52 protein-coding genes and 2 tRNA genes (2 of these 54 cut by a window edge) are annotated in these 56,471 nt (G+C 62.9%); 25 read left to right on the forward strand and 29 right to left on the reverse strand.

Annotated features, from left to right (window positions below):
* Both IYY11_RS12420 and IYY11_RS12425 read right to left on the reverse strand, forming a co-directional pair.
* Positions 1 to 110: the 5' portion of a class I SAM-dependent methyltransferase gene (locus IYY11_RS12420; protein WP_029648769.1), read on the reverse strand. It extends 598 nt beyond the left edge of the window; the window shows 110 of its 708 coding nt (coding positions 1-110); it begins with the start codon at positions 108 to 110; its stop codon lies off the left edge, out of view.
* 20 nt (positions 111 to 130) lie between these two features.
* Positions 131 to 982 carry an NADPH-dependent oxidoreductase gene (locus IYY11_RS12425; RefSeq protein ID WP_196404139.1) on the reverse strand — a complete coding sequence of 284 codons (852 nt, stop codon included), beginning with the start codon at positions 980 to 982 and terminating at the stop codon, positions 131 to 133.
* Between the two features lie 90 nt (positions 983 to 1,072).
* On the opposite strand from IYY11_RS12425, the gene IYY11_RS12430 reads away from it, so the two are divergent.
* Entirely contained in the window at positions 1,073 to 1,375 is a 303-nt protein-coding gene (locus IYY11_RS12430) for a BrnT family toxin (protein WP_196404140.1), read from the forward strand.
* Positions 1,359 to 1,622, forward strand: a complete 264-nt coding sequence (locus tag IYY11_RS12435; protein ID WP_196399760.1) for a BrnA antitoxin family protein — start codon at positions 1,359 to 1,361, stop codon at positions 1,620 to 1,622. The genes IYY11_RS12430 and IYY11_RS12435 overlap by 17 nt, the downstream gene beginning before the upstream one ends.
* 153 nt (positions 1,623 to 1,775) lie before the next feature.
* Here IYY11_RS12435 and IYY11_RS12440 read toward each other — a convergent pair whose 3' ends face one another.
* The 12 genes from IYY11_RS12440 to IYY11_RS12495 form a co-directional block, all read right to left on the reverse strand.
* The gene (locus IYY11_RS12440) at positions 1,776 to 3,050 is read right to left on the reverse strand and encodes a glycerate kinase (protein WP_196404141.1); all 1,275 of its coding nucleotides are present in this window, start codon (positions 3,048 to 3,050) and stop codon (positions 1,776 to 1,778) included.
* A gap of 132 nt (positions 3,051 to 3,182) precedes the next feature.
* Entirely contained in the window at positions 3,183 to 3,935 is a 753-nt protein-coding gene (locus IYY11_RS12445; protein ID WP_196404142.1) for a DUF3142 domain-containing protein, read from the reverse strand.
* Positions 3,905 to 6,118 carry a hypothetical protein gene (locus tag IYY11_RS12450; RefSeq protein WP_246719912.1) on the reverse strand — a complete coding sequence of 738 codons (2,214 nt, stop codon included), beginning with the start codon at positions 6,116 to 6,118 and terminating at the stop codon, positions 3,905 to 3,907. Before IYY11_RS12450 ends, IYY11_RS12445 begins: the two co-directional genes overlap by 31 nt.
* 87 nt (positions 6,119 to 6,205) lie before the next feature.
* A complete protein-coding gene (locus tag IYY11_RS12455) occupies positions 6,206 to 7,177 on the reverse strand; it encodes a CoA ester lyase (protein ID WP_196404143.1) in 972 nt (323 codons plus the stop codon).
* A 22-nt stretch (positions 7,178 to 7,199) separates the two neighbouring features.
* Positions 7,200 to 9,953 (reverse strand): phosphoenolpyruvate carboxylase, encoded by a 2,754-nt coding sequence (locus IYY11_RS12460; protein ID WP_196404144.1) that lies wholly within the window; start codon positions 9,951 to 9,953, stop codon positions 7,200 to 7,202.
* A 103-nt stretch (positions 9,954 to 10,056) separates the two neighbouring features.
* Complete coding sequence (sucD, locus tag IYY11_RS12465) at positions 10,057 to 10,944, reverse strand: succinate--CoA ligase subunit alpha (RefSeq protein ID WP_196404145.1); 888 nt, start codon at positions 10,942 to 10,944, stop codon at positions 10,057 to 10,059.
* Positions 10,945 to 10,961: 17 nt separating this feature from the next.
* On the reverse strand, positions 10,962 to 12,134 hold the full coding sequence (locus IYY11_RS12470; RefSeq protein ID WP_196404146.1) for a malate--CoA ligase subunit beta: 1,173 nt from the start codon (positions 12,132 to 12,134) through the stop codon (positions 10,962 to 10,964).
* A 31-nt stretch (positions 12,135 to 12,165) separates the two neighbouring features.
* Positions 12,166 to 12,798, reverse strand: coding sequence for a methenyltetrahydrofolate cyclohydrolase (fchA, locus tag IYY11_RS12475; RefSeq protein WP_196404147.1), 633 nt, complete (start codon positions 12,796 to 12,798; stop codon positions 12,166 to 12,168).
* Positions 12,799 to 12,810: 12 nt separating this feature from the next.
* Positions 12,811 to 13,671: an NAD(P)-dependent methylenetetrahydromethanopterin dehydrogenase gene (locus IYY11_RS12480; protein ID WP_196404148.1), complete on the reverse strand. Its 861-nt coding sequence runs from the start codon at positions 13,669 to 13,671 to the stop codon at positions 12,811 to 12,813.
* 166 nt (positions 13,672 to 13,837) lie between these two features.
* Positions 13,838 to 14,779 (reverse strand): D-2-hydroxyacid dehydrogenase, encoded by a 942-nt coding sequence (locus IYY11_RS12485; RefSeq protein ID WP_196404149.1) that lies wholly within the window; start codon positions 14,777 to 14,779, stop codon positions 13,838 to 13,840.
* Positions 14,780 to 14,868: 89 nt separating this feature from the next.
* The gene (locus IYY11_RS12490; RefSeq protein WP_196404150.1) at positions 14,869 to 16,062 is read right to left on the reverse strand and encodes an aminotransferase class V-fold PLP-dependent enzyme; all 1,194 of its coding nucleotides are present in this window, start codon (positions 16,060 to 16,062) and stop codon (positions 14,869 to 14,871) included.
* A 64-nt stretch (positions 16,063 to 16,126) separates the two neighbouring features.
* Positions 16,127 to 17,860: a formate--tetrahydrofolate ligase gene (locus IYY11_RS12495; RefSeq protein ID WP_196404151.1), complete on the reverse strand. Its 1,734-nt coding sequence runs from the start codon at positions 17,858 to 17,860 to the stop codon at positions 16,127 to 16,129.
* Between IYY11_RS12495 and IYY11_RS12500 the strand changes: the two genes are divergently transcribed.
* On the forward strand, positions 17,859 to 18,128 hold the full coding sequence (locus IYY11_RS12500; RefSeq protein WP_196404152.1) for a hypothetical protein: 270 nt from the start codon (positions 17,859 to 17,861) through the stop codon (positions 18,126 to 18,128). The two genes, IYY11_RS12495 and IYY11_RS12500, sit on opposite strands and share 2 nt — an antisense overlap.
* A 417-nt stretch (positions 18,129 to 18,545) precedes the next feature.
* Here IYY11_RS12500 and msrB read toward each other — a convergent pair whose 3' ends face one another.
* Entirely contained in the window at positions 18,546 to 18,947 is a 402-nt protein-coding gene (gene msrB, locus IYY11_RS12505; RefSeq protein ID WP_196404153.1) for a peptide-methionine (R)-S-oxide reductase MsrB, read from the reverse strand.
* Positions 18,948 to 19,066: 119 nt separating this feature from the next.
* Between msrB and IYY11_RS12510 the strand changes: the two genes are divergently transcribed.
* Positions 19,067 to 20,635 (forward strand): NAD(P)/FAD-dependent oxidoreductase, encoded by a 1,569-nt coding sequence (locus IYY11_RS12510; RefSeq protein WP_196404154.1) that lies wholly within the window; start codon positions 19,067 to 19,069, stop codon positions 20,633 to 20,635.
* 52 nt (positions 20,636 to 20,687) lie between these two features.
* Here the strand turns inward: IYY11_RS12510 and IYY11_RS12515 are convergent, their stop codons facing one another.
* The gene (locus IYY11_RS12515) at positions 20,688 to 20,930 is read right to left on the reverse strand and encodes a hypothetical protein (RefSeq protein WP_196404155.1); all 243 of its coding nucleotides are present in this window, start codon (positions 20,928 to 20,930) and stop codon (positions 20,688 to 20,690) included.
* 125 nt (positions 20,931 to 21,055) lie between these two features.
* Positions 21,056 to 22,267 (reverse strand): cation:proton antiporter, encoded by a 1,212-nt coding sequence (locus IYY11_RS12520; protein ID WP_196404156.1) that lies wholly within the window; start codon positions 22,265 to 22,267, stop codon positions 21,056 to 21,058.
* Positions 22,268 to 22,491: 224 nt separating this feature from the next.
* Between IYY11_RS12520 and IYY11_RS12525 the strand changes: the two genes are divergently transcribed.
* Positions 22,492 to 24,057, forward strand: coding sequence for an MFS transporter (locus IYY11_RS12525; RefSeq protein WP_196404157.1), 1,566 nt, complete (start codon positions 22,492 to 22,494; stop codon positions 24,055 to 24,057).
* Between the two features lie 301 nt (positions 24,058 to 24,358).
* Positions 24,359 to 24,871, forward strand: coding sequence for a CopD family protein (locus IYY11_RS12530; protein ID WP_196404158.1), 513 nt, complete (start codon positions 24,359 to 24,361; stop codon positions 24,869 to 24,871).
* Here the strand turns inward: IYY11_RS12530 and IYY11_RS12535 are convergent.
* Entirely contained in the window at positions 24,841 to 25,353 is a 513-nt protein-coding gene (locus tag IYY11_RS12535) for a DUF2231 domain-containing protein (protein ID WP_196404159.1), read from the reverse strand. The two genes, IYY11_RS12530 and IYY11_RS12535, sit on opposite strands and share 31 nt — an antisense overlap.
* Here IYY11_RS12535 and IYY11_RS12540 point away from each other — a divergent pair.
* The 3 genes from IYY11_RS12540 to IYY11_RS12550 are packed head-to-tail and all read left to right on the forward strand — an operon-like array spanning position 25,339 to position 28,840.
* Positions 25,339 to 26,040 (forward strand): cytochrome c oxidase subunit II, encoded by a 702-nt coding sequence (locus tag IYY11_RS12540; protein WP_246719913.1) that lies wholly within the window; start codon positions 25,339 to 25,341, stop codon positions 26,038 to 26,040. The genes IYY11_RS12535 and IYY11_RS12540 overlap by 15 nt on opposite strands.
* Positions 26,037 to 28,520, forward strand: a complete 2,484-nt coding sequence (gene ctaD / locus IYY11_RS12545; protein ID WP_196404160.1) for a cytochrome c oxidase subunit I — start codon at positions 26,037 to 26,039, stop codon at positions 28,518 to 28,520. Before IYY11_RS12540 ends, ctaD begins: the two co-directional genes overlap by 4 nt.
* Entirely contained in the window at positions 28,517 to 28,840 is a 324-nt protein-coding gene (locus tag IYY11_RS12550) for a hypothetical protein (protein WP_196404161.1), read from the forward strand. Before ctaD ends, IYY11_RS12550 begins: the two co-directional genes overlap by 4 nt.
* Before the next feature lie 37 nt (positions 28,841 to 28,877).
* On the opposite strand, the gene IYY11_RS12555 is transcribed toward IYY11_RS12550, so the two are convergent.
* On the reverse strand, positions 28,878 to 29,390 hold the full coding sequence (locus tag IYY11_RS12555) for a DUF1643 domain-containing protein (protein ID WP_196404162.1): 513 nt from the start codon (positions 29,388 to 29,390) through the stop codon (positions 28,878 to 28,880).
* A gap of 192 nt (positions 29,391 to 29,582) precedes the next feature.
* Here IYY11_RS12555 and IYY11_RS12560 point away from each other — a divergent pair, with 192 nt between their 5' ends.
* Positions 29,583 to 29,834 (forward strand): CsbD family protein, encoded by a 252-nt coding sequence (locus tag IYY11_RS12560; RefSeq protein ID WP_196404163.1) that lies wholly within the window; start codon positions 29,583 to 29,585, stop codon positions 29,832 to 29,834.
* Positions 29,835 to 30,113: 279 nt separating this feature from the next.
* Here IYY11_RS12560 and IYY11_RS12565 read toward each other — a convergent pair whose 3' ends face one another.
* From IYY11_RS12565 to IYY11_RS12585, 5 genes are all read right to left on the reverse strand, one after another.
* Positions 30,114 to 30,515, reverse strand: a complete 402-nt coding sequence (locus IYY11_RS12565; protein ID WP_196404164.1) for a hypothetical protein — start codon at positions 30,513 to 30,515, stop codon at positions 30,114 to 30,116.
* Positions 30,516 to 30,517: 2 nt separating this feature from the next.
* The gene (locus tag IYY11_RS12570) at positions 30,518 to 31,648 is read right to left on the reverse strand and encodes a hypothetical protein (protein ID WP_196404165.1); all 1,131 of its coding nucleotides are present in this window, start codon (positions 31,646 to 31,648) and stop codon (positions 30,518 to 30,520) included.
* Between the two features lie 283 nt (positions 31,649 to 31,931).
* Positions 31,932 to 32,006: transfer RNA gene (locus IYY11_RS12575), tRNA-Val, on the reverse strand.
* A 148-nt stretch (positions 32,007 to 32,154) separates the two neighbouring features.
* Positions 32,155 to 32,697 (reverse strand): HD domain-containing protein, encoded by a 543-nt coding sequence (locus IYY11_RS12580; RefSeq protein WP_246719915.1) that lies wholly within the window; start codon positions 32,695 to 32,697, stop codon positions 32,155 to 32,157.
* Positions 32,698 to 32,769: 72 nt separating this feature from the next.
* Positions 32,770 to 33,474 carry an HAD family hydrolase gene (locus IYY11_RS12585; protein ID WP_196404166.1) on the reverse strand — a complete coding sequence of 235 codons (705 nt, stop codon included), beginning with the start codon at positions 33,472 to 33,474 and terminating at the stop codon, positions 32,770 to 32,772.
* A 130-nt stretch (positions 33,475 to 33,604) separates the two neighbouring features.
* Here IYY11_RS12585 and IYY11_RS12590 point away from each other — a divergent pair, with 130 nt between their 5' ends.
* From IYY11_RS12590 to gor, 3 genes are read left to right on the forward strand one after another with little or no spacing between them, the layout of a single operon-like run.
* A complete protein-coding gene (locus IYY11_RS12590) occupies positions 33,605 to 34,003 on the forward strand; it encodes a hypothetical protein (RefSeq protein ID WP_196404167.1) in 399 nt (132 codons plus the stop codon).
* A 29-nt stretch (positions 34,004 to 34,032) separates the two neighbouring features.
* A complete protein-coding gene (gene rpiA, locus IYY11_RS12595) occupies positions 34,033 to 34,755 on the forward strand; it encodes a ribose-5-phosphate isomerase RpiA (protein WP_196404168.1) in 723 nt (240 codons plus the stop codon).
* On the forward strand, positions 34,752 to 36,125 hold the full coding sequence (gene gor, locus IYY11_RS12600) for a glutathione-disulfide reductase (RefSeq protein ID WP_196404169.1): 1,374 nt from the start codon (positions 34,752 to 34,754) through the stop codon (positions 36,123 to 36,125). The genes rpiA and gor overlap by 4 nt, the downstream gene beginning before the upstream one ends.
* Here gor and IYY11_RS12605 read toward each other — a convergent pair.
* The gene (locus IYY11_RS12605) at positions 36,122 to 37,339 is read right to left on the reverse strand and encodes an acyltransferase (RefSeq protein WP_196404170.1); all 1,218 of its coding nucleotides are present in this window, start codon (positions 37,337 to 37,339) and stop codon (positions 36,122 to 36,124) included. The two genes, gor and IYY11_RS12605, sit on opposite strands and share 4 nt — an antisense overlap.
* A gap of 192 nt (positions 37,340 to 37,531) precedes the next feature.
* Between IYY11_RS12605 and IYY11_RS12610 the strand changes: the two genes are divergently transcribed.
* Positions 37,532 to 38,911: a class II 3-deoxy-7-phosphoheptulonate synthase gene (locus IYY11_RS12610; RefSeq protein ID WP_196404171.1), complete on the forward strand. Its 1,380-nt coding sequence runs from the start codon at positions 37,532 to 37,534 to the stop codon at positions 38,909 to 38,911.
* A 34-nt stretch (positions 38,912 to 38,945) separates the two neighbouring features.
* Here IYY11_RS12610 and IYY11_RS12615 read toward each other — a convergent pair whose 3' ends face one another.
* Positions 38,946 to 40,088: a ceramide glucosyltransferase gene (locus IYY11_RS12615; protein ID WP_196404172.1), complete on the reverse strand. Its 1,143-nt coding sequence runs from the start codon at positions 40,086 to 40,088 to the stop codon at positions 38,946 to 38,948.
* A gap of 244 nt (positions 40,089 to 40,332) precedes the next feature.
* Here IYY11_RS12615 and gltX point away from each other — a divergent pair, with 244 nt between their 5' ends.
* Positions 40,333 to 41,685: a glutamate--tRNA ligase gene (gltX, locus tag IYY11_RS12620; RefSeq protein WP_196404173.1), complete on the forward strand. Its 1,353-nt coding sequence runs from the start codon at positions 40,333 to 40,335 to the stop codon at positions 41,683 to 41,685.
* Positions 41,686 to 41,698: 13 nt separating this feature from the next.
* Positions 41,699 to 42,091, forward strand: a complete 393-nt coding sequence (locus IYY11_RS12625) for a DUF1622 domain-containing protein (protein WP_196404174.1) — start codon at positions 41,699 to 41,701, stop codon at positions 42,089 to 42,091.
* Positions 42,092 to 42,097: 6 nt separating this feature from the next.
* Here IYY11_RS12625 and IYY11_RS12630 read toward each other — a convergent pair whose 3' ends face one another.
* On the reverse strand, positions 42,098 to 42,673 hold the full coding sequence (locus IYY11_RS12630; RefSeq protein WP_196404175.1) for an NnrU family protein: 576 nt from the start codon (positions 42,671 to 42,673) through the stop codon (positions 42,098 to 42,100).
* Positions 42,674 to 42,704: 31 nt separating this feature from the next.
* On the reverse strand, positions 42,705 to 43,052 hold the full coding sequence (locus IYY11_RS12635; protein WP_196404176.1) for a hypothetical protein: 348 nt from the start codon (positions 43,050 to 43,052) through the stop codon (positions 42,705 to 42,707).
* 142 nt (positions 43,053 to 43,194) lie between these two features.
* Between IYY11_RS12635 and IYY11_RS12640 the strand changes: the two genes are divergently transcribed.
* The 9 genes from IYY11_RS12640 to IYY11_RS12680 all read left to right on the forward strand — a co-directional run bounded on the left by IYY11_RS12640 (position 43,195) and on the right by IYY11_RS12680 (position 52,379).
* Positions 43,195 to 43,773, forward strand: a complete 579-nt coding sequence (locus IYY11_RS12640) for a hypothetical protein (RefSeq protein ID WP_196404177.1) — start codon at positions 43,195 to 43,197, stop codon at positions 43,771 to 43,773.
* A 250-nt stretch (positions 43,774 to 44,023) separates the two neighbouring features.
* Positions 44,024 to 45,337, forward strand: coding sequence for a winged helix-turn-helix domain-containing protein (locus IYY11_RS12645; protein WP_196404178.1), 1,314 nt, complete (start codon positions 44,024 to 44,026; stop codon positions 45,335 to 45,337).
* A 55-nt stretch (positions 45,338 to 45,392) separates the two neighbouring features.
* A complete protein-coding gene (gene mce / locus IYY11_RS12650; RefSeq protein WP_029648811.1) occupies positions 45,393 to 45,797 on the forward strand; it encodes a methylmalonyl-CoA epimerase in 405 nt (134 codons plus the stop codon).
* Positions 45,798 to 45,801: 4 nt separating this feature from the next.
* Entirely contained in the window at positions 45,802 to 46,038 is a 237-nt protein-coding gene (locus IYY11_RS12655; RefSeq protein WP_196404179.1) for a DUF1467 family protein, read from the forward strand.
* Positions 46,039 to 46,178: 140 nt separating this feature from the next.
* Positions 46,179 to 46,254, forward strand: a tRNA-Lys gene (locus IYY11_RS12660).
* A gap of 230 nt (positions 46,255 to 46,484) precedes the next feature.
* Positions 46,485 to 47,681 (forward strand): DUF932 domain-containing protein, encoded by a 1,197-nt coding sequence (locus tag IYY11_RS12665; RefSeq protein WP_109025211.1) that lies wholly within the window; start codon positions 46,485 to 46,487, stop codon positions 47,679 to 47,681.
* Positions 47,682 to 47,856: 175 nt separating this feature from the next.
* The gene (locus tag IYY11_RS12670) at positions 47,857 to 50,001 is read left to right on the forward strand and encodes a ParB/RepB/Spo0J family partition protein (protein WP_196404180.1); all 2,145 of its coding nucleotides are present in this window, start codon (positions 47,857 to 47,859) and stop codon (positions 49,999 to 50,001) included.
* 70 nt (positions 50,002 to 50,071) lie between these two features.
* Complete coding sequence (locus IYY11_RS12675) at positions 50,072 to 51,151, forward strand: toprim domain-containing protein (RefSeq protein WP_196404181.1); 1,080 nt, start codon at positions 50,072 to 50,074, stop codon at positions 51,149 to 51,151.
* Between the two features lie 289 nt (positions 51,152 to 51,440).
* Positions 51,441 to 52,379 (forward strand): DUF2493 domain-containing protein, encoded by a 939-nt coding sequence (locus tag IYY11_RS12680; protein ID WP_246719917.1) that lies wholly within the window; start codon positions 51,441 to 51,443, stop codon positions 52,377 to 52,379.
* A 155-nt stretch (positions 52,380 to 52,534) separates the two neighbouring features.
* Here IYY11_RS12680 and IYY11_RS12685 read toward each other — a convergent pair whose 3' ends face one another.
* Positions 52,535 to 56,471, reverse strand: the 3' portion of a protein-coding gene (locus IYY11_RS12685) for a type II TA system antitoxin MqsA family protein (RefSeq protein ID WP_196404182.1). Its footprint extends 95 nt past the window's final position; only the last 3,937 of its 4,032 coding nucleotides appear in the window; the start codon falls outside the window, past its right edge; the stop codon is at positions 52,535 to 52,537.

Consider the following 56,471-nt stretch of genomic DNA (forward strand, 5'->3'; position numbering starts at 1 on the left):
TCTTCGCCGAGCGCCGCATGGAACATAAAATCCTTGACGACGACTTTCTCATAGGTGTCCCAGAGATCGAAAATCTCGCCCGAGTATGCGCTCTTTACATCGGCGTTCATGAGCCAGCCTTTTTGTCGATTCACTTAAGAGCAAAGCCCAGTGCGTTGAGGGCTTCGCGAATGCGGTCGCGACCGCTCAACGCCTCCGGCCCGCGCACGCGCGACAGCGCCTGACGAATCCACCCCTGATCCGGCAGGCCCTGCTCCTTCTGGAATTCCTTGAACTTTTCGTCGAGCGTTTCGATCGCCTCGCGCTGCGCGTCGCCCCAGTCATATTGCTCGTGATGAAGCACGGCCGCCTGACCGAGGCGAGGCTTGACGGCGGCGTTGGCGGCCGGATCGGGAACGCCGACGACCATGCCGAAGACAGCGAAGACGTTCGGCGGCAGATTCAATTCCTTGGCGACCTCTTCCGGCTTATTGCGCATCGCGCCGATATAGCAGCAGCCGAGGCCGATCGATTCAAGCGCGCTGACCGCGTTCTGCGCGGCGAGCGCGGCGTCGACCGCGCCGGTCAGAAACATCTCGAAGTAAGACAATCCGGCGGCGTCACGCCCCCTCTCGCGCCCGATATTCTCGAGACGCGCGAGATCGCAGAGCCAGACGAGAAACAGCGGGGCGTGATGGACGTGCTTCTGGCCGCCGGCAAGATCGGCGAGACGTGTCTTGCGCGCCTCGTCCTGCACCGCGACGACGCTCCAGACTTGCAGATTCGACGATGTCGACGCCGACTGCGCCGCCGCGACGATGATCTCCAGCGCGCCCTCGGGCAGCGGCTCGGGCAGGAAATTGCGATGCGAACGATGCGCCAGAATGAGATCGAGCGTGTCGTTCCACTGCTGGGGCTTTGGCGAATCGTCACGGCGATAGCGTTCAAACATCGCCGCCGCGCCGCGCGGATCGAAGGTTTCCGGGCTCAAAGGCTTGTTCATGGCGCTTCCTTTAGGCGGGTTGCTCTGCTGGCGCAACATTCCGCCCTTTCGCTTTGTTGACTCTGTTGTATATTATGGAAATATACACAAATGGTCAATTTCGAGCATGTCGCCGGTTTCGAGTGGGATCACGGCAACGCGCGCAAGAGCGTCGAAAAGCACGACGTGAGCCAGGCGGAGGCTGAGCAGATTTTTGCCAATGATCCGCTGATCGTGACGGACGACTTGGCTCACAACCAGAGCGAGCCACGCTATCACGCCCTCGGTCGAACGGACGCATCTCGATTGCTGCATGTCACATTCACGCTGCGCTCAAACGGGACGCGCATTCGAGTGATCTCCGCCCGCGATATGAGTCGCAAGGAACGACAACGCTATGAGCAAGACGACTAAGACTCCGCCGCCGACGTTCGCAACCGAAGCAGACGAACGTGCTTACTGGGAAAGTCACGACTCCGCGGAACATGTCGACTGGAGCAAGGCGAAGCGCGTTCGCTTGCCGAATCTCAAACCGTCGACGACCTCGATCTCTCTACGACTCCCGGTCAGTCTGCTCGAGCAGATAAAGATCGCCGCCAATAAACGCGACGTGCCCTATCAGTCGCTGATAAAAATCTGGCTCGCCGAAAAGGTCCGCTGAGTCCTAGGAAATCCGGTTATCCGTTCGCTTGGACGGCGTCATTCCCGGCAGGCCGAAGGCCTGACCGGGAATCCAGAGCAACGTCGCGAAAGATTGGTTTTTTCTGGATTCCCGATCGCGCGCGTCGGGAATGACATTCGGCCAGATGCGTATTTACACCCGCTTCGGCACCAGGATCGCGCGAAAATCATTCACATTCGTGCGCGTCGGCTTGGTTACGATGAGATCGCCGAGCTTCTCGAACGCCGTGTAGGCGTCATTGTTGGCGAAATGCGCCTTCAGATCGACGCCGGCCTTTTTCGCGCGCTCGAACGAATCCGCCGTCATGATCGCGCCAGCGTTGTCCTCGCTGCCGTCGATGCCGTCGGTGTCGCAAGCGATCGCCGATACGCCGCCGAAGCCTTCGAGCGCCAGCGTCAGTCCGAGCAGGAACTCGGCGTCACGTCCGCCGCGTCCCTTGCCGCGCACGGTGACGGTCGTCTCGCCGCCCGAGATGATGGCGACGGGCGGCGCGAAGGGCTGGCCATGGAGGGCGATCTGCTTTGCGATGCCGGCGTGCACGAGCGCCACGTCGCGCGACTCGCCTTCAAGATCGCCGAGAATGCAGGGCGTAAATCCTGCCGCTTTCGCTACAGCCGCAGCCGCGTCGAGCGAGCCTTGCGGCGTGGCGATGAGAATGTTCTGCACTTTCTCAAAGATGGCGTCGCCGGGCTTGGGCGTTTCGCATCCGGGCTCTTGCAGATGCGCCAGCACCGCCGCCGGCGCGTCGATCTTATATTTTGCGATGACGGCGAGCGCGTCTTCGCGCGTGGTCGGATCGGGAACCGTGGGGCCCGAGGCGATCACCGATAGATCGTCATTCGGCACATCGGAAATCATCAGCGCCACGACGCGCGCCGGCGCCGCGGCGCGGGCGAGACGCCCGCCCTTGATGGCGGAGAGATGCTTGCGCACGCAATTCATCTCAGAGATGTTCGCGCCGCTCCTCAGCAGCGCCTTGTTCACCGCCTGCTTTTCCTCGAGCGTGACGCCTTCGGCCGGCAGCGCCATCAGCGCCGAGCCGCCGCCGGAAATCAGCGCGAGAACGAGATCGTCCTCGGAAAGCCCCTGCACCTTCTGCAAAATGCGCTTGGCCGCTTCGCGGCCGGCGGCGTCAGGCACCGGATGCGACGCTTCGATCACTTCAATGTGTTTTGTCGGCGCGCCATGCTCGTAGCGCGTCACGACGAGCCCTTCGAGCGGGCCTTGCCAATGCGCCTCCACCGCGGCCGCCATGGAGGCGGCGGCCTTGCCGGCGCCGACGACGATGGTGCGGCCCTTCGGCGGGGCGATCTTCGCGAGATAGGGCGGCAGGCAGACCGTTGGCGACGCAGCGGCGACGGCGGCGTCAAACATGGCGCGAAGGAGGGTGCGGAAATCGTCGGACATCGCGCATTTTACCTTGTTCTTCTGGCAATCCGTCGGTCAACGCCGTGGAGCTGCGACAACCGTCGGCGCTGTCTTTTCAGCATCTCAAGCGCCCGTCAACCGGGCGCGGAGTCGCGCGCCGCGGTGGCCCACTCATCGCGGTGGATTACGCAAAAACACGACATAGCCGCGAAAATAGGGGTGACGCGCCAGTGTTTCCGGCGGCGACCAGACGGCGCCCTCCGCGAGGCCGAGCCGGAAAGGCGTATGGACGCGTCCGACGCGCGCCAGATAATCGTCGATATGGTCCACCGTGGCGCGGCCGCGATAGGTCTGAAACACGACCTCGTCGACGCTCCGACCAAGTCTGTCAATGTCTTCCGGCGTGGCCTGAGAGGCCCAGTCCATCAGGCCGCTAACGCCGAGCGCGCAATCCGCCGGCAACGTCTGACGTAGCTCTGCAAGGAAGGCTGCGTATGTGGTCAGGCCGCGCGTCGCGGCGTCAAAGTCGATCTGAACGCCGATGACCTTGTCCGACTTGGCGCGCCATTCGGCAAGACGATGCTTGACCGCCGCAAAAATCGCGGGCGTCCAGTCGATGCTGCGAACGCGATAGACCAGCCATAATGTTTGTGGATGAGGGCTCGGCTCGGTGGCGCCCTGCGCCTTTACACGCATCTTGCCTGAATCATCGGGTCCGATTTCAGCCTGGAGCAGATAGATGGTCTTGGCGGAAGCCAGTTCGGGACGCGCCCGCACGCCCGCCCATAGCCAATAGGCGTCGTAATCCGCCGCCCGCACAATCGTATCGGCCGCCGCTGTCCAAACCAGGCCAACAGCGAGAAGACAGGCGGCGGCGACACGCCGCGATATCGTCACCAGTAAAATCTCAGGCTTTTCGCCCATGTCGTCGCGCCATATTGCGCCTTTAGCTGGTCATACCAGGCTTTGCGCTGCGCCTTCTCGACGTCCTTGCCGCCGCACGTGTTGTTGTTCGCCGGCGCGTAGCAATTGATCGCGCGGTAGAGCGCATAGGCCCGGTCGCGCGCAGGCGTCGCCGGCGCGCCGATGAGCTGCTTATAGACCTCGCCACGCGCATAGGGTTCGCCGGGAAAAATGGATTTGCCGCCGCCAAGCTCGTCGGGCGCCGGCCGGGACGCCTCAAAGCCGTCGAGACCGTTCATGCGGATGAAGTCGCCAAAGCACAACATGGCGTGCGGGTCCTGGGGATTGGCGGCGAGTTCGCCGACAACCGACTTGAGGTCCTTACAAGCGTAGCCCTTGTCGGCGCCGCCGCTCCACAGCAGGACGCTGGACTGGTAATTGGGATATTGCCCGGGCCGCGCGGTGTCGGCGTCGTCCTTCGCCAGTCCCTCCGCAGAATAATCCCGAAGGAAGCCCGCATACTGGCCGTGCGTCGCCTCTTTGAGGAGAAGCACGAAGCGCGCAAGCTTGCGCTCCTCAGCCGAGGCCGGATCCGCGACGGCCATCCGCAGCAGGATCGGACCTGCAACATATCGCAGCAGCATCGCACGAATCCGCGGAGACGACAGTTGCGTGTCCTTCAAGAAGACTTTGTTGACCTCTCCAGAGCGTTCCCAGCTCAGCGCGAGGCCGAGTTCGACCGCCTCTTTCTGCCAGGGCTGCGTGGCGCGCGGCAGCAGCCGCGTCCAGTGGTCGATCGCCGCCGCATATTGCCCCGACGCCATCAGCGCCTGACCGCGAAGAACTTCGCGGCTGAAGCCCAGATAGGGCGGCGACAACGGCCCGGGCGTCGCATCGCCCAAAAGCTTCAACGCCGTCGCATGGTCGCCGTCGACATAGTAGGCGCGCGCCGCCTTCAGAAAGGCGAACAGCGCGTCATGGCCGGCGAAGTCTCGCGCCTGCACGTCGAGATCGGCCGCCGAGAACTTCTTCTGCGACGCATCGGCGGGCCGCATCTTCGTCAAATCGTCGATCGCGAGAAGATTTGCGTCATGGACGTCTTTTGAGTCGAGACCGAGCTTCGAGTCGATTTCAGCGGCGAGATCCGAACTGCGCAGATTGGCGTCCGGATCGCGCGCATGCGTCAACTGCCACGCATACTCGGTCGCGGCTTGCGATCGGTCGCCAGCAAGCCAGTAGACGCGACGCAACAGGCCGCGCGCCGACGCCGCGTAGCGTCCGTGCGGATAGTCGGCGAGATAGGATTTGAATTCGGATTCCGCCGCTTGCAGCGACTGGCGATCCGACACTTTTGGCTCGGGCGCGCCATCCAGTTCGGCGAAGGCGCCGACCGACGCCTTGTTCAAAAGCGTGCGGGCGATCATGTAGCGTGCGCTCTCGCGCAGCCACAGATTCTGCGCTTTCGCGCGGCTGCGAAAAGCTGTGAGCGCAGCGTCGAATTCGCCGTCATAGAAGGATTTGGCGCCGGCGAGATAAGCGGCGAATTCGCGCGCGGCCGCCGATGCGTCGGCGCCCGCGACATAAGCCTTCGAGGCGCTAGACGCCGCATCCTTTCCCTGGCAGGCCGTCGTCATCTCCTTGCGTGAACGGATAAGCGCGTCGCGCTCCGCTTCGCTAAGAGCCTTTTCGGCCTGCGCAGCCTGAATAAAGGCGTCCTCGCCGCTTTGAGCCGAGACGCAGCGCGTCCCTTCGTCAAAGAAGTCGCTCGGCGTCGTCGCCACGTCTTTGACGGGCCGGCCCGCATAATCGCAAGAGTTTCGTGCGAACGCGTCGTTAAAAGCGTCGCGCGCGAAAAGCACGAAATAGTCGGGATAGATGTCGAGCTTCACCTCGTCTTTTCGCGCGTCGACGGGCCAAGGCCGCGCATCCATCATCAGGAACTGCGCGTTGACGCGGCTGTCATTGCCCGGACTGAGGAACGGCAAGTTGTCGCGATTGGAAAAGTCCTTGTGATCCAGCTTCCATCCGGCGCGGCCGAGGCCATCGCCGGCGCAGGCGAGCGCCTGGCTTGCGGAACACAGCAGCATGAGAGAGGCGAGAGTCGAAAAAAGCTGGCGCATGACGGTTCCCTGAACGTGGCCGGCAAGCTGCGTCAGACGGCGAACTGCTGGATTGGCGGGCGCGCGTCTGTCGAAAATAATCAAGAAATATTGATCCGTCTAACAATAGGGCGAGGGTGGCGCTATGCCGTCCCTCGCCCTTATATGCCCCGCGCTTTGAAGCGCTGCGGCTTACGCCGCCATCGCGTTGGCCTTTTCGATCAGCGCCTCGGCCATGCGGATCGAGGCGATGTCGATCAGGCGGCCATCGAGAGAGACGGCGCCCTTGCCTTCCTTGGCGGCCTGGCTCATCGCCTCGAGAATGCGGCGCGCCTTCGTGACCTCGGCGTCGGATGGCGTGAAGACCTGATTGGCGAGTTCGATCTGCGAGGGATGGATCGCCCACTTGCCCTCATAACCGAGCACCGCGGCGCGCTTGGCGGCGGCGATATAACCGTCCGGATCGCCGAAGTCGCCGAAGGGGCCGTCGATCGGACGCAGGCCGTAGGCGCGGCAGGCGACCATCATGCGCGTCTGCGCCGCATGCCACTGATCGGCCCAGTAATATTCGCGATTGCCGCTCTCGTCTTTGTCGGTGAGAACGCCGTAGTCCGGATTGACGCCGCCGATGACGGTGGTGCGGGCGCGGGTCGACGCCGCATAGTCGGCGACGCCGAAGGACATGGCCTCAAGGCGCTTTGACGACTGCGCGATGGCTTCGACATTGGCCATGCCGAGCGCGGTCTCGATCAGGATTTCGATGCCGATCTTCTTGGTGCGCTTCTTGTACTGCTCGATCTGCGTGATCATCATGTCGATCGCGTAGACGTCGGCCGGAACCCCGACCTTCGGGATCAGCACGATGTCGAGGCGCGGGCAGTTCTCGAGAACGTCAACGACGTCGCGATAGCAGTATTGCGTATCGAGACCGTTGATGCGCAGCGTCATCACCTTCTTGCCCCAGTCGATGTCGTTGAGGCCTTGGATGATGTTCTTGCGCGCCTGTTCCTTGTCGTCGGGCGCGACGGCGTCTTCGAGATCCAAGAAGATCTGATCGGCCTTTGACTGCGCGGCCTTTTCGAACATGCCCGGCGCGGAGCCCGGCACGGCGAGTTCCGAGCGATGCAGACGCGGCGTGGCCTGCTCGATTAACGTGAAGCTCATATTTTTCCCCTTCCTGTTGAAATTAGCCTGTGGCGCCGAGACCGGCGGCGACGCAGCTGATCGAGAGCAGCAGAGGCACTTTGACAGCCTCTTTCTCCGCTTCGTCCTTTGCCTCGCGGAACCGGCGAAGCAGCGCCACCTGCTCGCGATTGACCTCGTTGATGGTCTGCAGGCGATGCGAAAGCCTCGCCTGATATTCCTTGAAGCGCTCCGCCAGTTCGACGCCGCCGGTGACGCGCAAGGCCATCTCGCGCGTCAATGCAAATTCCTCTTCGATCGCCTTGAAGATTTTAGTTCGCACGGCTTCGTCAGCGACAAGCCCCGCATATTGTTTGGCGATCGAGAGATCGACGAGCGCGAGCGTCTTTTCGACCTCATCGATAATGAGCCGGAACATGCGCGAATCTTCGAACATCCGGCGCAACAGCTCGAAACCGCGGTCGCCGCGCACGTCAACGAAATTCTTCAGACCGGATCCGACGCCGTACCAGCCGGTGATCGAATGGCGGTTCTGCGCCCAGGCGAAGACCCAGGGAATCGCGCGTAAGTCCGCCAGGCTTTTGGCGCCGAAGCGCCGCGCCGGACGGGACCCGATGTTGAGCAGCGAAATCTCTTCAAGCGGGCTTGCAGCCTGAAAGTAAGCCACAAGGTCGGGATCGCCGATGAATTTGGCGTATGCGGCGAAAGAGGCGCCGGAAATCTCCTCGAGAGCCTCGTCGAACTCCGCGTGCGGCGCCAGCGCTTCCTCGCGTTCGGACTTCAGCGCATGCTGGAACACGGAGGACGCCAACAGCTCCATCTGATAGGCCGCCGTCCCGCGATTGGCGTATTTGAACGAGACGACCTCGCCCTGTTCGGTGACGCGAAAACGGCCGCGGATAGAGCCCGCCGGCTGCGCCGCGATGGCATGGCCGGTCGGCGCGCCGCCGCGCGACACCGAGCCGCCGCGTCCATGGAAGAAGGCGATGGAGACTCCCTGCTCGCGTCCGACCTCAGTGAGGCGGGCCTGCGCCTTGAACAGCTCCCAATTCGACGACAGAAAGCCGCCGTCCTTGTTGGAGTCGGAATAGCCGATCATCACCTCTTGCAGATTGCCCTGCCAGCGCGTCGAGCGGCGCACCACCGGAACCTGCAAAAGGTCGCGCATGATCGCTGGCGCGGCGCGCAGATCGCCGATCGTCTCGAAGAGCGGCACGATCGGCAGCGTGAGGATCTCGACGCCGGGTTCGTCGAGAAATAGCCCCGCCTCCTTGGCGAGCAGATAGACGCCGAGGACGTCGACCGCCGAACGCGTCATCGACAAAATGAATCCGCCAAAGGCTTCGCGGTCGAGCTGCGTGCGCATCTCGGCGACGACCTCGAACATTTCGATGACATCGCGCGTATCGGCGGAAAGCGTGTCGCGCGAAAGAGGCGTCGTCCGCGGCTTTGCAAGCTCGGCGATCAGCCATTCGCGCCATTCGGGCGCGTCGAGGTCAGGCGGCGTCTCGCCGCCCGTCTTCAGGCGCCACAGCTCCTCGAGCGCCTGCGTCGTGCGCGTCGTGTTCTGGCGAATGTCGAGGCGCACCGTGCTGAAGCGGAACGTTTCGACCGCGCGGCGCAGCGGACGCACGAGATCCGTCGCGAGCGCGTCGCTCTTGGCTTCATTGAGCGCCTTTTCGAGCGCCAGCAGGTCGGCGATGAGTTCGTCCGCGCTTGCATAGCGCGGGCCTGTCGCCGGCTCGCCGTTCACGGCGCGCAGCGTCTGATCGAGTTTCCGCAGGATAGCGCCGACGAACTGCCGGTAGGGTTCATTCTGATTGCGCGCTTCGATCGCTGCGCCGTCCGGCAGCGCGGCGAGGCGTTCAGCCAACTCGTCCCGGAAAGACTGAGGGATATCGGCGGCGCGCTGGCTGATCGACAGCATGCGCGCGAGATCGACGAAGCGGGTACGGTAATAATTCAAGCTCGCCGCAGCGTTTTCGCGCATGGTGCGGCGGGTGACGTCATTCGTCACGAAAGGATTGCCGTCGCGGTCGCCGCCGATCCAGGAACCGAACTGGAAGAAAGGCGCGACCTCGAATGTCTCGTTGGGATAGTGGCGTCGCAGCGCGCGTTCGCAGGATGACAGAAGCTCCGGCGCAAGATCGAAAATGCTCTCGTGGAAGAAGTGCTGACCCCAAGCGACTTCCTGGTCGACCGTGGGCTTTTCGAGATGCAATTCGCCGGTAAGCCAGAGAAGCTCGATCTGATCATAGATCGACTTCACCAGCGCTTCGCGCTCGCGGTCCGTCCAGCGGGTCGATTCGAGTTCGCGCATCAGCAGATAGATGCGGCGATACTTTTCGAGGATCGAAACGCGCTTCGCCTCCGTCGGATGGGCGGTGATCACGGGCCGGATGCGCAGCGTGTGCAATTGCGCGCGTATTTCGTCGGGGGCGACGCCCGAGGCCGCGGCGCTCGACAAGACGTAATCGAACGTGCCGAGCAGCTTGTCGTGGCCCTTTTCGCGCTCGATTCGGCGGCGACGGCGCATCGCGTACGCCTGCTCTGCGATGGAGACGAGCTGAAATAGGATGCCCTGCGCCTGAAGCGCGCGCGCCATCTGGCGCGGCTCCAGACCGGCGCCCGCCTTTGAGTCGCGCACGACGGCCTCGATCTCCGGCGTGTGACGGCGAATCACGGTGAGCAATTGCTCGCGCAGGAAGTCGGAAGCTTCGGTGACCGAACGAGTCGCGTAAGCAGACGGCAGGCCGGTCGAAGACAGGCTCTTGAATGTCTGGGTCTCGGCGGTCATCAAAACTCCTTAGGCGCTCACGACGCCGCGCAGGATGAACGGCTTCGCGGGGAATACAGACCGGCGGCGGCGCACGACGGCGCCGACGCCGACGCTGCATTTCTCAGGCGCTCTGCAATACCTTGGCGACGGTCGATCCGAATTCCGCCGGGCTCGGCGCGACCGTGAGCCCGTAAGACTTCATGATCTCGGTTTTTTCCGCGGCGCTGTCGCCCGTCGCCGAAATGATGGCGCCGGCGTGGCCCATGCGGCGGCCCTTGGGCGCCGTGAGGCCGGCGACAAAGCCGATCACCGGCTTGGAGAAATTCTCCTTGATCCAGGCGGAGGCTTCGGCCTCCTGCGGACCGCCAATTTCGCCGATGATCAGCACGGCCTCGGTCTCCGGGTCCTTGTCGAACAGCACCAGATGATCGAGGAACGACGAGCCGTTGATCGGATCGCCGCCGATGCCGACGGATGTCGATATGCCGATGCCAAGCGCCTTCAGCTGCGACGCCGCTTCATAGCCGAGCGTGCCGGAGCGCGAGATCAGTCCCACCGCGCCCTGCTTGTAGATATGGCCCGGCATGATGCCGAGCATCGCCTTGCCCGGCGAAATAATGCCGGCGCAATTCGGGCCGACCAGCATCGGCCGGCGATCCTTGGGAAAGCGCAGGAAGTAGCGCTTCACGCGCATCATGTCCTGCGCCGGAATGCCGTCGGTGATCGAGCAGATCAGGCGGACGCCGGCGTCGGCGGCCTCCATGATCGCGTCGGCGCAAAAGGCCGGCGCGACGAAGGTGATCGACGCCTGCGCGCCGGTTTCGCGCACCGCTTCGCGCACGGTGTTGAACACCGGCACGCCGTGGTGAGTCTTGCCGCCCTTTCCGGGCGTGACGCCGGCGACGACATTGCTGCCGTAGTCGATCATCTCCTTGGTGTGGAAACTGCCCTTGTCGCCGGTGATGCCCTGGACCAGGATCGGCGTCTTTTCGTCAATGAGAATGCTCATGTGTCGTTCTCCGGCGCTTACTTGGCGCCCTGATAGGCGGCGACAGCCTTCTCGGCGGCTTCGGCCAGCGTGTCGGCCTGGATGATCGGAATGCCGCTTTCGGCGATGATCTTTTTGCCCGCTTCGACATTGGTGCCGGCGAGACGCACGACGAGCGGCACGCCCTCGATTTTTTCGGCGCGGACCGCGTCAACGACGCCCTGCGCGACCCAGTCGCAACGATTGATGCCGGCGAAAATGTTGACGAGCACGACCTTCACGCGTCGATCCGACAGAACGAGACGGAACGCGGTCGCGACGCGCTCGGGCGAAGCGCCGCCGCCGACGTCGAGGAAGTTGGCCGGATTGCCGCCGGCGTGCTTGATCATGTCCATCGTCGCCATGGCGAGTCCGGCGCCATTGACGATGCAGCCGATCTCGCCGTCGAGGCCGATGTAATTGAGGCTGTGCTCCGACGCCTGCGCCTCGCGCGGGTCGCTCTGCGAGGGATCGTTCATGTCGACGATGTTGCGGCGGCGGAACAGCGCATTGTCGTCGAAGGACATCTTCGCGTCGAGCGCCAGCACCTTATCGTCCTTGGTGACGACGAGCGGATTGATCTCCAGCATGGTCGCGTCATTGTCGCGGAAGGCGCGATAGGCGCCCATGATCGTCTTCACGGCGCGCGAGACCTGCTTGATATTGAGGCCGAGCTGAAAGGCGAGTTCGCGCGCCTGAAACGGCTGCAGGCCGACGGCGGGCTCGACGATGACCTGGAGCAGTTCGTCAGGGGTGTTCTTGGCGATCTCTTCGATATCCATGCCGCCGTGCTTCGAAGCGATGACGCGCACGCGCTCCAATTTGCGGTCGAGAACATAGCCAAGATAAATCTCGCGCTCGAAAGGATCGGCGACTTCGACATAGACGCGCTGCACCGGCTTGCCTTCCGGCCCGGTCTGCGACGTGACGAGCCGTTTGCCGAGCAGATCGCGCGCCGCCTGCTGCACTTCATGATAGGTGCGGCAGAGCTTGACGCCGCCCGCCTTGCCGCGCGCGCCGGCATGAATCTGCGCCTTGACGACCCAATGCGAGCCGCCAAGCTCCGTCGCGGCGTAGACCGCCTGATCCGGGCTGAAAGCGACGGTGCCGGGCGGAACTTCGACGCCGTGGCTCGCCAGTATTTCCTTGGCCTGATACTCGTGGACGTCCATTTCAGTCCTCTCTTCGCAATTCAACGCGGCTTCAGCCGCCTATTTTGGTTTTGACCGTCTCATAGACCGCTTCCGTTTCGGCCGCGGCCTTGGCGAGCAGCGCATTGACGTCGGCAAGCTGCTGCTCGGCGAAGCCGCGATCCTTGATCGCCTTGGCGTTGATGAAGACATTGAGCGCGCAGCTGCGCAGTCCGGCATTGGCGGCAAGCACCGCGACTCCGGCGTCGCTGATGACGTTGAGGTTGCCCTTGTCGGCGGCCTCTTTCGACAGGCTGATGACCTCATAACAGATTTTGCACGTCTTCAGCGGCGCCAGCGTCGCTTCTTTCAGCGCCGACTGAATCGTCTCCGAGCGCTTCGCCTTCTCCTCATCGGTGCCGCGCGGCAGGCCATAGGCGGCCATCAGCGTGTTGAAGGCGACAACGTCTTCATCGACGCCCGCAGTCAGCTCGGCGCGCAGCTTTTCAGCCTTGGCGAGGGTCTGCTGCAGATCGGCGGAAACGGCTTCGTAATTCTTTTTGCCGATGGTGAGATTGCACACCATCGAAACCAGCGCCGCGCCCATGGCGCCCGAAAGCGCCGCCGCGCCGCCGCCGCCGGGAGTCGGCGCATCGCTGGCGAGTTCGTCGAGGAATTTTCCAATCGTATCGGTCTTGGCGCTCATATCTTTCCTCGCTCAGGCGAGCTCTTTGGCTTGCGCATAAATGTTTTCGCAGTCGAACACCTGATCGGCGGCGTCAAACAGCTTGCCGACGCATTCGCGATGCAATTTCAGCTTGAGTCCGCCCAGTCCCAGCGCGCCGATGACGATCTTGCCGTGGCGCTCTTTGGCCTTGTCGGTCGCCTCGACCCCGCCGACGCCGAGCGGCGGCTGCGCGTTGCAGTCGGCGATGAGCTCGATCGTCGGATCGTTCTGCCAATCCGTCTCGTCGAGCAGCGGAACGCCGATGGCGCCTGCCGCGAAGACGATCTGAGCGCCTTTGACGGCCTGAGCGCGCGCCGCATTGTCCGCGGCTTCGATCGCCGCGGGCATGAAGCCGAAGCGCTCCTGAATGGCTTTGGCGGCCGCCTCGGCGCGCGCCTTCTGACGCGAGGTAATTGTCACTTCGGCGCCTTCGATGTTGAGCATCGCCGCGGCGCGCATGCCGACCGGGCCGGTGCCGGCGAGAACGACGGCCTTCTTGCCCTTGAGCGAACTTGCCTTGGCGAGCAGCGCGACGCCGGCGGCGGCGGTCGTGTTCGATCCGTTCGAATCGAGCATCGCCGACACGCGGAAATTCGAGAAGAAACGCTTCTTCACCGCTTTGAACACGGCTTCGCCGGCCGCCATGTCGCCGCCGCCGACGAAGATCGCCGTATATTGCTTCTCTTTCGGACCGCGCGTGTAGATGCAGCCGTCGACCAGCGCCCCGACGCTCGCGGGCGTCACGCCGCCATAGCCGATGATGCGGTCGGCGCCGCCGTCATAGCCGACCACCGTGTCGAAAACGCTCGGAACCGGATCGGTGTCAAAAAGGAAAAGCAGCTTCTTGGTCATAGGAACTCGAACCTTTCACTGACCCCCTCCCCAACCCTCCCCCGCGCTTCGCGCAGAAGAGGGAGCAGACTCGGCCATCGACGCGCATTCGCGCAACCTCGGGCGTTGGTCCCCTCTCCCGCTTGCGGGGGAGGGTGGCGCGAAGCGCCGGGAGGGGGCGTAAGACTCACCCCGTCACGACGTTGCGCGGGCTGCCGGCGACAAAGGCGTCGATGTTGTCAACAAGCTGGTCGGCGAGCACCTGCATCGCTTCTTTCGAGGCCCAGGCCACATGTGGCGTGATGATGAGATTGGGAATCGTCGGATCGAGCAGAATGTTGCCGTTCTTGGGCGGCTCGACGGTCAGCACGTCGAAGCCGGCGCCGCCAATGACGCCCTTGCGCAGCGCGTCGGCCAGCGCCGCTTCGTCGACGATGCCGCCGCGCGCCGTATTGATGATGCAGGCGCTCTTCTTCATCGACGCAAGCTCCTTCGCGCCGATCATGTTCTTGGTCTCCGGGGTGAGCGGCAGGTTAAGCGTGATGACGTCCGCCTCGCGCAGGATCGTCGGGATGTCGACCTTGTTCGGCACGTCCGTGACGTCGTTGATCAGCACTTTCATGCCGAGCGCGACGGCCCGCTTTTCGATTTCCCTGCCGAGCGCGCCATAGCCGATAATGCCAAGCGTAGAGCCGGCGATGTCATAGATCGGATAGTCGAAGTAGCAGAACTGATTGGCTTCGCCCCAGCGCCCCTGCCGAACAGAATTATAATAGTTCACCAAATTGCGCCGCAGCGCGAACAGCAGCGCGAACACATGCTCGGGCAGCGTATTGAATGCGTAGTTGCGAATGTTGGAGACGACGATCCCGTTGCCGCTCGTATAGGCCTTGTCGATGACGTCCGTGCCGGTCGCGGCGACGGCGATGAGCTTGAGGCCCGGAAGCTGCTTCAACGTCGCTTCGCGCAGCGGCACCTTATTGGTGATGCAGATCGTCGCGCCCTTCAGGCGTTCAACGATCTGGTCGGGCGCCGTCTGGGCGTATTCCGTGTATTCGTGAGGAAAATTCGGCTTGCGCACATTGGCGTCGAGCGTTTCCCGATCGAGAAAGACGATTTTGTGCGACATGTCCTGGTATCCCCCTCTTTCTCAATTCTTTTTTTGGCAGTCGTGCATCGGGCTCCGGCGGTCGGAAGGCTCCGACCGCCGGTCGCCGATTACATCTTAAGCAGCGGATTGGCGCGATAGACCGCCTGCGCGGCCGCAGCGCCTGAACCCGGAGTCACGGGGATACCGACGTCACACATGGCCATCTCCGCGCCGCCAATGGCGCCGAGCAGCATCAGCTCGTTGAGGTCGCCGAGATGGCCGATGCGGAACACCTTGCCCGCGACTTCGGACAGACCGGCGCCGAGCGCGAGATTGTAGCGCTTGTAGGCGATCTCGATCACCTTGGCGGCGTCAAAGCCCTCCGGCACGACGATTGCCGTGACGGTGTCAGAGTTCCACTTCGGCTCCTTGGCGCAGCACTTGAGGCCCCATGCGGAAACAGCCGCGCGGACGCCCTCGGCGAGATGATGGTGCCGCTTGTAGACCTGATCGAGGCCCTCTTCGAACAGGACCGAGAGCGATTCCTTCAGGCCATAGAGCAGCGGCACGGAGGGCGTATAAGGGAAATAGCCGTTCGCGTTCTGGGCGATCATGTCCTGGAACTCGAAATAGGCGCGGCGCCCCTTGTTGCTCTTGCCGGCGGCGATCGCCTTCGGGCTCGCCGCCATCAGCAGCAGGCCGGCCGGCAGCATGAAGCCCTTCTGCGAGCCCGACACGATCACGTCGACGCCCCACTCGTCCATTTTGAACTCGAGCGACGCGACCGAGGACACGCCGTCGACGAAGAGCAGCGCCGGGTGCTTGGCGTTGTCCATCGCGCGGCGCACCGCGGCGATGTCGGAGGTGACGCCCGTCGCCGTTTCGTTATGCGTGGCGAGAACCGCCTTGATTTCGTGATTCTTGTCGGCCTTCAGCGTCTCTTCGATCAGCTCCGGATCATTGCCCGTGCCCCATTCGCGCTCCTGCACGACGACTTCCAGGCCCTGACGCTTACAAAGATCAATCCACAGATGGGAGAACTGGCCGAAGCGCTGCGCCAGAACCTTGTCGCCGGGCGACAGCGTGTTGGTGATCGCGGCTTCCCAGCCGCCGGTGCCGGACGCCGGGAAAATGAACGCATGGCCCTTGTCGGTGCCGAAGATCTTCTTCAGGCCGGGGAAGAGCGGCTTGACGAGATCGGGGAACGTCGGCGAGCGATGATCTTCGGACGCGACCGACATGGCGCGCACGATGCGGTCGGGCAGATTGGTCGGGCCCGGCACAAACAGGAAGTTCTTGCCGGGAATTCTGGAATTCAACATTTCTCAAGCTCCTTTCGAGCGGCGGGTTTCAATATGGCGCGGCGGCGACGATGCCGAGAACGCGCTAGAACAGGCCGGCGATGCGGCCGGAGTCGTCAACGTAGATGTTGTTGGCGGCTGGGACCTTCGGCAGTCCCGGCATCGTCATGATGTCGCCGCACACCACCACGATGAACTCGGCGCCTGCGGAGAGACGCAATTCGCGGATCGGGATCGTGAAGGCCGAGGGCGCGCCTTTGGCGTTCGCATCCGTCGAGAAGCTGTATTGCGTCTTGGCGATGCAGACCGGGAAGTTGCCGAAGCCTTCCTTCTCCAGTTCGGCAAAGCGCGCCTTGATGCTCGAATCATAGGAGATATCAGCGGCGCCATAGAGCTCCTTGGCGATCGTGCGCACCTTCTCGGCAAGCGGCATGTCGTCCGGATAGAGCGGCTTGAACTTCGAGGGCTGCGTCTCGATGGTGTTGACGACCGCCCTGGCGAGATCCGCCGCGCCGGCGCCGCCGGAGCCCCAATTGTCGGCGACGACGCATTCGACGCCTTCCGCCTTGCAGAGCTTGTCGAGCGCCGCCATTTCGGCCGCGGTGTCGGCCGAGAACTTATTGATCGAGACAAGCACCGGCACGCCGAATTTGCGGACATTGCCGATATGGCGCTTCAGATTCTCGAAGCCCTTCTCGACAGCGGCGACATTCTCGGCCTTCAGATCGTCCTTGGCGACGCCGCCATGCATCTTGAGCGCGCGGATCGTCGCGACGATCACCGTGATGTCGGGCGTGAGGCCCGCCTTGCGGCACTTGATGTCGAAGAACTTCTCCGCGCCGAGATCCGCGCCGAAGCCCGCCTCCGTCACGACGTAGTCGGCGAGCTTCAGGCCGGCTTTCGTCGCGATCACCGAATTGCAGCCATGCGCGATATTGGCGAAAGGCCCGCCGTGGATGATCGCCGGGTTGTTCTCCAACGTCTGCACGAGATTGGGCGCGATCGCGTCCTTAAGCAGCGCGGCCATGGAGCCCGCCGCCTTCACTTCCGAGGCGCGCACGCTCTTTTTCTCACGGGTCTGGCCGACGATGATGTCGCCGAGCCGCCGCTGCAGATCGGCGAAGTCCGAAGCGAGGCAAAAGATCGCCATCACTTCCGACGCGACGGTGATGTCGAATCCGTCCTCGCGGGCGAAGCCGTTCGTGACGCCGCCGAGAGACGAGACGATCGAGCGCAACGCGCGGTCGTTCATATCGACGACGCGCCGCCATGCGACGCGGCGCGAGTCGATCTTGGGCTCGCCGCCCCAATAAATATGATTGTCGATCAGCGCCGCGAGCAGATTGTTCGCCGCGCCGATGGCGTGGAAGTCGCCGGTGAAGTGGAGGTTGATGTCCTCCATCGGCACGACCTGCGCATAGCCGCCGCCGGCGGCGCCGCCCTTGACGCCGAAACAGGGACCGAGCGAAGGCTCGCGCAGACAGCACAGCGCCTTTTTGCCGATGTGATTGAGGCCGTCCGTGAGGCCGACGGTCGTCGTCGTCTTGCCTTCGCCGGCGGGCGTGGGCGTGATGGCCGTGACCAGGATCAGCTTGCCGTCGGCCTGGCTGTCGAGCGAGGAGATGTAGTCGAGGGAGATCTTGCCCTTGTAGTGGCCATACGGCTGCACATGTTCGGCCGGGATGCCGAGCTTGTCGCGCGCGACGTCGATAATCGGCCGCATCTTGGCGGCCTGCGAAATCTCGATGTCGGACTTCGGCGCAAGATGCTGATTGTCCTTTCCGCTCGCGCCCGGCGCGGCGGCTGACCGTTCTGACATGCAGTCCACTCCCTATCAGGCCTGCGTCGCACAAGCCCAGAATTCGTTTTTTTCGGTCGTCGAGAACCGAGCGTCGGCGCCGCCGATCCCGCTCCCGGCCGACCGGGCTGAAATCCTGCCGATGCAGGCTGCAGCCTTTTTTGCGACCGTAGTTTTATCCAATTCGCGCATCAAGGCCCGCGGTTCGCCGCAACGAGCCGACGCGCGCATGAATCCGCTTACTGAAAATTCATTGGCGGACACCTCGTATGACGGGAATCAAAATTGATCGTCAAGCCGGCAGAGCCGTGAGCGGCGTGACGACGTCACCGGCGCCGCGACGCGGCTCCCGCTCGCGCGACACACGCGCGAGGCGAATCGCTTATTCGACAAGCCGGGCCGACCGCCTATCCTTCACCTACCCAACAGAACAGGAAGAGGCAGGCTGCACGCACATCGATCAATGCGCGCATTTGCTACAAGAATTGTGACGTTTCCTACACGGCCGAAAAGCTGATGCGACGGGTCTGGACAGGCTTGCCGCTTGCGCCGGGAAGAAACCGAGCCCCATCCTTACCTATCCGAAGAAACCGCAAGCCAGCGGGCGCAGCATGCGTTGCGACGTCCCTCGAAAAAAATTTGTCGCAGTCAGCGTCGCAGCCTTGACTCTATCGGGCGATCGCGAGGCTCGATAGTCTTTAGACGCCTAATCGGGCTGAAAATCGAGCGCGACGCCATTGATGCAATAGCGCAGGCCGGTCGGCGGCGGGCCATCGTTGAAGACATGCCCGAGATGGGAGCCGCAGCGGCTGCAATGCACTTCCGTGCGCGCCATGCCATAGCTGCGATCGACCGTCGAGCCGAGCGCGCCGGGAAGCGGATCGAAGAAACTCGGCCAGCCGGTGCCGCTTTCGAACTTCTCGCCCGAGCGAAACAACGGCTGGCCGCAGCCGGCGCAATTGAATGCGCCGCGACGCTTTTCATGATTGAGCGCGCAGCTTCCCGGGCGTTCGGTGCCATGCCCGCGCATGACGTCATATTGCTCGGGAGTGAGAAGCGCGCGCCATTCGGCGTCGGTGCGGGTTACGGGGAAGATCTCGTCGGCCATCGCCAGCGCCTTGTCTGAGATTCTTGGGCTGGGTCCTATCTTGTATCGCCCGCCGCCTTTCGCCAGAGGGGCGTGGCGGGATAGAGTGACGATCTTTCAGTGGGAAAGACGATTCGAGAATGAGCGACAAGAAATTCGACGCCGTGGTGATCGGCTCGGGACTGGGCGGATTGACGGCGGGCGCGATGCTTGCGCATGACGGCTACAGCGTCTGTCTGCTCGAACGTAATTTCAGCCTCGGTGGCGCGGCGTCGGTTTACAAGGTCGGTCCGCTGACTGTCGAAGCCTCGCTTCATCAGACCTCCGACGCGCGCAACCCCCGCGACGTGAAGCACGATATTCTCCGCCGCCTGGGGATTCTCGATGAAATCGAATGGCTGCCCACCGGCGCGCTCTATACGGTGCGCGGCGGGCCGGTTGGCGAGGCCTTCGAACTGCCTTTCGGCTTTGCCCCCGCCTATGAGGCGCTCGCCGCCCGTTTCCCCGACAAGCGCGCCGCCATCCAAAGATTTCTCGGCGAAGTCGAGCAGATTCACGACGCGCTGTGGACCTTGAAACAGGCCCGCGAGGAAAGCTCCTTCGCCAAATTGGCGCGCGGACTTTGGGAAGTCGCGCCGGCCGCGGCCGGCTGGCAGAATTCATTGCACGAGATCATGGAGCGCGATTTCGCCGGCTGCGAGGCCCTGAAATGCGCGCTGGGCGCCAATCTCGCCTATTACGGCGACGACCCGCGCCGGCTGTGGTGGATTTTCTACGCGCTCGCTCAGGGCGGCTATATCGCGTCCGGCGGCGCCTATATCAAAGGCGGCTCGCGACAGTTGAGCCTCAAGCTCGCCAAGTGCATCACCAAGACCGGCGGTGTGGTGCGCATGGGCCGGCAGGTCAGCGCCATCGAGACCGATGCGGGCGGCAATGTGATCGCCATACGCCATGTCGCGCGGCGCGCCGGCGACAGCGAGGAACGCATAGAAGCGCGGGTGGCGATGGCGAATTGCGCGCCTTCGGAGGCGGCGGCGATGATGGACGCGCCGGCGCGCGCGAAAATGGAGGAGACCTTCGGGTCCCGCCGGCTTTCAACATCGCTGTTTGCGGCCAATTTCGGCTTGAGCGCGAAACCGTCCACAGTCGGGTTGACGGATTTCACGACCGTCGTGATGCCGCAAAATATGCGGCGCTTCGATCAATATGGCGATGGCGCCGGCGCGATGGCGGAAGATCCCAAGGGGGAACTGCCCCTGCATACGATCGCCAATTTCACCGCAGTCGACTCAGGTCTTTGGGACGAGCCGCCAATCCTCGTCAGCGTGCTGGGCCTCGATCGCCTCGACAATTGGCGCGATCTGCCGCGCGAAGAAGCGATCGCCCGGCGCGAGCGCTGGCTCGACGCCATCCAGGCGTCTCTCGACCGCGACTATCCCGGCTTTTCCGGCCTGGTCACGACGCGCATGCTGCTCAACGCCTATTCGATGGCGAGCTATCTCAACACGCCGGAGGGCGCGGTGTACGGCTTTGCGGCGCTGCCCGCCGAAGCGCCGATCTTGATGGGATTTCCGCGCACGCCGCACACGCCGATCGCCGGACTCTATCTCGCCTCGGCTTTTGGCGGCGAGCATGGCTTCAACGGCGCGATGTTGTCGGGCGCCGAGGCCGCGCGGCTCGCCGAAAGGCGGCTCGCCGTCGCGACCTGATGCTGTGTAAGGCGCGGATTGAGGGGGCGCGGCCTCGTTGCGCCGCGCGTTGTTAGCGCTTGCGCTTTTTGCCGCCCGCCGACGCGAGGCCGAGTTCGGCTTTGCAGGCGGCGCTGATCGATCCCGCATTGGCTCTCAGGCATCGCTCGATGGCGACGGCGTCCGGAATATACGCCTCGCAGACGCGATTCGCGTCGCCTTCACAAGCCTCGCGCTGTTCGGGCGTGCCCTGAGCGTAAGCCGGCGCGAGCGCAAAAAGAGCCAGAATAGCCGATAGCCTCAGAATGATGCGCATTCAGATTGTCCTTCCTGTTGTCCGCGCTTCGAGGCGTACCGCAGGCGCGCCACTCGCCAGGCGCGCTTCCTCGAGCGACAATGGGGACGTTGATTGCATCGCGCCCGCCGGGAATCAAGTCGCATTTATCCTTCGAGGACGGACTCCTTCTCCGGCTCCGCGGAACGAACGTGCTGCGGCGCCGTCTCTTGGGGCAGCCGATGGCGCGGCAAATAAAGACTATTCGCAATCATCGTGGGCACGATCGCCGTCGCGATGATCGCGGCGACGAGCGTCGAATATTGGTTTTCGTCGATGATATTGTTCGACAGGCCGAAAAGCGCCGAAATCGTGCCGAATGTGAGGCCGGAGGCCATCAGCAGCGTCGTGTACATCGCGTCCTTGTGCGGCGACCCGAATCGGCGCGCCACGGGATAGACGCTGACGACCTTGGTCGCCATCTCGACGGCAAGAAAGGCGGCGACGCCAAGCGGCGCGGCGAGAACGGTCGGGATGGAGACAAAATATCCGGCTCGGATGAAATAGAAGGGCGTCAGCAGGCCGATGGTCACCGCCCGAATCTTGCGAATGAGCGCATGGTCGCGCCCGACGGAGCCTGCGAGCGCCATGCCGATCAGATAGGCGGGCAAGACGCCTTCGCTTCCGGCCCAGGTCGCGAGCGCGCCAAGCGCCATCAGCGCGAAGAACAGGAATTTCGTCTCGAATTCCGAAGGACGTCCGCCGAACTTCGTAAAGATCACAGGCGTCGCCCGCGGCAATCCGACAAACGCCGCGCCGACCGCTGCGACGAAAACGGCGGTCTTCCAGGTGAACGGCGCGAAGACGAGGCCAAGCGTCACGACCGTGCCGAGATCGGTGATGAAACAGGCGGCGAGAATGGTCTTGCCGAAATCGGTGCGGTTGAAGCCATATTCCATCATCACCGTATAAACGACGGCGACGGAGGTGGCGGCGAGCGCGATGCCGGCAAGCAGCGCCGGCGAACTCTCCCAACCCAGCAGATAACAGGCGACCGCCCAGCAGCCGATGGCGGGCGCGAGGAAGCTCGCAGCGCCGACCGACGCAGCCTCCTTCCACTTCAGCTTAAAAACGTCGGGATCAAGTTCGGCGCCTGCGAGAAACGTCAGCGCGATGGCGCCAAGTCCGGCGAGCGTTTTGACCCAAGGCTCCTGGGCGCTAAAAATTTCGACGCCGACCGTCGCGGCGAACAGCGTTCGCGCGCACATGCCGACGATAATTTCGGTCAGCGCGGTCGAGATGCGAAATCTCGCAGCGATCATCGCGGCGATGAGCGCGAGGCCGAGTATGAGCGCCACCTGAAACCAGATCCCCGTCATCGGGCTTCCCCTTGCAAGCGGCTGGTATGGCGCATGGCGCCCGCCATTGACAAGCCTGCGGCGTTATTCGCGCACATGCGCTTCGTGACAAATGCGCGTTTTTGAGCCATGACTCGCACGCGCATAATGAGAAAACGGATGAACCTGCGCTCTTCAGGCGACCTGCGATCGGCTTGGCGCTCCGCGCTCACGGCTGGAACGTAACGGTGGTCACACAGGCGCGAATGACAGGCTGGCGATTCCTGCTGCTCAACGTCGCGGCGGGCGCGGCGAACGTCGTCATGTTGTCGAATGTGCCGGGCTACACGGTGCTCGCGCCCTACGCCGCCGGAAGCCTCGAGGGCGTCACGCCGAGCTACGGCACCTGGGCGACGACCGACCATATGGTTGGGATCGCACTCGGCCTTCCGTTATCGCGGTGGCTCTCGGGACGACTTGGCGCCTATCGCGTGCTGGTCGGCGCCCTTGTGGCCTACGCCGCCGTTTCCCTGATGTGCGCGGCGAGCGAGACGATCTGGTTCTTCGCGCCGATGCGCTTTCTGCTCGGCCTGATTGGCGGCGTCGCCCTTCCGCTCGCGCAATCCGTGACGCTTGGGCAATATCGGGACGATCAGCGCACGCTTGGCGTCGGCTTTTGGGGCGTCATGAGCATGGCGCCCTTCACCATCGGCGTCTTCATGGGCGGCTTCTGGGCCGAATATTTCAACTGGCGCTGGCTATTTTATTCCAATGTCCTGGTCGCCTTACCCGCGGCAGGCGTTGTTGCTGCGCTGTTCTATGGGAGCGGCTTCGAGCGCCGCATGACGCGCTTCGACACGATCGGCTTCATTCTGCTCGCGACCGTGCTGATCGGCGTGCAGACGATTCTCAACATGGGCAATGATTTCGACTGGTTCGCCTCGCCCGTGCTCGCATGGCTGCTCCTGGTCGTTCTCCTCGCTTTGCCGATGTTCATCTTCTGGGAGTTCGGCGAGAGGCGGCCCGCCCTCGACCTGCGGCTGTTTCTGCACCGCAATTTCGCGATCGCGACATTCTGTTCGCTGATCGGCTTTCTGATCATTCAGGGCCTGCTGTCGGTGTTCATCGTGCAACTGCAGGTGCTGCTCGGCTACACGTCCTCGCTCGCCGGCATGGTCTATCTGGCCATGATCTTTCTGGCGATCGCCGCCGCCGCCGTGGTGCATGAGATCACGAGAAACGTCGACGCGCGACTCATCGTCTTCCTCAATTTCATCGGCCTCGCGGTGACATTCGTGTGGCTCGGCCACTACGACAAGAGCGCCTCTTTCGATAATGTTACGACGCCGATGTTCTTCTTCGGCTTCTCGCTCGCGATGTTCTTTGCGCCGCTCGCGACGCTCGCCATGACCGGACTCGCCGGCGAACGACTGATCCGCGCCGCGGAGGAGCTCGCGATGCTGCGCACCGTGTTCGGCGCCATGGGCATCACGCTGCTCGGCGTGCTCTTTTTCCGCCGCACGCCCTTCCATCAGCTCGACCTCGCTGATCATTTCGGCGGACGCCGCTTCGCCTCGCTCGACCTGCTCGCCTCGTTCCTGGAACGCATGCAGGCGATGGGCATGTCGCCGAACGCCGCGCGCGCCCGGGCGGCGCAGCTCATCCGCCAACAGGCCGGGATCCTGGCGCTCAACGACGCCTTTCTGTTCGGCGCGATGACGTTCATCCTGCTGGCGGGAGTCATCTGGCTCGCCTACCCCAGCTACGCATCCAAGAAGCGCAGTCAGAAGCTTACCCGGCTTACAGCCGAGGAGCTGATGGAGCAGCCGTAAGAGCCGACCTGTGGCCGGCGCAATCGAATTGCGCCTCGTCAGCTTCAACGCAACAGTTTCGATCAGGATTCGCGCTGCCACATGCAAGGCCTTGAATAAAGATTAGCTTTGGATTGGGAACACAGCGCAGCTTCATTCGTTACAGTTTCGAATTTTTCGAGTCTTCGAAGGCGCCCGTGGTTCATCGCACACTGATCGCCGACTCCGCGCCCATGTCCGTATGCATTGTGCGTAAGCATGGAGCCGATGCGCGCGCGATGGGCGTCCCGGATGGCTGCGCGAAACCTCAGGACCGGCTTCGGTGATCGGTCCGCTCACGCCCCTGGTCCCCCATTTCCTAGCGTTCCACGTCTTAACGCTTGCGCTATGGTGCGCAGGCCTCATCGCGTTGCCTTTGATGCTGTCGCGCCACGACCCAGCGATCAGCCAGGCGGACTATGCGCGAATCCGGCGCTATACGCATTTCGCCTATACGCTTGGCGTAACGCCTGCCGCGGTTCTGGCGGTAGCCTCAGGGACAGTGCTCGTCTTTCTGCGCGACGCGTTCACGCCATGGATGTTCTTGAAGCTCGTCTTCGTCGGCGCTCTGGTCCTCACCCATGGCTGGGTCGGGCACACGGTCACGTCGATGGAGGAAACCCAGGGTCTTCATCAGCCGCCGCATCCTGTCCTGCAGCCGGTGGCGGCGTTTATCCCGATCCTCGCGATCCTGTTTCTCGTGCTCGACAAGCCTGACTTCAGCGAGCTTCGCTTTCCGCACTGGCTCTCGCAGCCGCAGGGCGGTCAGCTCCCCTTTTTGGCGCCCAGCCGATAGTCGAAGACGAGCTTGCCGCCATGCCATCCTGTCACCGACACCATGATCACGCAAAAGATCGACAAAAGAAGTCCGTAGGGCAGCACGACGGCTTCGTAGTCGTACAGCCTATAGCCCCAGTTCACGCCAAGAAGAGCGAGCAGCAACACGGCAAGAATGAAATGCGACCAGGCCGCGGTCCTCGCGCGTATGCCGGCGACGAGCAACAATTCCGCGGTTCCCGACAGCCCCGCGACGAGGCCGAGCAGGAAACCTCCGCCCGCCGACCATACGCCGGCGCGGGCCCAGAAGGCGTCGCCTGTCCACCAGTACAGGAGATCGGCGCCGAGCAGGGTGAATGTCAGCGCAATCGGAAAGGCGACGGACATCGCGTGAATCGGATGGCCGAGCACCGCCACTCGAGATTCGGTGTCGTAAAACTCTGGAAGCTGTTCGATCGGATCAATGAAGCCTCGTGGCTCACCGTCTTGTGTGTTCGGCATCGGCGTTCCTCCGCGCGTCGTCTCGTCCTCTTAACGCCGCTGGCGGTCACAGGTTGCGCCGGCGGCCTCTCAACAGTCGATCCGGCGGGCCCGGCCGCCGCACGGATCGCCGCGCTATGGTGGACGATGTTGGCGGGGTCAGCGGCGATTTTCGCGCTGGTAATGCTGCTGCTGCTGATCGCCTATCGGCGAACGCCTGCCTCTCATCAGAGCGAGCGTCGGCAGGAGCGCTTCTGGCTGTATGGCCTCGGCCTCGCCTTCCCGCTCGTCACCCTGGCCGCACTGCTGATCTATGGGCTGGTTCTGGGGGAAACGCTTCTTCCCAAAGCTAGCGAAAACGTCGTGACGGTGCGCGCAGAGGCGCGTCAGTGGTCCTGGAGCTTCGGCTACGCTGACGCCGCCGGGCGGCGCACGCAAGGCGTTCTGCACATCCCCGCCGGCCGGCCTGTCGACGTCGAGATCACTTCGCTCGACGTGGTCCACAGTTTCTGGGCCCCTCGGCTCGCGGGCAAGCTCGACGCCATTCCGGGGCAGGTGAACGTGCTGAGGATCGAAGCCGCGGCGCCGGGAGAATATCACGGAGTCGACGCGGAATTCAGCGGTCCCGGATACAGCGGCGACGCCTTCACCGTGATCGCGCATGATCCGGCGGGCTGGGGCGCCTTCCTCGGGCGCTCAAAAGAATGAACGCGCTCGCGCGCCATCGCGCCCTCAGCCGCATCTGGTCTTCCGAGCCGGGCTGGAGAGGCGTCATTTCGACCGTCAATCACAGCGATATCGGCAGAATGTTTCTTCTCGTCGCGACGCTTTTCTTTCTGATCGGCGGCGTTCTCGCAATGTTGATCCGAACGCAGCTCGCCACGCCGCATTCGGCGTTCGTCGCGCCTGCGATCTACGATCAGATCTTCACGATGCATGGAACAGTGATGATGTTCCTCTTCGCGATTCCGCTGTTCGAAGGCGCGGCCGTCTATCTGCTGCCGAAGCTGCTGGGCACGCGCGACCTCGCCTATCCGCGCCTCTCGGCCTATGGCTTCTGGTGTTACGTGTTCGGCGGGTTGATGCTGGTCTTCGCGATGCTGGCCGGCCTTGCGCCGGACAGCGGCTGGTTCATGTATCCGCCGCTGTCTTCGAGCGCGCATTCGCCCGGCGTCAACGCCGACTTCTGGCTCATCGGCGTCACCTTCGTCGAAGTGTCAGCGATCGCCGCGGCCGTCGAGATTTGCGTCTCGATCCTGAAGTTTCGCGCGCCAGGCATGTCGCTCGACCTCATGCCGATCTTCGCCTGGTACGCGCTCGTCACCGCGCTGATGATCCTGATGGGATTTCCGCCGTTGATCCTTGGCTCGATTTTGCTCGAACTGGAGCGCGCCTTCGGCTTTCCCTTTTTCGAATCCGCGCTTGGCGGGAGCCCCCTGCTTTGGCAGCACCTCTTTTGGCTCTTCGGCCATCCCGAGGTCTACATCATCTTTTTGCCCGCGGCCGGCGTCATTTCCACAGTCCTTCCGGTGATGGCGCGCACGAGGCTGCTTGGTTATCGCTGGATCGTGGCGGCGGCCGTCGCGCTCGCATTCCTGAGCTTCGGGCTCTGGGTGCACCACATGTTCGCGACAGGCATCCCGCATATGGGACTGGCGTTCTTCTCGGCCGCCTCGACGCTTGTCGCCGTTCCCACGGGGATTCAGATCTTCGCCTGGCTCGGCACGCTATGGAAGGGCCAGCCGCGCCTGACGCTGCCGATGCTCTACATCATCGGCTTTTTCTTCACCTTCGTCATCGGGGGCCTGACCGGCGTGATGGTGGCGATCGTGCCGTTCGACTGGCAGGCGCATGACACGGCTTTCGTCACGGCGCATCTGCATTATGTGCTGTTTGGCGGATTCGTCTTTCCGATGCTCGCCGGGCTGTATTACTGGCTCCCCCAGTTCACCGGCCGCAAGCGCTTCTTTCGAATCGGCGAGATGGCGTTTTGGCTCATCTTTCTGGGATTCAACGGCGCCTTCCTGGCGATGCATTGGGTTGGCCTTCTCGGCCAGCGGCGCCGAATCGCCTGGTATCCCGAGGACGCCGGCTGGACCGAGATCAATCTGATGTCCTCGATCAGCGCTTTCATCATGGCGATCGGCGTCGCAATGGTGGTCTTCGACATCGCGCTGCATGCGCTTCTCGCGATCCGAGGGTCTCGCAATCCCTGGGGCGCCGGGACGCTCGAATGGGCGATGCCGACGCCGCCCGCCGCGTATAACTTCGCCAGCATACCGATCGTCGGCGATCGTGAGCCGCTGGCGAAGGACCCGGCGCTCGCGAATAAAATCGCCCGCGGCGAATATTTCCTTGGCGCGCCGCGCGGAGATTTGCGCGAGACGTTGACCGTCGACGCGGCGAGCGGAAGGCCTGAAGCTCTGGTCATCTTCCCCGGCAATTCGACGCTGCCCATCGCGCTTGCGGCGGCCACCGGCGCGGCCTTCCTCGGCGCTTTGATAAGAGTCTATTGGGTGATTCCACTGGCCTTGCTGTTCGTTGTCGGCTTGTCGCTGCGCTGGGGCTGGTCGCAAAGACAGGCGACGCATTCCGGACTTCAGAATGTCGGGCGCGCGACGCTTCTGCCCCAGGCCATCGAGACCGATCGGTCTCCCGGCTGGTGGGGATCGGTCTTCCTGCTTGGCGCGGACACCGTTCTCTACGGTTCCCTCTTCTTCGGATACGCCTTTCTTTGGACGGTCGGACCGAACTGGCCGCCGCCGCAATGGCTGTCGCTCTCCATTCTCGAACTGGCCCTCGGTCTCATCGGCGCGGCGGCGGCAGCCGTTGGCCTCCAGGCCGCGGCGCGCGCCGTTTCGCGCGGCTCGCCGCCCTCGCTCGGAGTTCTCCTTGCCCTCACCGGCGTCGCCATCACAATCGCGGCGCTTGCGATGACGCTAACGCGCGCGGGCCAACTGACGGATTACGCCTATGGCGCGACGATTTTCGTGATGATCGCCTATGCGCTCATTCATGCTGCGATCGCGGCGATCATGACGTCCTCGCTCGCGTATCGAACCTGGCGCGGCGGCGCGGCGCGCCCCCGAACATCCAACGTCAACATTGTGCGCCTCTGGACCGATTACGCGGCCTTCGTCGCCGCAACCAGCCTCATCGCGACGCAATTCTCGAGCTATCTCACATGAAGGAAATCGTTCGGATCGTCATCGCCATGCTCGTGTGGCTCGCCGTGTTCAGCGCCCTCTATGGACTGGAAGGCGTCGGTTGCGCAGCAGGCTGGCATCGCATCCCGGTCAATGGCGCGACGCTCTTCCAAGCCGCCATGACGATCGCGTTTTTTGTCGCGCTTCTTATCCTTGTCGCCGTTCTCGTCGCGCTGCGCGCGCCGCGCTTTCGCTCCGCCTCACCCTTTGTCGCGCACATCAGCATTGTTCTCGCGGTCGCGGCTCTCATCGCGGGCGCATGGACTCTGTTTCCGGCCCTGGCGCTTTCACATTGCGCCTGAGGGCTTCAGGCCGAGCGCTCAGACGCGGCGCGGCTTTTTACGGAAAGCGCTCCAGCGGCTGGTCGGCGCGAACATAGAGCGGATGACGCGGCGCTCCGTTCCGTGTTCTGCCAAGGCAGGCGAGACGCGCGCCCGATGCGTGAAACATCCGCAGCGTGCCGTCGATTTGATCTTGTCGGGCCAGCGCGCCCCACGCGCAGATGATGGGGAGCGACTGAGCGACCGCTTGCGCGGCAAGGCCAATGAGCGTGCGCCGATTCCTCGGGCCGATCGGATCGCGCGCCGCCCACAGGGCCTCGGGCAAGGGCGAGCGCAGCGCATAAAGATTGGCGACGATGAGTCCGCCGGCGCCTTCGCGCCGCGCAAAGCCGATGCAGCGGCGAAGCGTCGGATCGTCCTCTTTCGCGTCGGCCGTCGACGGATTGAGCATGACGAAGGACAGAATCGGCGCGCCGCTCCATTTGCGCATGAGGCTGTAACGATAAGCGCCGCACTTTGAGATGACGGCGGCTCTCTCGATCTCGCACGCTACGCCGGAGAGGTGAGGCATTGAGTTGACCCTTCGGCGCTCTGTTCCGGCGTTGGCGCTTTCAAATATACCGAATGATCTAACAATCGTCCTTGCCTCGAAGCCCAACTAATAAATCGGCCGAAACCGGAACATATCTGCAGCACGGCAGTTATTCATTTGTCTTGACCGTGGCGATGGTCACGTAGCTATCTTCACAAGGAGGAAGTTTTCATGAGTTCGACCAGCGATAAACTTAAAGGCGCCCTGAATGAAGCCACAGGGTCTGCGAAGCAGGCGGCCGGAAAGGTGATCGACTCTCCCCAACTGGAAGGCGAGGGCGTGTTGCAGGAAATGAAGGGGAAGGGCCAGACGGCGCTCGGAGAGGCCAAGGACGCCATTGCCGATGCGCTGGATGCCGCGGCGACCAAGGCGAAGGAAGTCGCCAAAAACGCCAAGGACGCCGTTCACCGCGCGACCGAATAGAGTTCCGCTCGCGAGCCTCCCTCTTCTTACGAGGGAGGTTCGCCGTGCGACGCTTATGGTGGGCGGCACAGGGATTGAACCTGTGACCCCTCCCGTGTGAAGGAACCCCTTTACTGTTTTCTGCGGTTTACTGCGTCTCTCTAACTCTTACTAATATTCTGTTTTCATGTGCTGTATCCCCTCGGGCGAATAGATTTGGTCGCCAATCTGGTAAAAGGCCGGCTGACCTTGTGGTGTGTAAATCCAACGCGTGTCCATTGAACCCCCGCGGGAGTCGTTTTATTTCGGGTGCTGTTTTCCGCGCGCCACAGCTTTTTGTTTAAGTCTCTTAGCGATCTTTCCCTGCTGACTAACGTTGTGAGTTGAGAAGTCTGCAACGGCGTGAGCCGGATTTGCTTTCATCTTTTCCGAAGCCTCCACCGGATCTTCAACGCAATTTATTTTCTCACCGGTGAATTCGCCCACGGAAAGTGCGTAGACAGCGATCGATTTTCGGCCATTCGAAATATAGAGGTCGAACGCCTCCTCGGCCGTCGCCAAAGATGATCGATCAACCGAAAGCATATTCTCGTCACTTGGCTTTGGCTTGAAATTGCTGCTCGCCGGGATATCGCCGTCTAACAGATCCGGGTGAACCTGTCTGAAAAGCAATTCTTCTTCGTCGGTCAATTGCGTAGACATGCCTATTTCGTCAGCTCGTTAAACCTGGAGAGAAATGCGTCATCGACTCCATCGAATATAATTTCATCGATTACGTGATCACCGCTGATCTCGATCCCATAGATTTTGACTTTCCCATCAGACAGGAACTCAACCGACAGATCCCAGCCTTTGACTTCAAGCTCAAAAAGGATGCCGCCTTCGTCAGTCGGGTAGATCCGATAGTACTCACAGAGCGCGACTCGGAGAACCAAAAACCAATTAGCGGATCTAACCGCCTCGATACTCGGTGCGCTTCCTTCTCCGTCATGCCAGCCGTCTTGCAGGGCAGCCACCTGACTCAATCGGTCCTTACATCGTTTTACTTGGGCGGCGATTTGCTCGTCGATCAGGCTAATGCTGTGAACGTCTATCACGCCCTTTACGCGATCCTCATTATCCAACTGAACCGTCAAGTTCAGCTCTATCGGCTGATCGATGTTGCCATCGAATTCCAGCTTTATGGTCTCGTTGTCGATCGGAATGTCGAATGCGCCATGGCTGTCAGATCGAACGCGGATATGCCCGAGGTCGCCCTCAGGGTTCGAGACAGAGCCTAGGAGCATGCCGACGTCGGCGATTTGGGAATCGTATCGGTCTCTTAAACTTCCGATCAGCCGTTTCCGGACGTCCGACGATAAATAGATGACCTCGCCACGAGCGTTCGTTCTGCCTTCGAATTCGATCCGTTCTTTATCGCGAAGGTTCGCCCCAAATTTGTTCAGTGCCCTGATTTGCTCGGGCGCCATAGCTGCCGGAAATTGCCCAACTGCCGCTTCGTCGAAAAGCTTAACGACTCCGTCGAATGAGGACAGTAGGACATCCTCAATCTGATCGGTGAAACCAGGGAGTCTAGACTGCGTCGTCTCTCGATTCCATTCTAGGACGGGAACCGCGCTGCCATCTTCGACCGCGACCAAGTCAAAAGCCAAGCTGGCGTCAAATCCCTTTGGTACGCGCTTCCGGTCCTCGTGCAACTTGCGCCACTCAGCTTTCGCGAAAGCGACAAGTAGTTCACGAAATGCAGGCAAGTCGACCAGCACGTCGACCGGCAGGCGTTTACCGCTGAAACGAGCGCCAACATACCTCAACCTAAATGACGTTATTTGGGACATAAATCCGCGCTGAGCTCCAAGCGAGTTCAGGGTGCCATGCTTCAGTCAATCACTCGTTAAACACATTGAGACAATAATTCATAGCGAGTGCATAGGCCCTCCTCATGCCGTCAGCTCGTTGTCTAGCTAGACGCCCTACCCAGGCGTTCGCTGGACCGCAATAGATTCTGGACAACAGGAAACGGGAGCGCCAACCGCATCTAGTCACCATAGACGAGTGGTGACTATTTTGTGACTCGCCTCACGCTCTAGCTTTATATTATTGCTTAAGTCTTTGATTTAATGGTGGGCGGCACAGGGATTGAACCTGTGACCCCTCCCGTGTGAAGGGAGTGCTCTCCCGCTGAGCTAGCCGCCCGTCGCCATCGGCGATCGATCCTCATCCTGTAGGAGAGCCCGGCGCCCTCCGTCAAGATCGGAGATCGCCCTCCACCGCCGGAGATCGCCGCCTCGCCGCCGACTGCCCTCCGCCGAGGCTCAAGCCTGGGCGCCGAGCCGCCGGCCGCTCACGGCGGGGTCCAATCCTTCGAGAGAACGCGCCGCACCATCGGCTCGAAGGTCGCGAGCGGCTCGTTTTTATAAGCGGGATCGAACGACACTTCGTCATATTTGGCGCAGAACTCGATCGTCTGCTCATAGGCCGGGTCCGACCGGAATTTGTCGCGGGCGTTGGGATCGAGGCCAAGGTGGGCGGCGTAGAAATAGGTCTGAAACAGGCCGTGCTGCGCCAGCATCCAGTAATTGTCGCGGCTGATGAAGGGCCTCAGAATCGCGGCGATCACCTCGCCATGATTGAACGGTCCCAGCGTTTCGCATGCGTCGTGCAGCAGCGCGACGACCACATATTCTTCGTCCTTGCCGTCGCGCAGCGCGCGCGTCGCCGATTGCAGACAGTGATCGCGGCGCGTGATGTTATAGGCGGTGTCCTTGCCTAGATCGCTAAGCAGTCCAAAGAGCCGGTCCGGCAGCTCCTTGAGCGTGTGCTCGTGGACCTGTTTGAGGATCTGAAAATCTTCATCGGTGCCCTGGTCCATCCGCGTGAAATGCATTTTCTCCATATTGCGAACCTTTCCCGGAACGTGCGCGGCGCCGGCCTCGACGCCGAAGCGGGGCTCAAAAGATCAAGACGCCTCAATCGCGCGCTGGAACAGCGCCTCGTCCAGCGACGCCACCGCATCCCACAGCTCGTCGAAATGCGAAATCACGCGATCGGGCGAAAACGCCGCGACCGGCGTGTCGGTATAGCCGAAATCCACCGCCACCGACGGCGTTCCGGCGGCGCGGGCGGTGTCGATGTCGGTCTTGGAATCCCCGACCATCACCGCGCGCCTCGGGTCGCCGTCCGCCGCCTCGACCGTCAGCCACAGCGTGCGCGGATCGGGCTTGTGCATCGGAAAGCTGCCGCGGCCGCAGATCGCCGCGAAGCGGTCCGCCGCCGAGAGTTTCTGCAACAGCAGCCGCGCCAGTTCTTCAGTCTTATTGGTGCAGACGGCGAGGCGAAAGCCGGCCGCCTTAAACCGGTCGAGCGCCGCGAGCGCGCCGGGGAACAGCCGGCTTTCATCGGCGATGTGCGCCTCGTAATACACCAGGAAATCGCGCACCAGCCCCTCGGCGCGCGCCGGATCGAGCGGCGCGCCCTGATGGGCGAAGCCGCGCTCGATCAGCGCCCGCGCGCCGGCGCCGACAAGCGGCCGTCCGGCCTCGAGCGCGAGCGGCGTCAGTCCCTCGCGCATGAGCAGCACATTGAGCGTGCCGATGAGATCATAGGCGGTGTCGGCCAATGTGCCGTCGAGATCGAAAACGAGAACAGGGAAGCGGGCTGTCATAGCGAAGGGGGTAGCCGCGCCGCCCCCCGGGATCAAGCGCCGTTGATTCGATAGGCGTATTTTGCCGCCTCCGCACGCGACGGCTCAGCGTGTAGACTGCGCCGACCGATTCGCGACAGGGAGCGCAAATATGCGTGGAACGCGCCATTTCCATACGCGTCGACGTGCAGCTTTGACGGCCGGCGCGCTTGTCTTCGTCCTTTCCGGGGCGTCGATGGCGGCGGCCGGAAATTACGAATTTCTGGCGGCGCCGCAGACGGATCTCAATCGCGTGTTTCGCCTGGACCGTTCCAATGGCGAGGTCGGCGCCTGCCAATACGGCTTGAAGGAAGGCGCCGCGATCGGCGTGACGCTGTGCTATCCGCCTGGCGAAGGCGCGCGCGCCGGCGTTTTCAGCGAATATGCGCTGGTCGCATCGCGTCATACCGGAGAAGGCGGCGTATTCCGCGTCGATCTGCGTTCCGGCATAATGTCGATCTGCTTCGTGCTGAACGAAACGTCGGTGGTCTGCACGCCGCCGGCCAAATGAGCGAACGAAGAAGCGAAGCGAATGTCCGCATGAGCGCTTTTTCCGCCGAGGCCATGAAGCGCGCCGCCGCGCAAGCGGCGCTCGAGTCCGTCACGCATGGCATGCGGTTGGGGCTCGGCACGGGATCAACGGCGGCGCATTTCGTCGATCTTCTTGGCGCCCGCGTCAGGGAGGGGCTGGAGGTCGTTTGCGTGCCGACCTCCGAGCGCACCCGCGCGCAGACCGAAAGCCTCGGGATACCGCTCTCCACCCTCGACGAGACCCCGCAACTCGATCTCACCGTCGACGGCGCTGATGAATTCGACGCGGCGCTTCGCCTGATCAAAGGCGGCGGCGGCGCGCTGCTGCGCGAAAAGATCGTCGCCGCCGCCTCGACGCGCATGTTCGTCATCGCCGACGCGACAAAGGAAGTAAAAACGCTCGGCGCCTTTCCCCTGCCGGTCGAAATCGATCGGTTCGGCGCGCGCTCCACCATGCTGCATATCGAACGGGTCGCGCGCGGTCTGGGACTCATCGGCCCGCTGACGATGCGCGACGCGGAGCCTGGCGAGCGCTTCATCACCGACGGCGGCCATTACATCGTTGACTGCGCATTCGGCGCCATCGACGATGCTGACGCCCTCGCTGCGCGGCTTTCGGCGATACCCGGAGTCGTGGATCACGGGCTGTTCATCGGACTCGCGACGGCGATCTTCATCGCCGGCGCCGAGGGCGTGCGCGTCCTGGGAAACATATCGGGCGACCCCTTATGACTTTCGACTATGACCTTATCGTCGTGGGCGCCGGATCCGGCGGCGTCCGTGCGGCGCGCGTCGCCGCCAGCCATGGCGCGAAAGTCGCGATCGCCGAGGAATTTCGCGTCGGCGGCACCTGCGTCATTCGCGGCTGCGTTCCCAAAAAGCTTTACGTGCTGGCGAGCCGCTTCCACGATGATTTCCAGGACGCCGCCGGTTTCGGCTGGCGCGTCGGCGACGTGTCTTTTGACTGGCCGACTCTCGTCGCCGCAAAAGAAAAGGAGATCACGCGGCTTTCAGGACTTTACGCTGAAACGCTCGCGAGTTCCGGCGTCGAGCTCATCCGCGCGCGCGCGACGCTCACCGATCCAAACGGCGTGCGTTTTTCCAACGGCCGCTCCGCCCGCGCTCGCTACATTCTCATCGCCACCGGCGGCGCGCCGGTGCTCGCCCCCCACATTCCGGGCATCGAATTCGGCGTATCTTCAAACGAGATTTTCGATCTGCCGAAGTTTCCGCAAAGGCTGCTGATCGTTGGAGCGGGATATATCGCCGTCGAATTCGCCAGCGTCTTCGCGCGGCTCGGCGCTAAGGTGCATCTCGCCTATCGCGGCGATCTGCCGCTGCGCGGCTTCGACGACGATCTGCGTTCGCGCCTCTGCGAAGCGCTCAAGACGGCGGGCGTCGAACATCGGGCCGGCGTCCTGCCGACGCGCGTTACGAAAAGCGCTGACGTTCTGGAGGTCGAGATGAGCGACGGCGCGCCGCTTGAGGTCGACTGCCTGCTCATCGCGACCGGGCGCAGGCCGATGACGCAGAATCTCGGCCTGGAGGCGGCGGGCGTCGAGCTGCGTGAGAACGGCGCGGTCGCGGTCGATGAGAATTCACGCACGAACCTTGAATCCATCTACGCCGTCGGCGACGTCACCGATCGGATCAATCTGACGCCTGTCGCCATTCGCGAGGGGCAAGCCTTCGCCGACAGCGTCTTCGGCGCGACGCCGACGACGGTCGATTACGAATGCACGCCAAGCGCCGTCTTCACGACGCCCGAAATCGGAACGGTGGGTCTGACCGAGGCCGAGGCGCTCGCGCAGCATGGCGCGATCGACATTTATGAGACGCAGTTTCGCCCCATGCGCGCGACGCTCTCTGGACGCGGCGAACGCGTTTATATGAAGCTGATCATCCACGGCTCGAATGGACGTGTGCTTGGCGCGCATATTTTGGGTCCCGAGGCGGGGGAGATGGCGCAGCTCATCGCCGTCTCCCTGCGGATGGGCGCGACGAAGAGCGATTTCGACGCGACGATGGCCGTGCATCCGACGATGGCGGAAGAACTCGTGACGATGCGCGCGCCGTCACGACTGCTCAGGCCGCAGGCTTAGGCTTCGATCCGCTGGCGCGGCGGCTGCGCCGCAACAGGCTGCTGCTCCGGAGCGGGAGCGGCGGGCCCTGGCGCCCATCTATCGAGAAGGGCGCGAAGCTTGCGCCGCGCCGCGCCCGTTTTCGCCTCCGTGACCCGGGAGAAGAAATAGCCGGCGACGATGGCGACCCCCATCACCGAGAAGGCCACAGCATAATTTTGCGGGGTGGCGAGCTGCGTCGCCCAGTCATTCCCCAATGTGCTGCCGACCGCCGCGCGGGCGAAGATCAGAATCGGCATGTGGATGCTGTAGAGCGAGAAGGAAAAATCCGCGAGCGTCTTGTGGAACTTCGGACGCAGCAATGAAAAGCCTTCGGCCGGCCCATAGCGGAAGGCGAGCAGGACATTGACGAACAAGCCCGACGCGAGAAGATCGCCAGCATCGGCGAGCCAGGGATGGGCCTCGAGAAGATGGCCGCGCACGACGAGCCGGATGACCGCGACGACGGCGGCATAGAGGATGAGCGCCTGCCAGCGCGAGCGGATGATCGGCCGGCCGATCAGCGTGGCGAAGGCGCCGCCGGCCCAGAGAATATAGCCGAATTTGAACCAGCTCGGCGGCATGGAAAGCGCCAGGAAGAGCGCCGCGCCCAGCGCGAAACCCAAAAAGCGCAGCGCCAGCGGGTAGTTGCGCGCGAAGGGCAGCAGCAGCAGCGGAAACGTCACGTAGTACCAGAATTCGCAGGCGAGCGACCACAAGGGCCCGTTGGTGCCGAAATAGTCGAAGGCGATGCCTTGCAGATTGAGAAAGCTTGCAAGAAACAGAACCGGGGAGAAATGGCCCTTGAACAGCGGCCATTCGTAGACGCCGCTGCTGGCGAACAGCCACCTGCCGAGCGAATCAAGAACGAGGGTGAGCGCGACGGCTGGCCCCACGACGAGATAGATTCGCGACACGCGATGAATGAAATATTCGCGCAGGAAGCCCTGATTCTTGCGCATATGGGCGAGAACGGCGCCGCCGACGAGATAGCCCGACATCACGAAGAAGGCGAGCACCGCCTGATGCCCCAGCTCGAAGGCCGAGTAGAACCACCAGACATAGGCGAGCGGCCCGTGCGGCGCGCTCATGATGTCCGCCTGGTTGGTGAACATGTTGTTCGTGTGGACCGCCAGCACGACCAGCGCGCCGAGCCAGCGGGACGCCTCGATGAATTGCGATAGAATGAACGGCATCGCCCCGGTTCGCCCCTCGCTCTCGGCCGCGCTCGCGCCCCGGCGTTATAGCGGGTCTCCCCCGGCTTCGCCAAATCGCCGCGGCCAAGCGCAGGGTCGCATTAAGGGCAATAATCCACTATAAGCGCCGCTGGCGTCGCTGCGAGAACGACCCCAGCGCCTATCGGGCCTGATTTTGCGGAGTTTTGCGAAGTGGAACGTTGGTCGCCGGGCAGCTGGAGAAATCTACCGATCGAGCAGACGCCGGTCTATCGGGACCAGACGGGGCTCGCCGACGTCGAGCGCCAGCTCGCCGGCTTCCCGCCGCTCGTTTTCGCCGGTGAAGCGCGCAACCTGAAGCGCCACCTGGCCGAAGTCGCCGCCGGCAAGGCGTTCCTGCTGCAGGGCGGGGACTGCGCCGAGAGCTTCTCGGAACATTCGGCGGACAATATCCGCGACTTTTTCCGCGTCTTCCTGCAGATGGCCGTCGTGTTGACCTATGCCGCCGCGTCGCCGGTGGTGAAGGTCGGACGCATCGCCGGCCAGTTCGCCAAGCCGCGCTCCTCGCCGCTCGAGAAGCAGGGCGACCTTGAGCTGCCGAGCTATCGCGGCGACATCATCAACGATCTCGCGTTCAATCCGCAGGCGCGCGAACCCGATCCGCAGCGCCAGCTGCTCGCCTATCGGCAATCCGCGGCGACGCTGAACCTCATCCGCGCCTTTGCGGCGGGCGGCTTCGCCAATCTCGAAAACGTCCACCGCTGGATGCTCGGCTTCGTCAAAAGCAGCCCGCAGTCCGAGCGCTACCAGAAGCTCGCCGATCAGATCACCGAGACCCTAAGCTTCATGCGCGCGATCGGTCTCGATCCGGAGCATCATCCGGAGTTGCGCGGCACCGACTTCTACACGTCGCATGAGGCGCTGCTGCTCTGCTACGAACAGGCGCTGACCCGCATCGACTCGACGACAGGCGACTATTACGCGACCTCCGGCCATATGCTGTGGGTCGGCGACCGCACCCGTCAGGAAGACGGCGCCCATATCGAATTCGTCCGCGGCGTCAAAAACCCGCTTGGACTGAAATGCGGTCCGAGCCTGAAGCCCGATGCGCTGCTGCGCCTCATCGACGCGCTCGATCCCGAGAACGAGCCCGGCAGGCTCACGCTGATCTGCCGTTTCGGCGCGGACAAGGTCGAGGACGCGCTGCCGGCGCTGGTGCGGGCGGTGACGCGCGAAGGCCGCAACATCGTCTGGTCCTGCGATCCGATGCATGGCAACACGGTCAGCGCCGGAGGCTATAAAACACGGCCGTTCGATCGAATCATGTCGGAAATTCGCAACTTCTTCGCCGTGCATCAGGCGGAAGGCTCTTACGCTGGCGGCATCCATCTCGAGATGACCGGCAAGGACGTCACCGAATGCATGGGCGGCGCGCGGGCGATTTCGGAGAGCGATCTGCGCGACCGCTATCACACCTATTGCGATCCGCGCCTCAACGCCGAACAGGCGATCGAAGTGGCCTTCCTGGTGGCCGAGCTGTTGAAGGCGGAACGTGTCGCCCGCGGCGTGCGGGAGCAGCACGCGGCGGAGTGAGCCAAGAGTTAAGCCAAGAAGACGCGCGGGCTGGTTAGCCCGTCGTCTCCTCCGCCTCGCGCACCGTCATCTCGGCGCCGTGCCAGACGAAATCGTCGTAAAGCAGCGCGTCGATGAACATCACCGGCAGCATCAGGTCGCGCACCATCAGCGCGAAGGGCGTGCGCCAGTCGAGCGGGAAGCCGCAGACGCGCGCCAGCCAGATCTCGCCGCCGTGCAGCGAAAAGACGATGAGCGTCGTGACCAGCGCCACCGTGGAGATCCCGCCGTCGAGCTGAACAGCGGCATAGGCGCCAAGCACGATCGCCGCAAAACTGCCGTTCATGAATTCCGGGACGTAATGCGCGGGAAAGGTCGCGCGCCGCAGCCGCGCCCAGCGCACATGCCGTGAATAGACCTCACGGGCGGTGCGTCGGCCAAGCGGCTGTTCGAAAGGCATGTCGACGAGGCGCACATCCATGCCTTGAGCGCGGATGACTTTGGTCGAGGCGGCGTCCTCGGCGATTTCACTCGCCAGCGCGCGAATGCCGCCAGCCCTGTCGAGCACGTCGCGCCGCCACATCATGTTCTTGCCCTGAGCGAAGGCGGCGCCGATCGCCTCGGCGCCATATTGCCAGCGCGCCTGGAATGTATTGAGGATCGCGCATTCGACCATCGCCCAGAAGCCCTTCGGACGCGAACCGATCGGCATCGACACGCTCATCGCCGTATTGTCGCGGAACGCGGCAAGCATGGTCTGGATATAGTCGCGGGGCGGCAGCGCGTTGGAGTCGGCGAGGATGACATGATGATGCCGCGCCGCGTCCCACCCCTTGACGCAGTTGTTGAGCTTGGGATTGGCGCTGACATAATCGTCGCCGACGAGCAGCCGCGCCTCGCGCTGGGGATGCGCCGCGATCAGCCGCTCGACCAGCGGAATGACCGGATCGCTCGGCGACTGCACGCAGAAGACGATCTCATAGTCGGGATAGTCGAGGTTGAAGGTCGCGCCGAGCGTCTCCTCGCTGAAAGGCTCCAGCCCGCGCAAGGGCCGCACGATGCTCACCGGCGGCGCATTCTCCGGTGCAGGCAGAGTCCGCGCCCGCGCCCGACATTTTCGGGACATCAGGGCCACGCTTGTGAAATTGAGGATGAGAATGACGGCGCACCAGCCGGCGCAGATATAGGCCAGGATCATGAACGGCGCTTTTTCTTAAGAGTCGTAACGCAGAGAATCGGAACGCCGAACGCCCACGGAGTGGCTCGGCTTGCGGCGCGAGACGCCGGGGCGCGGCCATTTCGAAATTCCGCCTGACAAAGACGCGGCGTCTTGGCAAAAGGAGGGTGGCGCGAGAATCTTCTCCCGACGCGCGGCTGTTGAAAATTCCTGCTGAAAGCTCTGCTGCCGAATTCCCTGTTGAAACTCCTGACGAAGCTTCCTCATGACCTCTCCGATCGTTCGTTTCGCGCCTTCGCCGACCGGCCGCATTCACATCGGCAACGCGCGCGTCGCGCTATTCAATTTTCTGTTCGCCGCCGCCAACCTTGGACGATTCGCGCTACGGTTCGATGACACTGATTTTGCTAGATCCAGCGAGGAATTCGCGCGTGGAATCGAGATTGATCTCGCCTGGCTGGGCGTCGTTCCGCACGAGGTTTTCCGCCAGTCGGAGCGCGTCGCGCTCTATGAGGACGCCGCCGATCGCCTGCGGCGATCCGGCCGTCTCTATCCTTGCTACGAAACCCAGGAAGAGTTGGATAAGCGCCGCAAAATGCAGCAGGCGCGCGGACTGCCGCCGGTCTACGATCGCGCCGCGCTGCGCCTCTCCGCGTCTGATCGCGCCGCGCTCGAAGCCGAGGGACGCCGGCCGCATTGGCGATTCATGCTCGAGCCGGGCGTCGCCGAATGGAACGATATGGTTCGCGGTCCGGCGCACATCGACTGTTCGGCGCTGTCGGACCCGGTGCTGATCCGCGGGGACGGCAGTTTTCTATACACGCTGCCCTCGGTCGTCGACGACATCGATATGGGAATCACCCATGTCATTCGGGGCGAAGACCACGTCACCAATACGGCCGTGCAGTTGCAGCTCATCCGAGCGCTTGCGCCGCATGCGCCGGCGCCGATTTTCGCCCATCACAATCTTCTCATCGGCGCGGGCGGCGAAGCCCTATCGAAGCGGACGGGGTCGCTCTCCATCGCTTCGCTGCGCGAAGACGGCTATGAGCCCCTCGCCGTCGCTGCGCTGGCGACGCTGACCGGCTCCTCGGACAATGTCCATGCGGTGCGCTCGCTCGGCGAACTGGCGCAGAGGTTCGATCTGTCGCATGTCTCGCGCAATCCGGCGCGTTTCGACCCCGCCGATCTCGAAACGCTGACGCATCGGACGCTCGCGCTCTACGAATATGATGACGTGCGCGAGCGGCTCGAAGCCTTGACGATCGTCGGCCGCAAGGCGGAGCCTCTATGGCACGCGGCGCGCGGCAATCTTGCGCGTTTCGACGATATTCTGACATGGTGGCGCGTCGTGGACGCGGAGATCGAGCCGGTCCGCGAGGATGAATCATTCCTGAAAGACGCGGCAAAGCTTTTACCGTCGGAGCCTTGGGACGAGACCACATGGGCGGCCTGGACGAGCGACATCAAGACGGCGACCGGCAGGAAGGGCAAGGCGCTCTTTCATCCGCTGCGGCTGGCGCTGACCAGCGCCGAGAGCGGGCCGGAGCTCGCCGCGCTGCTGCCGCTCATCGGCCACGCCAAGGCGTTGTCGCGGCTCGTGGGCGCCGGCGCATGAAAGCGATGCGCTAGTGCCCTATCTCGCGAGCATCCACGAGATCATCAACTTCGCCGGTCTGGCGCTCGACGTCGTCGGCGTGCTGATCATCGTCATTGGCGCGGTCCTGTCGACGCTCGCTTTTCTGACGCCCTGGAGAGCGCACCCCCTCACCTATCGCGGCTACCGAAAGAATGTCGGCCGCTCGATCCTGCTCGGGCTGGAGTTTCTCGTCGGCGGCGACATCATCCGCACCGTCTCCGTCGAACATCCCAGCCTCGAGAACGTCTTCGTGCTCGGCCTGATCGTGATGATCCGCACGGAGATGAGCTTTACGATGGAGGCGGAGCTCGAAGGCCGCTGGCCGTGGCAGGGCCGAAGCCTGGAGACGGCGGCGCCAAGCGAAGACGAATCGGCGCCGTCATAGCGCTGCTCACCCAGGCAGCACCGAAACGCCGAACAGCCACGGATGCAGATAGAGCACGGTGAGGAACAGCGCCGTTCCGACGCCGAGCGCGATCGCATCGCCGCGCGTGAACTGCGAAATCCGCGGCGCGCCGCCGTCCCCGCGCTTCTTCACCGCGATGCGGTCGAAGACGCCCCAGGCGAGAAAAGACCCGAACAGGATCATGCCGCCGAGATCGCCATTGACGAGCAGATGCGCCAGCGCCCAGCTCTTGATCGCGACGAGCGTCGGATGTCGCAGCGCGCCGCGAATCCGGCCCGGAGGCGCGCGACGGCTCGCGATCGCGACGAAGGCGAACCAGACGAGCGGCATGGCGAGATGGCGTCCCCATGACGGCGGCGTCCAGACATAAATCAGGCCCTCCGCGCGATACCGAATGAAGCCATAGACGATGAGGCCAAGACCGATGGCGGCGACGATCCCGTAGGCGGCCTTATAGGTTTGAAGGCCATAACGCTCGATCAGGCTGGCGCGCGTCTCGCGAAACGCCGTAAGCGTATGGACCCCGAGAAAAATCACGATTCCGAGAATGAGGATAAGCATGGTCTCTCCAGCTCTTGCATTCAATTAGCTTCTAAAAGCACCGCACCTGCGCCTCGGCCTGGGCGCGGCGCAATTCCTGGAGCGCATCGCGCGCCGCATCCGTATTGCGCATCAGCGCGCCGACCTGCCCCGCCTGCTGATTGACGCTCGCGACGGTCTCGGCCGTGACATACCGCTCATAAGGCAGAATGGTCGCGATGACGTCTATGGAGCAAGAGCACTGTTCCAAGGAGAGGCGCGTATCGCCGTTCGCCTTCATGCAGCCGAAGACGTAATCGGCGCGCGCGGCGGTCGGATAGTCATTGAGATCCGTCGCCCGCGCCCAGCCGCCCGGAAGCGAAAGCAGCGCGATCATGAGGAATTTCGATACCGGGCGCATCTTTTTCGTTCCTGCCGGGTTCTTTCCTTGGACAGCCTATCGCATGCGCGTGGGCGACAACCGAACCGCTATTCGACGAAGGGATGACGCGCAAGCTGAGTTTCAGGGCAGCGTCGTCCAGCATTTGAACGGGGAGGACGGCATGTCGAAGCTTCTTACTCCTATCTGGTTGCTGATGATGGCGGCGCTCGTCTGCGCGCCTCTGTCATTCGCTTTCGCTCATGGCGCGATGCAGCGCCAGCAGAACGCCTGCATGCTGAAGATCGGGCCGGACTTGATGTATTTCTCCGGCTACCAGCCCGCAGTGTCGCGAAACAGGTTCTGCGAGGACATACCCACGCTTGGCGCGACAATTTTCGTCCTCGATTATGCTCAGGACGAGCTGCGGGAGATGTCGACCGACTTTCGCATCATCCGCGCCATCGGCGACACGGAGCCGCTGCAGCGCCTCGACGCCGTCACCGTGGCCTATCTGCCGCCAAAGGTCTATCCGGCCGGCACGCTGAATTTTGAACATGTCTTCAACGAGACCGGCCAATTCGTCGGGATCGTCACGGCCAAAGGTCCCAACGGCGAGCACTGGGTGTCGCGATTCCCCTTCACCGTCGGCGGCCGGCCGCTGCTCGCGCGGATGCCTTACTTTCTTTTTGCGGCCGCCGGCGTTCTCGCTCTCGTGCTTTTCGTTTGGGGAAAGGATGACGAGAGCGCGCGCGGCGGTTAGAACGTGCGGCGCAGCGTCATGCGGCCGTCAATTTGGACGCGCATAGACTGCGGCCGAGCCTTCCGAACGTGTTGCGTATAAAGGAAGGCTCAAACGCCGGGCCGGAGGTACGTCCGGCGTTTTTTATTTTAGGGAGCCCCTCGGAACGGCCTGATTTCAAAAAACTATGCAATTTTGAAGACTTAACCCTATTCTGCCTCTTGCCGAAGCCGCGCTGTCTTGCCATCATCGCGGCAGGTTGGGGGCTGCCATGGGCGAGTTGGTGAAGCGATTTTCAGGATTTAGTTACAGCGCGCAGGGCGGACTGCTGCGCGACGGAAAGCGCATTCAGCTGGGCCCGCAGGCGCGTCAACTCCTTGAAATGCTTCTGGAGTCGCCTGGCGTCCTGCTCACCAAGGCCGAAATCGCCGCGCGCCTGTGGCCGGATCGCGCCGCTTCCGACGATTCAATCGACCGGTGCGCCTATCTTTTGCGGAAGCCGCTGCGCGACGCCGGCGGCGAGGAGCTGATCGCCACCGCCTACGGCCGAGGGCTGTTGCTCCGCGGGACGGTCGAAACCATCGACGAAGGCGCGGCGCAAACGCTCCGTCTCGCGCCGTTGAGCGAGCCGCATATTCTCGATCTCTGGCAGACCGCCTACGAACTCGCCGGCGACCGCACGCGAGAGGGCTTCGCCCGCGCGCAGGAAGCGATCGCCTCCGCCGCCCAGATCGACCCCGGCAATCCGGCGGTCTGGTCGCTCGCCGCCGACATCGCCGCCGGCCGAGTCGTGCGCGGGTTTCTCCGTCCCGCCCAGGCGGCGGCGATGATCGAGGACTTCGCCGGCCGGGCGCTCGGCGTCCTGCGCGATCATACGCCGGCGCTGGCCGTTCTCGGCTGGGCCCGCGGCTCGCTCAGGGGCAAGGTTGCCGAGGGCCTCGCGCTCCTCGAGCAGGCGGTCGCCGATGATCCTCTCTACGGCAAAGCGCGAGTCTACCGCAGTTGGCTGCTCGCGGCGGCCGATCGTCTCGACGACGGCCTCGCCGATTGCGAAGAGGGCCTCGTCAATTCGCCGCACGATCAGGCGCTGCTGTCGTTGCGCGCGTGGCTCCTGCTCTGCGCCGGCGACCTCGAGCGGGCGCGCCGCTATGCGCGCGACGGACTCGATTTAAGGCCCGACGCCGCGACGCTGCACTTGGTGATGTCCATCGCCTACAGCCTTCAGGGCGTTCACGAACAGGCGGTAAGCACGGCGCGCCGCGCCGTCGCCTCGAGCCCAGACGATCCCTTCCAATTGACCGTGCTCGCCTATGCGCTCGCCCGCGCCGGCCGCGCCGAGGAAGCGCAAGCGCTCATCGGCAGGCTCGTCGAGGACGCCGAGCTCTATGCGCCGCCGTGCTTTCTCGGCGCGGCGTATTTCGCTCTGGGCAAGCGCGCTGAAGCGCTTGAAGCGATTCGGCGTGGCCTTTCCGAAGGCTGTCCCTGGAGCTCCTTCGCACGCGTCGACCCGCGCTTCGTCGCCTTGCGCGGCGCGATCGACGGATTTGGCCGCTCGCAGCAGGCCGAGGCGCGCCCGGCCGGTTGAAATTGCCCGCGTCAGCGCTTATTGGCGCTGCACAGCATTCTTCCGGAAGGTGAAAATGATCGGCCGTCTGAACCATGTCGCTATCGCTGTCGATAGCGTCGAAAAGGCTTCCGCCGTCTATCGCGACGCCCTGGGGGCGAAGGTCTCGGCGCCAGAACGCGTCGCTGAGCACGGCGTTACGGTCGTTTTCGTCGAATTGCCGAACACCAAGATCGAGTTGCTCGAGCCTTACGGCGAAAACTCGCCGATCGCCGGCTTCGTCGCGAAAAATCCGGCGGGCGGCATCCACCACATCTGCTACGAGGTCGAAGACATCATCGCGGCGCGCGAGCAGCTCAAGGCCTCGGGCGCGCGCGTATTGGGCGACGGGGAGCCCAGGATCGGCGCGCATGGCAAGCCCGTGCTGTTTCTGCATCCCAAGGACTTCTGCGGCGCCTTGATCGAACTCGAGCAGGCTTAGGCGCATGCCCTTTTCATGGCCGTTGGCGGCGGCGATCTACCTGACGATCTGGTGGATCGTGCTGTTCGCCGTGCTGCCGCTTGGCGTGCGCTCTTCCGAAGAAGCCGACGAAGATCTTCCCGAAGGCGCCGACCCTGGCGCCCCCGCCTCGCCCGATCTCTTGAAAAAAGCCGGGATCACGACGGTCGTCTCGGCTGTCCTCTTCGGCCTGCTGGTGCTTTTCGCCAAGGTGACGGCATGAGAGGGGCGCGGCGCTCCGGGGGTTGACCGGCCCGCCGCCCGCCGGTAGTTGATCGCGAGGCGCGGGACAGACGACCCGCACGGCCGAACGGACCGACCCGCTCAGTCGACTTCGGCGGCGCCGCCCGCCGCCTCTGGAGCGAGCGCGTAGCTCAGTCGGTAGAGCACCTGACTTTTAATCAGGGGGTCGTGGGTTCGAGCCCCACCGCGCTCACCAACAAAATCAATTAGATATCTTCTAGCCCGCTGTCGTGCTTAGCAGTCTGGTGACCACATGGTGACCAGTCACGGGCCGCAAACTTTTTCTTGTGGATGATCGTGTGCTGTCGGCGCCGCATACCTCAATAGGCGAGCCCGCGAGACACGAGAGTGAGAGCGGGGTCGGGTTTCCGAGACGGGTTGAGGACCGGGAGAGAGTTTCCTGGCGGCCCGTCAGGGAGACGAACCGTGACTCAGGTGGAAATTCTGGACGCCGCGCGCGGACATGACGGCGGCTACAAGGTGGATGCGAGCCGCGGCGTGCGGATTGGACGCGTGTCCTCTGAATGGTTCTCGCGGCCCGCGGATGAGCGGTATCTGTCGCTGTCGGAGCTGTTCGCGGCCGTGTACGGCCGGACCGAGCGCAGCCGAACGCGCACGGTAGAGAGCGCTGCGATCCGCGTCGAAGCCAGACGCGACGATTCCGATAAGCTTGCGCTCTCGCTGCCTGGTTCCGATGCGCCAATCGCGCCGACGCATTGGAGCTTCGGGCAACTCGCCAGTCTCGTCGGCGCGCCCGCGACATATCTGCGTCAGCTGCCGGCATCGCTCGCGGGGATCAATCTGCAATATGGGCTGAGCTCGCATCGCGCCGAGCAGGTCAAGACCCTCGAGATCGACGACGGTCGCGTTGAGCTGCGCGCAGTGACCGGTCCAGACTATGGCCGGATCTTCGATTATGAACTCGTATCCGCAGTGCAGCGCATCGCGGGCAATGGGACAGGCGACACGCGCTGGAAAGTTCCGGGCGTGCTCGACTGGTCGACAGGAATCTACAACCCCAATGTCGACGTGACACAGGATACGACGACACTCTATGCCTCAGACCGCGACGTCTTCCTCTTCCTCGTCGATGATATGAACCCGATCGAGGCCGGCCGTCTGCCTGACGGGTCGCCTGATCTTTTCTTTCGAGGTTTCTACTGCTGGAACTCAGAAGTCGGCGCGAAAACGCTAGGCATTGCGAGCTTTTATCTTCGGGCCGTTTGTCAGAACCGCAATCTTTGGGGCGTCGAGGATTTCGAAGAGATCACGATCCGCCATTCCAAATATGCAGCATCGCGCTTCGCGCATGAGGCGGCGCCGGCGCTGACACGATTCGCCAATTCCTCGCCCATGCCCTTTATCAATGGCGTCAAGGCTGCGCGAGAACGGATTGTCGCCCACAATGACGATGATCGCGCCGAATTCCTGCGCAAGCGCGGCTTTTCGAAACCGGAGACCGCGAAGATCATCGAAACGGTGCTGACTGAGGAAGGTCGCAAGCCGGAAAGTGTCTTCGATTTCGTGCAGGGGATTACAGCGATCGCGCGTAAGAAGACGCATCAGGACGCAAGGCTCGATCTCGAGACGCGTGCAAAGAAACTGTTCGACCGCGCGGCGTAATTCCAGGCCCTACTGGCGCAGTGGCAAGCGCTGTGTGCGGCGCCCCTTGCTACCCTTGCCCTCAACTCCGTGATGTCCCGGCGTCGCCCTTAAAGTCAGAGGGCGGCGCCGCGCTTCGTGACGGGTTGGAGGCCAGGAGAGAGGCTCTCGGCCACCCGTCGCGGAGTTCATTGCCATGGCCAAGTCGGCTCAGAAAATTCAGCTCAGCGCCTCGCGCGATATCCCTTTCAACAAGCTGGTCCTGTCTCAGGCGAATGTCCGCCGGATCAAGGCCGGCGTCTCGATCGAAGAACTCGCGGAGGATATCGCCCGCCGCACGCTCCTGCAGAGTATCACCGTGCGGCCGGTCTTCGATGATCAGGGCGCAGAGACCGGCATGTTCGAAATTCCCGCGGGAGGGCGCCGTTACCGCGCCCTGGAGCTGCTGGTGAAGCAGAGGCGCCTCGCACGCAACGCCCCAATCCCTTGCGTCATTCGTCTGGGGGGGACCCCTGAGGAAGACAGCCTCGCCGAGAACGTCCAGCGCGCGCCTTTGCACCCCCTAGATCAATTCCGGGCCTTTCTGACCTTGCGCGAGAAAGGCCAAAGTGAGGAGGAGATCGCCGCCGCCTTTTTCGTCAGCGTCGCCGTCGTGAAGCAGCGGCTGCGGCTTGCCTCGGTGTCCTCAAACCTTCTCGACATCTACGCCGAGGATGGCATGACGCTCGACCAGCTCATGGCCTTTACCGTCAATTCTGATCATGAGCGTCAGGAGCAGGTCTGGGAGGCGGTCCAGCGCTCCTACAACAAAGAGGCGTATCAGATCCGCCGGCTTCTCACGGAAGGCGCGGTGCGGGCTTCAGACAAGCGCGCGCAATATGTCGGCGAAGACTATCTCGCCGCCGGCGGGCCCATCATGCGCGACCTTTTCCAGAGCGATGACGGCGGCTGGCTACAGGATGCCGCTCTACTTGAACGGCTGGTCGCCGAAAAATTAGCACGCGACGCCGAGCCCGTCCGGGCCGAGGGGTGGAAATGGGTCCAGACGGCGATCGACTTCCCCTATGGCCACACCTATGGGCTCCGCCACCTTCAGGGCGAACGCCAGCCTTTGATCGAAGAGGAAGTCGCAACCCGTGAGTCGCTTCGTCTCGAAGCCGCTCAGCTCGAAGCGGACTATTCCGAAGCCGACGAAATCCCCGAGGAAGTCGATATGCGACTTGGGGAGATCGAGGCGGCGCTCGAAGCGATGGAAGACCGCCCGGTTATTTACGCGCAGGAGGATATCGCCCGCGCGGGCGTTTTTGTCAGCATCGACGGCTCTGGACGGCTGCGGGTCGAGCGCGGCTACGTCCGCCCCAAGGACGAAGCGCAAAGCGAGAAGCCCGAAGCATCAACCGCCAGAAGCGAGATCGAAAAAGCCGCTGGCGCAGGTTCGACTGCGGCCGTTGTGCCTCATCCCGACGCATCCGATGGCGATGACGCTGTTCGAACGAGTCCAGCGGAAGACGAGGAAGACGAAGGCGTTAGGCCGCTACCAGACAAATTGCTGACCGAACTCACCGCCTATCGCACGCTGGCGCTGCGCGAGGCGCTCGGCAATGACCCGGACACCGCGTTCCTCGCGGCGCTTCATGCCCTGTGTCTGCGGCTCTTCTATCGCTACGGCTCCGACACCTGTCTTGAGATCGAAGCAAAGAATGTTTGTTTCGGCGCACAGGCGCCAGGTCTCTCGGATACGCCGCTCGCAGCGAAGGTCGACGCGCGTCATCTCGACTGGTCGCAGCAACTCCCGGCGGAGCCGCAAGACCTCTGGGACGCACTCACGACCTTTGACGTCGAAGCGCGCCAGCAACTCTTCGCACATTGCGTCTCGCTGACGGTAAACGCCGTGCACGAGCCCTGGAGCCGACGGCCGCGCGCTATCGCCCATGCGGATTGTCTCGCGGTTTCGCTTTCCCTCGACATCGCAGCAACGGGGTGGACGCCAACGGTCGACAATTTCCTCGGCCGCGTCACCAAGGTGCGGATGGTCCAGGCGGTTCGCGAAGCAAAAGGTGCCGGCGCCGCCCGGCGCATCGAGGGGCTGAAGAAGGGCGACATGGCGCAAGAAGTGGAACAGCTTCTTTCCGGAACGAACTGGCTTCCTGAGCCGCTCCGCACGCCCGGACATCCGCTGAATGTTTCGGCGCACGCATCTTCCGATGCCGCCGGTCCGGAAGACTACGCGGCCGTCGAACAATCGGCGGCGATCGAAAGCGAATCGGCCATCGACGAAACCACGCCCAGGGACGATGCTGATCGGGCGTCGGTCGGCCCCCAGGGCATCGCCGCCGAGTAGACCTCCCCGAGGCCGATAGCGAGGGGCTCGCCAGAGATGGCGGGTCCCTTTTTTCTTGGAGGATGAATCAGTGTCGAGCTCGGTCGCCTCGGAACTGGCCCGCCGCCTCGCGCAAGAGGCTGAGGCGGTCTGCCGCCGGTATTTATCGAACGGTCGTCGCTCGGGCGGCTATTGGCTCGTCGGCGACATCAACAATACGCCGGGCCGCTCGCTTTTTGTGCGCCTGAATGGCAACGCATATGGAAGAACCGCCGCCGGCAAATGGGTGGATGCGGCGACGGGCGAGCACGGCGATTTGCTCGACGTCATCCGCATCCGATGCAATTTGAGCAATTTCGGCGACGTGCTCGACGAGGCGCGGCGCTTGTTGAACAGCCCGCGATGCCACCCAGCACCCATGTCGACAAACCCTACTTCGCTCTCTCCGACCGGCTCTTCCGAGTCGGCGCGCCGATTGTTCCATATGTCGTACCCGATCGCGAGCACGCTGGCGGAAGCCTATCTCAGACATCGCGGCATCACGGTCTTTCTCGAAACAAGCGAGCTTCGCTTTCATCCACGCTGCTACTACCGCCCCGATCGACACGCGCCGACGCAGACCTTTCCGGCGCTGATCGCCGCTATCGCCGACGCGTCGGGCGCTATCGTCGGCGTTCAGCGCACTTGGCTCGATCCGTCTGGCAAGGACAAAGCCGCGATCGAAACGCCAAGGCGCGCCATGGGCCAGCTGCGCGGTCATGGCGTCAGGTTCGGATCCGTCGAGGACACTGCGGCGGCCGGTGAAGGCGTCGAGACCATGATGTCGCTTCGGTGTGCACTACCGCGCCTGCCTATGATCGCGGCGCTCTCCGCCAGCAATCTGGCGGCCCTGTCGCTCCCGCCGACTTTGCGCCGCCTCTACATCGCGCGCGACAATGACGCCGCCGGAGACGATGCGACGGACCAACTCGCGCAACGCGCTTCATCAGCCGGCATTGAGACGATCGTCCTGTCGCCGATGCTCGCCGACTTCAACGACGACCTCCGCCTTCTCGGTATCGCCGAACTTCTTGCGGCGCTGCGAACGCAGCTCGCTCCTGAAGATGTCGTTCGCTTCATCCCACGAATGTCAACGCACAGCGCGGTCGGTTGGCCGACGGTCCAAATCTGACGGCGCAATCGACGAATTGCTCGTGGCGATCCTGATCGCCGAAAGGGCCGCGCCTGCGGCCTTCAAAAGGGGTTGGTCCTGCGGCAAGCGATCCGGCGCCGCAACGGCGGACGGCAACTATTTTCCGCCGCACCCTCAAGGGCGCTTTGCAGCGCGAAACAAAATAGCCGCCGCCCGCCATCCTCCGCTGCGCTACGGCCGCTGCGCGGTGCGCGCCGGCTCTTGCTTGCCGCTTCGGACGCCCATGAAGGCCGCGAAGGGCGCGGCCAATCCGGCAAAGAGCAACACCATGACAGTCCATTCCGATGATTTGCGCTCGGCTTCGTCGCTCTCGACGTCCCCAACTGGGCGCGTTCTCACCGAGTTGCAGCTCTATGGCTTTCGTCCCTTCGAGGGCGAACCCGACCCTCGGCAATTGCCGGAAGCGCAGTCTATCGCCGGCGCGGTCGCGGACATCTTCGACGCGCTCGTCTCGACGTTGTCAGATACCCGTCTCGAACCGGATATCGAAGATCTGCTGTGGTCGACGGTCAATATCTTTCATCGCGCCGTGCTGCGGACCGAACGTGGGCTCGCCGACAATGAAGCCGCCCAAAAGCGCAGCCAGAGCGAACAAGACGGCTCCGAAATCCGTTCCGTGGAATTGGAGCGTCTGATCGCCGAAGGCGTCACCCTCATCGAGCGCCGCGACAGCATGGAGCTTTTCCGCGACGAGGCCGCCAATCAATTCGAGCGCCATACCGGCTCGGCCTGGCGACCCCGGTCGGGTTCCAGAGTCAATCACCGCGCTTTGACCTCCGCGATGATCGACAGCCGCGATTTTATCGCCGCCAAACGTCGCGCCGATTCCGACGCACTTCTTCCCCCCGGTCCAAAAATCGCCTTTACCGGCGGACTCGATTTCAACGATCATCGGGCAATCTGGGATCGTCTCGACAAGGCTCTCGCGAAACATCCCGATATGGCGCTATTGCACGGCGGATCGCCTAGGGGCGCCGAACGCATCGCCGCCTGCTGGGCCGAGAACCGCGCGGTTCCGCAGATCATCTTCAAACCCGACTGGAAGCGTCACGCCAAGGCTGCGCCGTTCAAGCGAAACGACCACATGCTCGCGACGCTGCCAATCGGCGTCATCGTCTTTCCCGGGTCAGGCATCTCCGCCAATCTCGCCGATAAGGCGCGAATGCTCGGCATCCCGGTATGGAAATTCATCGATGGCGGCGCATGAACGTCACAACCTCACGCCATTCAGAGGATTGAAACCTATGAACTATCCGCATCACGCGACCGGCTCTTGATCGTCAGACCCTCCGATAGCCAAGCGCTGTATCTCAAATCGACGACTGCTTCTGACCCGAAGCGGACGCTACTGGCGAGCAGTGGTCAAGCGTTCCATTGAGCATCCCGCTCATCATCGTCGCGCTTAGCGGCTTCGACCTTCTTGCGAATTTGCAAGTGTGCTTCTCTCGCCCAGCGACGGAGAGAGCCGATAGGGTGGTCGAAGAGCGAACGCAGCGGCTCTTCATAGAGGGCATAGTAGGTCGTGAGAGAGCCAGTCCAGCCGAAGGTGTGCATGTTCTGTGTAAGGTAGCGGCGCACGTCATCGCGGTCGCCGAACTCGTTTAGAAGCCGGGTCATCAATGGATGGAACGTGCGGTCGGCGCCTTCGGCACGGGTTGTTAGAACTGGCAGAACACGCGCCAGAAATGCGGGGCCTGCGTCCGGATGGGCGTGAGCCCAAGCAAACAGAACGTCTTCCGGTAAGTGCAGGATCGCAGGCTGCTTTCTGTCGGCGAACGAAAAACCATCACCAAGCGCGTGTTCAATCAGCCAAGCCGCAGCTCGGTCCTGCACAATCGCATTCCCCAACGGCGGCCACACAGTCGAAGCGAAGTTCTTCATCATGATCGGCAACAGCGGTTTGATAAGGTCCGCTGCGTTGCCGTCGGGTTCGGATGCGAGGTACGACGCGAGCGTGCCCGCTGCCGCGCGCGCATCAGCGTCATCGTGCCCCTTCCTGAGTAGCCAACCGACAATGTGCTCGAAGTGGTGAGCATCCCTTTGCGAGCCCCGTCGCTTTGGCCGTTTGCTAACGTTCTGGACCGCCAGCATCACCTGTGGCCGGAGCTCATTCAGGCGATCAAGTTTCCCGTGAACGAACATTCCCATCACGTCGAGAGCGACCGAATAGCCAATCCCATTCATCGTGAGGAGTTGATCGAACAACGGCGCAGCTGAGGTCGCGTCGAGCTTTGCGAGCACACCGCCGAACCCCCAGTGTGACATTGCACCCGGAGGCAAGATGCCCGCTTTGAGACTTTCACAGACAAGACGAACATCATTCGCCGTGATGCCGATAAGTAGGCAGACGAACGGCAGCGTGTGCGCATAGACCCTCGAATGAACCGCTTCGCGCTTGTATGCGGCGACCGCCTCCGGCTTTCGCGTTGCCAGGCCCGAGTAGTAGCCCGCGACCAATCCATAATTTCGGCTGTCATCGGCGACAGAAGCGTAGGCGCTTTTGATCGGCTCTTCCCATAACAGCGGATCATCCGCCATCTCGGCAATCGCTTTGCCGAACTCAACTGACATCCGCTGCTCGCCAACAGACAGGTCGGCTAGGCACCCGCGCAATGCCTCCGGCTGCGTCAGCATCTCGCGCGCTAGATCGCGCACGATTTCAACCTGTCGCTTTCCGCGCTCGTCGAATTCGAGATCCTCGTCGACCGGATAGTCCCAAGGCATCTCGGTGACAAGAAAGCGGACGCGGCTCGCCGCATCCAGCGGAGAAAGATCAGCAATGAGTTTGCGGACACGTTCTTCTTCGCCTTCCTTGAGCCCGCTCAGGTCGTATTGGAGGACATCGCCCAGGGCATTCAAAGCTGCTGGCCAATACGGATGAACCGCCCTGGTGCGCGCTACCCAGCGTTCGATTTGTTCGATTTGGCCCCCGCCAATGTAGGAGCGAAACTGATGGGCAATGCCATTTCGTGCTCGGGCGCCGATCGCGTCGTCGCGCAGGCCAAGGTCAACCAGCCTATCAACACACGCGATGATGTAGTCCCAAGCGTCACTCCAATATTTTGGCTGCCACGGAATTAACTGCGGCCGACTGCCGTGCGTTCCAGGACCCATCATCCGCGCGTGCGAGTGCATGCTCGATGCTTCAAGTAATGCGTCCACCACGAGTGCCATTTGCATCGGATCGTTGGCTTGCAGCAATTCATCAAGGAGTTGAAGGCGAGGCTTTGCGGGCGCTGTCGTGTTGGCGCCGAGTACCGGAAAGAGCGCCTTAAATTGCCCGACCGAGTTGTCACCCCAAGTTTCGTTTTCAGCGACGGCTAGCTTTAGCAGCAACAGCGCACCGCGCTCGAAGGTGTTCTCAATGAAGGAGATGTTTTCCAGCGCATGAACAAGCCCACGACGCAAGTCGCCATCGATGCGCTTTAACTCTTCGACGGTGAGCGGGTTCAGTATCCGCTGCAGAAGTGTGACCACGGCCGCGGCGTCGATCTCAGACATGGCGCTTAAAACGTCAGGGCTGCCCTTGCGATTGAGGGCTGTCAGCGACGCAAACGGTCCATCGAGACGCATCGCGTGGCGCGCGACCTGGGGACCGATGTCTTGCGTGTTCAACAGCGTGAGCTGATTCGCCACGTTCTTGCGCAACCGTTCCGGCAAATCGCCTGCTAACACCTCGTCCCATCTGGCTTGGCCCCATTGCCGCCACTGGCGTTCAGCAAGCTTAAGCGCAAGGGGCTTGGGCTGAAGGCTCGCTAGGCGTCCGTGTTGCTGCACGACGCCGCGTTCCTGAAGATCAGCCAAGGCGGCGCGCAGGTCTTCGGGAGATCGGTCTCGCGTGAACTTGGCGACGTGCGCAAGGTCGTCCAGTTCGTCGGTCGTGCCAAGGAGCCTAAAAGCGCCGAGCAACATGCCGGCATCTTTCAGCAAGGCGGGATCTAACGGTTTCCGCCCAAGCAGAATACGATCGATTAGTTCATCGTTTGTGGCGGCGGCAATGGGCATATCGTTCAGCCACGCCTGACCAAGCAAGGTTGCCATCTGCGGGAAACCGCGCGCGAACTTTAGGAGCCGGCGATGATCTTCGCTCGGCAAGTCGGGAGCGATCTGCTTGATCATCCCCTCCACGACGGCGTCGGCAGCCGGTTCAACCATCAACAGCTCGTCATCACCTTTCAACGACGGCGGCACTTCGTGATCGATCGTCACTAGCGAAATCCGGCTGCCGGTCCGCTTCACCATCCCGACCAGGTCATGGTGCGAATCCAAGGAGCAGCGGTCCACAACGACGATCGCCCGGAAGCCGGAATCGACGAGATTCTGAATGATGTTCTTAATAGCCACCGATCCTGCTTCAGATTCCACCGTATAGAGAACCAGATCGCAGAGCCGCGCGCCGGAAGTCTCTTCTTCGTCCGTAGGGCCGAGGGCTTCGTGCGTGAGCCGCGACTTGCCAACGCCCGAAAGGCCAACGACTCGAGCGACGCCTCTCGGCTTCGCTACAAGAGAGCGCAGCTTCTCGCGGAACGCTGGCAAGCGAGCATCTGAAATCCAGGGCGATGCGTCGTAGCGACCAGCCCAATGGGTCCAATCCTTAAGTGGTCCGACGAGTCCCGGCTGGGTCTGCTCCAGTACCCAGGCCGCAACGGGCGGCAAGGAATTCACCCAAGAGGCAATCTGGTCGGCATCGCGGAACTGGACTTGGTCCGGACGAATCTTGAGTCCGGCCTTGGCAAGCGCCTCCCGTATGCGATCGGCCCGCGCCTTGACGAGTTTGTTTTCGTACGAATGGGCGCACGCCATAATGTAGCAGCCGCCCTGCGCTAGGGCGTCGCGCACCATCACCTTCACCTCGCCAGCCGGCGTCAACAGATCGTCGCCCGCTTCTTTGGGTGTGATTGGGCCGGCCTTCAGCTGAAACTGCGAGATGCGGTTCGGCAGGAACTTGGTTCGCTCGGGCTCGCCCTGCCATTCGATGCGCGCATCCTCTCCCCCGTCGGCAGCGGTGATGTTTGCCGCCACGTGGATTCCGTCCATGGGCAAGTCACCGCTGAAGGCCTCGCCGTCCAGCAGCCGCCGCGTTAGGAGAACCAGTTTTCGTGGACTCAACGCCGCGATGTGCCTGCCGGTCACCTCAAATAGCCGCGTGTCGTCCGATTCCATCGGTGCGACCTTTCCCCCGGACAACGTGATGATGGCGGAAGGCTTGACATCCAGCAGGCGCAACAAGTTCGCGGTCGCCGTCGTCGGCTTGATGGTGCCGCTCTCGTATTTCGTGAAGGCGCGGGGCCCACCACCC

Origin of the sequence: Methylocystis sp. H62 (genome assembly GCF_015709515.1) — a bacterium.
In the GTDB taxonomy this organism is placed as follows: Bacteria; Pseudomonadota; Alphaproteobacteria; order Rhizobiales; family Beijerinckiaceae; genus Methylocystis.

Bases quoted from the DNA above. Each gene is read 5' to 3' on its own strand.
- gor (WP_196404169.1), top strand. From the start codon at position 34,752: ATGACTTTCGACTATGACCTTATCGTCGTGGGCGCCGGATCCGGCGGC.
- IYY11_RS12580 (WP_246719915.1), bottom strand. From the start codon at position 32,697: ATGCATTTCACGCGGATGGACCAGGGCACCGATGAAGATTTTCAGATC.
- IYY11_RS12495 (WP_196404151.1), bottom strand. From the start codon at position 17,860: ATGTCAGAACGGTCAGCCGCCGCGCCGGGCGCGAGCGGAAAGGACAAT.
- mce (WP_029648811.1), top strand. From the start codon at position 45,393: ATGATCGGCCGTCTGAACCATGTCGCTATCGCTGTCGATAGCGTCGAA.
- IYY11_RS12430 (WP_196404140.1), top strand. From the start codon at position 1,073: ATGGTCAATTTCGAGCATGTCGCCGGTTTCGAGTGGGATCACGGCAAC.
- IYY11_RS12525 (WP_196404157.1), top strand. From the start codon at position 22,492: ATGACAGGCTGGCGATTCCTGCTGCTCAACGTCGCGGCGGGCGCGGCG.
- IYY11_RS12485 (WP_196404149.1), bottom strand. From the start codon at position 14,779: ATGTCGCACAAAATCGTCTTTCTCGATCGGGAAACGCTCGACGCCAAT.
- IYY11_RS12635 (WP_196404176.1), bottom strand. From the start codon at position 43,052: ATGCGCCCGGTATCGAAATTCCTCATGATCGCGCTGCTTTCGCTTCCG.
- IYY11_RS12535 (WP_196404159.1), bottom strand. From the start codon at position 25,353: ATGCCGAACACACAAGACGGTGAGCCACGAGGCTTCATTGATCCGATC.
- IYY11_RS12425 (WP_196404139.1), bottom strand. From the start codon at position 982: ATGAACAAGCCTTTGAGCCCGGAAACCTTCGATCCGCGCGGCGCGGCG.
- IYY11_RS12555 (WP_196404162.1), bottom strand. From the start codon at position 29,390: ATGCCTCACCTCTCCGGCGTAGCGTGCGAGATCGAGAGAGCCGCCGTC.
- IYY11_RS12560 (WP_196404163.1), top strand. From the start codon at position 29,583: ATGAGTTCGACCAGCGATAAACTTAAAGGCGCCCTGAATGAAGCCACA.
- IYY11_RS12670 (WP_196404180.1), top strand. From the start codon at position 47,857: ATGGCCAAGTCGGCTCAGAAAATTCAGCTCAGCGCCTCGCGCGATATC.
- IYY11_RS12605 (WP_196404170.1), bottom strand. From the start codon at position 37,339: ATGCCGTTCATTCTATCGCAATTCATCGAGGCGTCCCGCTGGCTCGGC.
- IYY11_RS12500 (WP_196404152.1), top strand. From the start codon at position 17,859: ATGCAGTCCACTCCCTATCAGGCCTGCGTCGCACAAGCCCAGAATTCG.
- IYY11_RS12645 (WP_196404178.1), top strand. From the start codon at position 44,024: ATGGGCGAGTTGGTGAAGCGATTTTCAGGATTTAGTTACAGCGCGCAG.
- IYY11_RS12585 (WP_196404166.1), bottom strand. From the start codon at position 33,474: ATGACAGCCCGCTTCCCTGTTCTCGTTTTCGATCTCGACGGCACATTG.
- fchA (WP_196404147.1), bottom strand. From the start codon at position 12,798: ATGAGCGCCAAGACCGATACGATTGGAAAATTCCTCGACGAACTCGCC.
- IYY11_RS12445 (WP_196404142.1), bottom strand. From the start codon at position 3,935: ATGGGCGAAAAGCCTGAGATTTTACTGGTGACGATATCGCGGCGTGTC.
- IYY11_RS12680 (WP_246719917.1), top strand. From the start codon at position 51,441: ATGACAGTCCATTCCGATGATTTGCGCTCGGCTTCGTCGCTCTCGACG.
- rpiA (WP_196404168.1), top strand. From the start codon at position 34,033: ATGAGCGCTTTTTCCGCCGAGGCCATGAAGCGCGCCGCCGCGCAAGCG.
- IYY11_RS12490 (WP_196404150.1), bottom strand. From the start codon at position 16,062: ATGTTGAATTCCAGAATTCCCGGCAAGAACTTCCTGTTTGTGCCGGGC.
- IYY11_RS12470 (WP_196404146.1), bottom strand. From the start codon at position 12,134: ATGGACGTCCACGAGTATCAGGCCAAGGAAATACTGGCGAGCCACGGC.
- IYY11_RS12615 (WP_196404172.1), bottom strand. From the start codon at position 40,088: ATGATCCTGGCCTATATCTGCGCCGGCTGGTGCGCCGTCATTCTCATC.
- IYY11_RS12515 (WP_196404155.1), bottom strand. From the start codon at position 20,930: ATGCGCATCATTCTGAGGCTATCGGCTATTCTGGCTCTTTTTGCGCTC.
- IYY11_RS12480 (WP_196404148.1), bottom strand. From the start codon at position 13,671: ATGACCAAGAAGCTGCTTTTCCTTTTTGACACCGATCCGGTTCCGAGC.
- IYY11_RS12460 (WP_196404144.1), bottom strand. From the start codon at position 9,953: ATGACCGCCGAGACCCAGACATTCAAGAGCCTGTCTTCGACCGGCCTG.
- IYY11_RS12520 (WP_196404156.1), bottom strand. From the start codon at position 22,267: ATGACGGGGATCTGGTTTCAGGTGGCGCTCATACTCGGCCTCGCGCTC.
- IYY11_RS12455 (WP_196404143.1), bottom strand. From the start codon at position 7,177: ATGAGCTTCACGTTAATCGAGCAGGCCACGCCGCGTCTGCATCGCTCG.
- IYY11_RS12550 (WP_196404161.1), top strand. From the start codon at position 28,517: ATGAAGGAAATCGTTCGGATCGTCATCGCCATGCTCGTGTGGCTCGCC.
- IYY11_RS12435 (WP_196399760.1), top strand. From the start codon at position 1,359: ATGAGCAAGACGACTAAGACTCCGCCGCCGACGTTCGCAACCGAAGCA.
- gltX (WP_196404173.1), top strand. From the start codon at position 40,333: ATGACCTCTCCGATCGTTCGTTTCGCGCCTTCGCCGACCGGCCGCATT.
- IYY11_RS12655 (WP_196404179.1), top strand. From the start codon at position 45,802: ATGCCCTTTTCATGGCCGTTGGCGGCGGCGATCTACCTGACGATCTGG.
- IYY11_RS12510 (WP_196404154.1), top strand. From the start codon at position 19,067: ATGAGCGACAAGAAATTCGACGCCGTGGTGATCGGCTCGGGACTGGGC.
- sucD (WP_196404145.1), bottom strand. From the start codon at position 10,944: ATGAGCATTCTCATTGACGAAAAGACGCCGATCCTGGTCCAGGGCATC.
- ctaD (WP_196404160.1), top strand. From the start codon at position 26,037: ATGAACGCGCTCGCGCGCCATCGCGCCCTCAGCCGCATCTGGTCTTCC.
- IYY11_RS12630 (WP_196404175.1), bottom strand. From the start codon at position 42,673: ATGCTTATCCTCATTCTCGGAATCGTGATTTTTCTCGGGGTCCATACG.
- IYY11_RS12565 (WP_196404164.1), bottom strand. From the start codon at position 30,515: ATGTCTACGCAATTGACCGACGAAGAAGAATTGCTTTTCAGACAGGTT.
- IYY11_RS12570 (WP_196404165.1), bottom strand. From the start codon at position 31,648: ATGTCCCAAATAACGTCATTTAGGTTGAGGTATGTTGGCGCTCGTTTC.
- IYY11_RS12640 (WP_196404177.1), top strand. From the start codon at position 43,195: ATGTCGAAGCTTCTTACTCCTATCTGGTTGCTGATGATGGCGGCGCTC.
- IYY11_RS12590 (WP_196404167.1), top strand. From the start codon at position 33,605: ATGCGTGGAACGCGCCATTTCCATACGCGTCGACGTGCAGCTTTGACG.
- IYY11_RS12440 (WP_196404141.1), bottom strand. From the start codon at position 3,050: ATGTCCGACGATTTCCGCACCCTCCTTCGCGCCATGTTTGACGCCGCC.
- msrB (WP_196404153.1), bottom strand. From the start codon at position 18,947: ATGGCCGACGAGATCTTCCCCGTAACCCGCACCGACGCCGAATGGCGC.